This is a genomic window from Microbacterium suwonense (genome assembly GCF_030296555.1).
GTDB classification, from domain to species: domain Bacteria; phylum Actinomycetota; class Actinomycetes; order Actinomycetales; family Microbacteriaceae; genus Microbacterium; species Microbacterium suwonense.
Window position 1 is genome coordinate 1,202,100 of record NZ_AP027728.1, and the last position, 56,262, is coordinate 1,258,361.

48 protein-coding genes, 1 tRNA gene and 11 pseudogenes (2 of these 60 running past the window's edge) are annotated in these 56,262 nt (G+C 68.8%); 30 read left to right on the forward strand and 30 right to left on the reverse strand.

All coding sequences use genetic code 11. From position 1 onward, the window contains the following. Window positions 1-426: pseudogene (locus tag QUE33_RS06125) on the forward strand (carbohydrate ABC transporter permease) (it extends 362 nt beyond the left edge of the window). A gap of 149 nt (window positions 427-575) precedes the next feature. Further along, window positions 576-1,337, forward strand: coding sequence for an SGNH/GDSL hydrolase family protein (locus QUE33_RS06130; protein ID WP_286302531.1), 762 nt, complete (start codon window positions 576-578; stop codon window positions 1,335-1,337). Here the strand turns inward: QUE33_RS06130 and QUE33_RS06135 are convergent. Continuing rightward, window positions 1,297-1,875: a DUF488 domain-containing protein gene (locus tag QUE33_RS06135; RefSeq protein ID WP_286302532.1), complete on the reverse strand. Its 579-nt coding sequence runs from the start codon at window positions 1,873-1,875 to the stop codon at window positions 1,297-1,299. The genes QUE33_RS06130 and QUE33_RS06135 overlap by 41 nt on opposite strands. Next, complete coding sequence (locus QUE33_RS06140; protein ID WP_286302534.1) at window positions 1,868-2,083, reverse strand: hypervirulence associated TUDOR domain-containing protein; 216 nt, start codon at window positions 2,081-2,083, stop codon at window positions 1,868-1,870. Before QUE33_RS06140 ends, QUE33_RS06135 begins: the two co-directional genes overlap by 8 nt. 160 nt (window positions 2,084-2,243) lie before the next feature. Between QUE33_RS06140 and QUE33_RS06145 the strand changes: the two genes are divergently transcribed. Next, window positions 2,244-3,962 carry an ATP-binding protein gene (locus tag QUE33_RS06145; RefSeq protein WP_286302535.1) on the forward strand — a complete coding sequence of 573 codons (1,719 nt, stop codon included), beginning with the start codon at window positions 2,244-2,246 and terminating at the stop codon, window positions 3,960-3,962. Further along, entirely contained in the window at window positions 3,959-5,659 is a 1,701-nt protein-coding gene (locus tag QUE33_RS06150; RefSeq protein ID WP_286302536.1) for an ATP-binding protein, read from the forward strand. Before QUE33_RS06145 ends, QUE33_RS06150 begins: the two co-directional genes overlap by 4 nt. A 68-nt stretch (window positions 5,660-5,727) precedes the next feature. Here QUE33_RS06150 and QUE33_RS06155 read toward each other — a convergent pair. From QUE33_RS06155 to QUE33_RS06175, 5 genes and pseudogenes are all read right to left on the reverse strand, one after another. Beyond that, window positions 5,728-5,800: transfer RNA gene (locus tag QUE33_RS06155), tRNA-Arg, on the reverse strand. Window positions 5,801-5,860: 60 nt separating this feature from the next. Next, entirely contained in the window at window positions 5,861-6,247 is a 387-nt protein-coding gene (locus QUE33_RS06160) for a DUF1304 domain-containing protein (protein WP_286302538.1), read from the reverse strand. Between the two features lie 40 nt (window positions 6,248-6,287). Beyond that, window positions 6,288-7,153, reverse strand: a pseudogene (locus QUE33_RS06165) (CPBP family intramembrane glutamic endopeptidase). Between the two features lies 1 nt (window position 7,154). After that, a pseudogene (gene trmB, locus QUE33_RS06170) lies at window positions 7,155-7,874 on the reverse strand (tRNA (guanosine(46)-N7)-methyltransferase TrmB); the annotation flags it as partial. 53 nt (window positions 7,875-7,927) lie between these two features. Next, window positions 7,928-8,767, reverse strand: a complete 840-nt coding sequence (locus QUE33_RS06175) for a DUF3097 domain-containing protein (protein WP_286302539.1) — start codon at window positions 8,765-8,767, stop codon at window positions 7,928-7,930. A gap of 90 nt (window positions 8,768-8,857) precedes the next feature. Here QUE33_RS06175 and QUE33_RS06180 point away from each other — a divergent pair, with 90 nt between their 5' ends. The 4 genes from QUE33_RS06180 to QUE33_RS06195 all read left to right on the forward strand — a co-directional run bounded on the left by QUE33_RS06180 (window position 8,858) and on the right by QUE33_RS06195 (window position 13,021). Beyond that, on the forward strand, window positions 8,858-10,843 hold the full coding sequence (locus tag QUE33_RS06180; protein WP_286302542.1) for a TPM domain-containing protein: 1,986 nt from the start codon (window positions 8,858-8,860) through the stop codon (window positions 10,841-10,843). Between the two features lie 138 nt (window positions 10,844-10,981). Further along, window positions 10,982-11,719, forward strand: a complete 738-nt coding sequence (locus QUE33_RS06185) for a PspA/IM30 family protein (protein ID WP_286302544.1) — start codon at window positions 10,982-10,984, stop codon at window positions 11,717-11,719. Window positions 11,720-11,778: 59 nt separating this feature from the next. Beyond that, entirely contained in the window at window positions 11,779-12,567 is a 789-nt protein-coding gene (locus QUE33_RS06190) for an arginase family protein (protein ID WP_286302547.1), read from the forward strand. 13 nt (window positions 12,568-12,580) lie between these two features. Further along, window positions 12,581-13,021, forward strand: coding sequence for a Fe-S oxidoreductase (locus QUE33_RS06195; RefSeq protein ID WP_286302548.1), 441 nt, complete (start codon window positions 12,581-12,583; stop codon window positions 13,019-13,021). A gap of 24 nt (window positions 13,022-13,045) precedes the next feature. Here QUE33_RS06195 and QUE33_RS06200 read toward each other — a convergent pair whose 3' ends face one another. Both QUE33_RS06200 and QUE33_RS06205 read right to left on the reverse strand, forming a co-directional pair. Then, entirely contained in the window at window positions 13,046-13,513 is a 468-nt protein-coding gene (locus QUE33_RS06200; RefSeq protein WP_286302549.1) for an SIP domain-containing protein, read from the reverse strand. 76 nt (window positions 13,514-13,589) lie between these two features. Next, the gene (locus QUE33_RS06205) at window positions 13,590-14,297 is read right to left on the reverse strand and encodes a tyrosine-protein phosphatase (protein ID WP_286302550.1); all 708 of its coding nucleotides are present in this window, start codon (window positions 14,295-14,297) and stop codon (window positions 13,590-13,592) included. A 162-nt stretch (window positions 14,298-14,459) separates the two neighbouring features. Between QUE33_RS06205 and QUE33_RS06210 the strand changes: the two genes are divergently transcribed. From QUE33_RS06210 to QUE33_RS06240, 7 genes are all read left to right on the forward strand, one after another. Then, on the forward strand, window positions 14,460-14,867 hold the full coding sequence (locus QUE33_RS06210) for an alpha/beta fold hydrolase (protein ID WP_286302551.1): 408 nt from the start codon (window positions 14,460-14,462) through the stop codon (window positions 14,865-14,867). Beyond that, complete coding sequence (locus QUE33_RS06215; RefSeq protein WP_286302553.1) at window positions 14,840-15,364, forward strand: alpha/beta fold hydrolase; 525 nt, start codon at window positions 14,840-14,842, stop codon at window positions 15,362-15,364. Before QUE33_RS06210 ends, QUE33_RS06215 begins: the two co-directional genes overlap by 28 nt. Before the next feature lie 65 nt (window positions 15,365-15,429). Further along, window positions 15,430-16,962, forward strand: coding sequence for an ABC transporter substrate-binding protein (locus QUE33_RS06220; protein ID WP_286302554.1), 1,533 nt, complete (start codon window positions 15,430-15,432; stop codon window positions 16,960-16,962). 3 nt (window positions 16,963-16,965) lie between these two features. After that, window positions 16,966-17,919 (forward strand): ABC transporter permease, encoded by a 954-nt coding sequence (locus QUE33_RS06225; RefSeq protein WP_286302555.1) that lies wholly within the window; start codon window positions 16,966-16,968, stop codon window positions 17,917-17,919. Beyond that, a complete protein-coding gene (locus tag QUE33_RS06230) occupies window positions 17,919-18,800 on the forward strand; it encodes an ABC transporter permease (RefSeq protein ID WP_286302557.1) in 882 nt (293 codons plus the stop codon). Before QUE33_RS06225 ends, QUE33_RS06230 begins: the two co-directional genes overlap by 1 nt. Continuing rightward, entirely contained in the window at window positions 18,797-19,600 is an 804-nt protein-coding gene (locus tag QUE33_RS06235; RefSeq protein ID WP_286302559.1) for an ATP-binding cassette domain-containing protein, read from the forward strand. The genes QUE33_RS06230 and QUE33_RS06235 overlap by 4 nt, the downstream gene beginning before the upstream one ends. Continuing rightward, window positions 19,597-20,397 carry an ABC transporter ATP-binding protein gene (locus QUE33_RS06240; protein ID WP_286302561.1) on the forward strand — a complete coding sequence of 267 codons (801 nt, stop codon included), beginning with the start codon at window positions 19,597-19,599 and terminating at the stop codon, window positions 20,395-20,397. The genes QUE33_RS06235 and QUE33_RS06240 overlap by 4 nt, the downstream gene beginning before the upstream one ends. 29 nt (window positions 20,398-20,426) lie before the next feature. Here the strand turns inward: QUE33_RS06240 and QUE33_RS06245 are convergent, their stop codons facing one another. Together QUE33_RS06245 and QUE33_RS06250 are read right to left on the reverse strand one after the other, a co-directional pair. Next, window positions 20,427-21,125, reverse strand: a complete 699-nt coding sequence (locus tag QUE33_RS06245; RefSeq protein WP_286302563.1) for a uracil-DNA glycosylase — start codon at window positions 21,123-21,125, stop codon at window positions 20,427-20,429. After that, a complete protein-coding gene (locus QUE33_RS06250; protein ID WP_286302564.1) occupies window positions 21,125-21,910 on the reverse strand; it encodes an SDR family oxidoreductase in 786 nt (261 codons plus the stop codon). The genes QUE33_RS06245 and QUE33_RS06250 overlap by 1 nt, the downstream gene beginning before the upstream one ends. 151 nt (window positions 21,911-22,061) lie before the next feature. Between QUE33_RS06250 and QUE33_RS06255 the strand changes: the two are divergent. The 3 genes and pseudogenes from QUE33_RS06255 (at window position 22,062) to metX (ending at window position 25,997) form a co-directional block, all read left to right on the forward strand. After that, window positions 22,062-23,380 (forward strand): annotated as a pseudogene (locus QUE33_RS06255) (bifunctional o-acetylhomoserine/o-acetylserine sulfhydrylase). A gap of 199 nt (window positions 23,381-23,579) precedes the next feature. Continuing rightward, on the forward strand, window positions 23,580-24,563 hold the full coding sequence (locus QUE33_RS06260; protein WP_286302566.1) for a hypothetical protein: 984 nt from the start codon (window positions 23,580-23,582) through the stop codon (window positions 24,561-24,563). Window positions 24,564-24,791: 228 nt separating this feature from the next. After that, window positions 24,792-25,997, forward strand: a complete 1,206-nt coding sequence (gene metX / locus QUE33_RS06265) for a homoserine O-acetyltransferase MetX (RefSeq protein ID WP_286302569.1) — start codon at window positions 24,792-24,794, stop codon at window positions 25,995-25,997. Window positions 25,998-26,017: 20 nt separating this feature from the next. On the opposite strand, the gene QUE33_RS06270 is transcribed toward metX, so the two are convergent. The 5 genes from QUE33_RS06270 to QUE33_RS06290 are packed head-to-tail and all read right to left on the reverse strand — an operon-like array spanning window position 26,018 to window position 29,117. Next, window positions 26,018-26,299: a hypothetical protein gene (locus tag QUE33_RS06270; protein WP_286302570.1), complete on the reverse strand. Its 282-nt coding sequence runs from the start codon at window positions 26,297-26,299 to the stop codon at window positions 26,018-26,020. Next, a complete protein-coding gene (locus QUE33_RS06275) occupies window positions 26,296-26,667 on the reverse strand; it encodes an NUDIX domain-containing protein (protein WP_286302572.1) in 372 nt (123 codons plus the stop codon). The genes QUE33_RS06270 and QUE33_RS06275 overlap by 4 nt, the downstream gene beginning before the upstream one ends. 6 nt (window positions 26,668-26,673) lie before the next feature. After that, the gene (locus QUE33_RS06280; protein WP_286302574.1) at window positions 26,674-27,003 is read right to left on the reverse strand and encodes a thiamine-binding protein; all 330 of its coding nucleotides are present in this window, start codon (window positions 27,001-27,003) and stop codon (window positions 26,674-26,676) included. 16 nt (window positions 27,004-27,019) lie between these two features. Next, window positions 27,020-28,249, reverse strand: a complete 1,230-nt coding sequence (locus QUE33_RS06285; RefSeq protein WP_286302576.1) for a hypothetical protein — start codon at window positions 28,247-28,249, stop codon at window positions 27,020-27,022. A 16-nt stretch (window positions 28,250-28,265) separates the two neighbouring features. Continuing rightward, window positions 28,266-29,117, reverse strand: a complete 852-nt coding sequence (locus QUE33_RS06290) for an ADP-dependent NAD(P)H-hydrate dehydratase (RefSeq protein WP_286303074.1) — start codon at window positions 29,115-29,117, stop codon at window positions 28,266-28,268. A 50-nt stretch (window positions 29,118-29,167) separates the two neighbouring features. Between QUE33_RS06290 and QUE33_RS06295 the strand changes: the two genes are divergently transcribed. Further along, window positions 29,168-30,238, forward strand: a complete 1,071-nt coding sequence (locus QUE33_RS06295; RefSeq protein WP_286302577.1) for an NADH:flavin oxidoreductase/NADH oxidase — start codon at window positions 29,168-29,170, stop codon at window positions 30,236-30,238. 73 nt (window positions 30,239-30,311) lie between these two features. Here QUE33_RS06295 and QUE33_RS06300 read toward each other — a convergent pair. From QUE33_RS06300 to guaB1, 5 genes and pseudogenes are all read right to left on the reverse strand, one after another. Beyond that, a pseudogene (locus QUE33_RS06300) lies at window positions 30,312-31,366 on the reverse strand (hemolysin family protein). Then, window positions 31,363-32,687: pseudogene (locus tag QUE33_RS06305) on the reverse strand (hemolysin family protein). Before QUE33_RS06305 ends, QUE33_RS06300 begins: the two co-directional pseudogenes overlap by 4 nt. A gap of 336 nt (window positions 32,688-33,023) precedes the next feature. Then, complete coding sequence (locus tag QUE33_RS06310; RefSeq protein WP_286302578.1) at window positions 33,024-33,647, reverse strand: hypothetical protein; 624 nt, start codon at window positions 33,645-33,647, stop codon at window positions 33,024-33,026. Window positions 33,648-33,667: 20 nt separating this feature from the next. Next, on the reverse strand, window positions 33,668-34,003 hold the full coding sequence (locus tag QUE33_RS06315) for a hypothetical protein (RefSeq protein ID WP_286302579.1): 336 nt from the start codon (window positions 34,001-34,003) through the stop codon (window positions 33,668-33,670). 216 nt (window positions 34,004-34,219) lie between these two features. Further along, window positions 34,220-35,680: a GMP reductase gene (gene guaB1, locus QUE33_RS06320; RefSeq protein WP_286302581.1), complete on the reverse strand. Its 1,461-nt coding sequence runs from the start codon at window positions 35,678-35,680 to the stop codon at window positions 34,220-34,222. A 161-nt stretch (window positions 35,681-35,841) separates the two neighbouring features. Here guaB1 and QUE33_RS06325 point away from each other — a divergent pair. Further along, window positions 35,842-39,529, forward strand: a pseudogene (locus QUE33_RS06325) (multifunctional oxoglutarate decarboxylase/oxoglutarate dehydrogenase thiamine pyrophosphate-binding subunit/dihydrolipoyllysine-residue succinyltransferase subunit). A gap of 79 nt (window positions 39,530-39,608) precedes the next feature. Here QUE33_RS06325 and QUE33_RS06330 read toward each other — a convergent pair. The 3 genes from QUE33_RS06330 to QUE33_RS06340 are packed head-to-tail and all read right to left on the reverse strand — an operon-like array spanning window position 39,609 to window position 41,835. Further along, entirely contained in the window at window positions 39,609-40,901 is a 1,293-nt protein-coding gene (locus QUE33_RS06330) for a GNAT family N-acetyltransferase (RefSeq protein ID WP_286302583.1), read from the reverse strand. A gap of 32 nt (window positions 40,902-40,933) precedes the next feature. Next, a complete protein-coding gene (locus QUE33_RS06335; protein ID WP_286302585.1) occupies window positions 40,934-41,179 on the reverse strand; it encodes a zf-HC2 domain-containing protein in 246 nt (81 codons plus the stop codon). Beyond that, window positions 41,176-41,835: a sigma-70 family RNA polymerase sigma factor gene (locus tag QUE33_RS06340; RefSeq protein WP_378760413.1), complete on the reverse strand. Its 660-nt coding sequence runs from the start codon at window positions 41,833-41,835 to the stop codon at window positions 41,176-41,178. Before QUE33_RS06340 ends, QUE33_RS06335 begins: the two co-directional genes overlap by 4 nt. Window positions 41,836-41,892: 57 nt before the next feature. On the opposite strand from QUE33_RS06340, the gene aroA reads away from it, so the two are divergent. The 3 genes from aroA to bcp are packed head-to-tail and all read left to right on the forward strand — an operon-like array spanning window position 41,893 to window position 44,735. Further along, entirely contained in the window at window positions 41,893-43,212 is a 1,320-nt protein-coding gene (gene aroA / locus QUE33_RS06345) for a 3-phosphoshikimate 1-carboxyvinyltransferase (RefSeq protein WP_286302587.1), read from the forward strand. Then, on the forward strand, window positions 43,209-44,249 hold the full coding sequence (gene rsgA, locus QUE33_RS06350; RefSeq protein WP_286302589.1) for a ribosome small subunit-dependent GTPase A: 1,041 nt from the start codon (window positions 43,209-43,211) through the stop codon (window positions 44,247-44,249). The genes aroA and rsgA overlap by 4 nt, the downstream gene beginning before the upstream one ends. Window positions 44,250-44,258: 9 nt before the next feature. Continuing rightward, window positions 44,259-44,735 (forward strand): thioredoxin-dependent thiol peroxidase, encoded by a 477-nt coding sequence (gene bcp, locus QUE33_RS06355; RefSeq protein ID WP_286302590.1) that lies wholly within the window; start codon window positions 44,259-44,261, stop codon window positions 44,733-44,735. A gap of 6 nt (window positions 44,736-44,741) precedes the next feature. Here the strand turns inward: bcp and QUE33_RS06360 are convergent, their stop codons facing one another. Both QUE33_RS06360 and QUE33_RS06365 read right to left on the reverse strand, forming a co-directional pair. Continuing rightward, window positions 44,742-44,921 carry a hypothetical protein gene (locus QUE33_RS06360; protein ID WP_286302591.1) on the reverse strand — a complete coding sequence of 60 codons (180 nt, stop codon included), beginning with the start codon at window positions 44,919-44,921 and terminating at the stop codon, window positions 44,742-44,744. Next, window positions 44,888-45,157 carry a hypothetical protein gene (locus QUE33_RS06365; RefSeq protein WP_286302592.1) on the reverse strand — a complete coding sequence of 90 codons (270 nt, stop codon included), beginning with the start codon at window positions 45,155-45,157 and terminating at the stop codon, window positions 44,888-44,890. The genes QUE33_RS06360 and QUE33_RS06365 overlap by 34 nt, the downstream gene beginning before the upstream one ends. Window positions 45,158-45,359: 202 nt before the next feature. On the opposite strand from QUE33_RS06365, the gene QUE33_RS06370 reads away from it, so the two are divergent. Continuing rightward, window positions 45,360-45,608, forward strand: coding sequence for a WhiB family transcriptional regulator (locus tag QUE33_RS06370; protein WP_071641453.1), 249 nt, complete (start codon window positions 45,360-45,362; stop codon window positions 45,606-45,608). Window positions 45,609-45,694: 86 nt separating this feature from the next. Here the strand turns inward: QUE33_RS06370 and QUE33_RS06375 are convergent, their stop codons facing one another. Together QUE33_RS06375 and QUE33_RS06380 are read right to left on the reverse strand one after the other, a co-directional pair. Further along, a complete protein-coding gene (locus tag QUE33_RS06375; RefSeq protein ID WP_286302599.1) occupies window positions 45,695-47,167 on the reverse strand; it encodes a sensor histidine kinase in 1,473 nt (490 codons plus the stop codon). A 44-nt stretch (window positions 47,168-47,211) separates the two neighbouring features. Continuing rightward, window positions 47,212-47,599, reverse strand: a pseudogene (locus QUE33_RS06380) (Rv3235 family protein). Between the two features lie 156 nt (window positions 47,600-47,755). Here QUE33_RS06380 and QUE33_RS06385 point away from each other — a divergent pair. From QUE33_RS06385 to QUE33_RS06405, 4 genes are all read left to right on the forward strand, one after another. Continuing rightward, a complete protein-coding gene (locus QUE33_RS06385; RefSeq protein WP_286302600.1) occupies window positions 47,756-48,364 on the forward strand; it encodes a hypothetical protein in 609 nt (202 codons plus the stop codon). Window positions 48,365-48,825: 461 nt separating this feature from the next. Beyond that, entirely contained in the window at window positions 48,826-49,290 is a 465-nt protein-coding gene (locus tag QUE33_RS06395) for an SAF domain-containing protein (protein WP_286302601.1), read from the forward strand. Continuing rightward, window positions 49,287-49,439, forward strand: coding sequence for a hypothetical protein (locus QUE33_RS06400; RefSeq protein ID WP_286302603.1), 153 nt, complete (start codon window positions 49,287-49,289; stop codon window positions 49,437-49,439). Before QUE33_RS06395 ends, QUE33_RS06400 begins: the two co-directional genes overlap by 4 nt. Further along, a complete protein-coding gene (locus QUE33_RS06405; RefSeq protein ID WP_286302604.1) occupies window positions 49,436-50,641 on the forward strand; it encodes a CpaE/TadZ family protein in 1,206 nt (401 codons plus the stop codon). Before QUE33_RS06400 ends, QUE33_RS06405 begins: the two co-directional genes overlap by 4 nt. Here QUE33_RS06405 and QUE33_RS06410 read toward each other — a convergent pair. Then, the gene (locus tag QUE33_RS06410; protein ID WP_286302605.1) at window positions 50,589-51,812 is read right to left on the reverse strand and encodes a pyridoxal phosphate-dependent aminotransferase; all 1,224 of its coding nucleotides are present in this window, start codon (window positions 51,810-51,812) and stop codon (window positions 50,589-50,591) included. The genes QUE33_RS06405 and QUE33_RS06410 overlap by 53 nt on opposite strands. 96 nt (window positions 51,813-51,908) lie before the next feature. Next, window positions 51,909-54,697 (reverse strand): annotated as a pseudogene (gene secA / locus QUE33_RS06415) (preprotein translocase subunit SecA). A gap of 245 nt (window positions 54,698-54,942) precedes the next feature. On the opposite strand from secA, the pseudogene QUE33_RS06420 reads away from it, so the two are divergent. Together QUE33_RS06420 and QUE33_RS06425 are read left to right on the forward strand one after the other, a co-directional pair. Then, a pseudogene (locus QUE33_RS06420) lies at window positions 54,943-55,562 on the forward strand (PadR family transcriptional regulator). 203 nt (window positions 55,563-55,765) lie between these two features. Then, window positions 55,766-56,262 (forward strand): annotated as a pseudogene (locus QUE33_RS06425) (ABC transporter ATP-binding protein) (it continues 102 nt past the right edge of the window).

Genomic DNA, 56,262 nt, shown 5'->3' on the forward strand with positions numbered 1-56,262 from the left:
ACCCTGCCGGGTCTGATCATCACCTACGTCGCGTTCGCGCTGCCGTTCACGGTGTTCTTCCTGTTCTCGTTCTTCAAGTCGCTGCCGTACGAGATCCAGGAGGCCGCCTACGTGGATGGCGCCAGCGAGTGGCGCACCTTCTTCCAGGTGATGCTGCCGATGGCCAAGCCCGGCATGGCGGCAGTGGCGATCATGAACTTCCTGGGCCTGTGGAACCAGTTCCTGCTGCCGATCTCGCTGAACACCGACAAGGACAACTACGTGCTGTCCCAGGGCATGGCCTCGTACGCCTCCTCAGCGGGCTATGCACTGGACTTCGGCCAGATGTTCGCCGCCGTGATGATCACGATCATCCCGGTGCTGATCGTCTACATCCTGTTCCAGCGTCAGCTGCAGGGGTCGGTCTCTCAGGGCACTTCGAAGTAGCATCCGCTTGCCCGCCCACGCGCCCCTCCCGGCCCCGGCCGAGGAGGGGTGCGTGGCGTTGAGCCTCGTGCCGATGGGCGAATTCGCATCCGCTCCGACATGACCTACTCTCGTCCCATGACCCTGCGTGCGCTCCCCGGCTCCGCCGCATGGCGCTCGTGATCGTGGGCGCGGCTGCGGTCGCGCTCACCGTGGCCCTCGGCGTCTCCCGGCCCTGGATGCCACCGGCCGAGACCGCCCCTGTCGCCGCCGCGCAGAATGATATCTCCCCCGCTCCGCTGACGCTGCCCGAGCATCCGAGAGTGCTGGTCTTCGGCGATTCGTGGACGTACGGCTCGGCGGCCACGCCGCGAACTGAGGGATATGCATACCTTCTCGCCGACCTTCTCGACGGCGAGACCGTCGTGGACGGAGTGCGGGGCAGCGGCTACCAGAAGCCCGGCATCGACGGCCCCGACTACGGCACGCGGATCCGCAGTCTGGACGCCGCGATCGCTCCCGACCTGATCATCGTCCAGGGCTCCATCAACGACCGGCGGGAGGACGCAGCGCCATTCCCCGCGGCGGTGGACACCGCCTGGGACGCGCTGACGTCGACCTTCCCCGATGTGCCGATCGTCGTGCTCGGACCGGCGCCGCACGAGCTGCCGGTCGGGGCCGGCACCGCGCGGATCGATCGCGACCTGGCGCGTCTGGCCGCCGAGCGCCTGTGGTGGTACATCTCCCCCGTGCAGGATCGCTGGATCACCGCGGCGAACTACCTCGATGTGATCGATGTGGACGCCGGGCGCAAGCATCCATCCAACGCCGGCCACGAATACCTCGCCGAGAAGGTCTATCAGGCCCTGGAGGGGTTCATGTCCGCACCGGTCACCGCGGCGGACGGGACGGCGCAGCAGCCGGCGAAGTAGCATCCGCCGCTGGGTACTCGACGTTTCCTGCGGCGACCACCGCACCCGGGGTGAGTTCTGCGGGGACGACTCGACCGTCGGGCATCAGATGCCCGACATCCACGCCGTGCGCGATCAGATGGTCGGCGATGAGGCGCCGGTGGCAGCGCCACCAGACCGCCTCGGAGCACATCACTGCGGGCGGATGCCGTGGATCGGCCTGTGCGATCAGCTGCTCCAGACCGCGCGCGAACTCCGCCCCCATCGCGTAGTCGGCGTAGTTGTGGAAGCTGCGGTTGCGCCAGAGCGCGTTGACCTCGTCTGGCACATCGTGCTGCGCCGGCCGGCGTCCGGTCAGCTCCGGGACGTGCTGATAGCGGATGCCGGCCTCCGCCAGGCTGGAGGAGAGGTCGTCCTGATCGAACCAGGGACACCGCCGGGAGCCGGGCAGCCGCCGGACGTCGATGATCGTGCCGACGCCCGCGCCGCGCAGCAGCGCGAGGAAACCATCGAGCGGATGCGTGGAATGCCCGATCGTGAGGATGGCGGGCTCAGTCATCGATGCGCGTGAGCGCGCTGCCCTTGTGCGCCGCGACGTGTTCGGTCTTGTCGCTCTTGATCTCGTACTGCGGATCGTCGTCGCTGGCCCGGTGGGTGTGGCCCTTGTAGTCGAAGTCGGAGGTGTGCACCTTCGTGATGCGACCGCTCACATGCCCGGCCTCGGAGTTCCACGTGACGTGGTCTCCGACCGTGAACCGCTGAGACATGCTGCGCTCCTTCTCCGCCTCCGACTGCGACGTCTCCGGTATTCTCCCTCTGCGCGCGGTGCACCACCAGCCCCCAGGGGGCGGTGCGTCGACATGCGCGCCGGCGGCATGTGGGCGGGTTGGTAGCCTTGAGCCGCATATGAGCAATCAGTCGGATACGGTGAAGCTCCTGCTGCTCGGTTCTGTGCAGGCCTACGTGGGAACGCGGCAGGTGGCCCTGCGAGGCCGCGCGGCGAGAATCGCCCTGGCACGGCTGGCACTGGCAGGGGGACGTCCGGTGCCGGTGTCCGCACTGATCGATGATCTCTGGCAGGAGAAGCACCCGCGAGACGCCGTCCATGCCCTGCAGGCGCACATGCATCGCCTGCGTGCGCTTCTTCCCCTGCACATCGAGTTCGTGAACGACGGGTATCGGATCGTGGGCGGCGCTGCCGAACTCGACGCGAAGCTGTTCGGCGAGCTGTCCGAACGCGGCCGCTCCCACCTCGCGGCGGCCAGGCCGGAGCAGGCGGCATCCGACCTCGAGCAAGCCCTCGGCCTGTGGCGGGGACCCGCGCTCGGCGAGATCGATGATGTGCCGGGCTTGAGGCCCTTCGCCGTCCAGCTCACCGAGATGCAGAAGGCCGCGATCACCGACCACGGCGAGGCGCTGCTGCAATGCGGCAGAGGCGAGTCGCTGATCACCGGACTGCGCGCCTCGCTCGCCCTCGATCCACTGCAGGAGACGGCCTGGCATCAGCTCATGCGGGCGCTGTGGCACACCGGGCGGGAATCAGAGGCGCTCAACGCCTATGCCAACGCCCGGGAGTCATTCCTCGACGTGCTCGGCGCGGAGCCTGGCACGCGTCTGGCCGAGCTGCACGCCGCGATGCTGTCCGGCGCGCCGGACGAGACGCCACCGGCCGTCCGGGCCGCGAGTGCCGGGCCCGCGTCGGCGCCCATCGCCGACGGCCCGGTGCTCGACGGCCCGGTGCTCGACGGCCCGGGGCTGGTCGGCCGGCGGGAGGAGCTCGCGTCGATGGAGCTCGCCTTGAGGCGCAGCCGCGAAGGCACGCAGTTCGTGACAGTGAGTGGCGAACCCGGAATCGGGAAGACCCGACTTGCCGAGGAGCTGAGACGACGGGCGACGGCGTCGGGAGCGATCGTCCTCAATGGGGGCTGCGATCCCTCGGTACCGGTCGCACATCTTCCTTTCGCCCAGATGCTGCGGGACTACGTGCACTCAGACCAGGACGACGACCCCGAGCTGCGACGCCGCGCACCGGAGCTGGCCAATGTGCTGCCCATGCTCTCCGGGAGACTCGGCGACGACCCCGTCCCGCCTGCCGACGGTGCACGCGAAGTCGACCCCTACTCGACGATGGACGCGATCACGGCATGGCTGGCGCACCTCGCCGCACGCCGGCCGCTCGTGCTGATCATCGACGACCTGCAGTGGGCTGATCCGCAGACCCTGCTGACCCTGCGACATCTGCTGCACAGCCCGCGCCGGGTGAAAGCACTGGTGGTGCTGTGTCTGCGCGATATCCGGCTGCCGGTCGATGAGGATTCGCCTGTGAGCGAGTTCCTGCGGCAATCCGACCGGGTGACGCACATTCCGCTCACCCGATTCACCGACGACGAGACGGCGGAGCTCACCGCTGCCGAGCGAGAGCTCTTCCCGACCGCGGCCGTGCCGCACTGGCTCGACGAGTACGTGCTCAGCGCCGCCGGCGGGAACCCGCTGTTCATCGTGGAGCTGACCCGCCAGCTGCTCATCGGCGAGGTCGACGACGCGGGCGGGATCCCCCTCTCCCCACGGGGATCACAGCGGTCATCCAGAGCAGGATCGAACACCTGTCGCCGGAGACGCTCGCCATCCTTCAGCACGCCGCCGTGATCGGACCGAGCTTCGAACTGGCATCCGTCGCGGCACTGTGCGATCTGAGCCCCGCACAGACTGAGGCGGATCTGCAGGCTGCGCAGGACGGCCGACTGATCGAGACGACACCGACGGACGCCTATCGCTTCTGGTTCAGCCACGATGTCGTGCGCACCGTGCTGTACGAGTCGCTCCCGGTGGTCGAGCGCGCGCGGCTACATCGCCATGTCGCCGAATCGATTGCGGCGGAGAACACGGATGATGTGCTGAAGAAGCACGAATCCCTCGCACATCACTACCGGCATTCCGACCTGGCCGATGCGGCGATCCGAACCGCCGAGCACCTGCTCCTCGCCGGTCGGGAGGCGGCAGCACGAGGTGCGCTCGCAGCAGCTCGGGATCAGTTGGCGGAAGCGCTGACGCTGCTGGGGCCGGACCAGGAGGACCCACTGCGCTGCGATGTGCTGACCGCGCTCGGGCAAACGCAGCTCCGCTCGGCCCGACCCGAATACCGGGAGACGCTGCTGGAGGCGTCACGCCTCGCCATCTCCCTCGGGGACTCGGCGCGTCTGACTCGTGCGGTGATCGCCAACAATCGCGGTTGGTGGTCCAATACCATCGCTGTGGACCACGAGCGCGTCGCTCATATCGAAGCCGCGCTGGCGCAATGCCCGGAGCAGGACGAAGCCGCACGTGCGCAGCTGCTCATCGCCTGGGCACTGGAGAATACGCGCGACACGGCTGCGCGGCCCTCGGTTCTCGAAGCCGCCGAGCGGGCGCTGGAACTGGCGGAGCGCACCGGTGACGACCACGTGCTCGGCTCCGTGCTCTCGCACCGTTACGCCGTGCTGTATGCCTCGTTCGGCTCACCGACCGAGTGCCTGCGGGTCAACGAGCGCCTCCTGGCACTCTCCAACAAGCACGGCAGTCCCAAGATGCGCCTGTCTGCGGCGCTGGGGCTGGCACAGTCCAGCATGCGCCTCGGCGAGTTCTCTCTCGCCGATCGCTATCTCCACGAGGCCGCGCAGCTGGCCGAGACGCTCGACGATGCGAATCGGATGTGGCTCGTGCGCGGCTGGCAGGCGATGCGCGAGATCACACGCGGGCGGTTCGACAGAGGCGAAGCGCTCATGACCGAGACCTTCCAGTTGGGCGACCGCACGGGTCAGGCGGATGCGCTCACCTGGTTCGCAGGCCAGCTCTTCACCGTGAGGATGCTGCAGGGAAGGCTGAACGAGATCATCGCGCACGTTCGCGATCAGGTCGGCACGGTCGCCGATCACGTGCCGTCGTGGAAGGCCGCGATGGCGCTCACGCTGGCGCGCACCGGATACCAGGATGAGTCCGCAGCCCTTCTTGACGAGTTCGCCGCCGACGATTTCGCGCGGATCCCGCGTGACATGCTCTGGCTGAACGGCCTGCACTACTTCGCCATGACCTGCGAGGCGCTCGGCCGCGCCGACGCCGCGGCCGCCCTGTACCGGCTGCTGCTCCCGTTCAGCGGCATGGTCGCCACCAATGCCACGATCGGCGCCGGGCCGGTCGATCTGCACCTGGGTGTGCTGGCTCGGCTGCGCGGGCAGCACGACGTCGCCGACAGACATCTGCAGGCTGCCGCCGCCCTGTGCCGTCGTATCGATTCGAAGGCGTGGTTGGCTCAGGTGGAGCAGCGCCAGGCCGCGCCCCGCACCGAACACGCCGGCTCCCCACGATAGAAACGGTGATCAGCGGCAGCCGCCCGACGAAAACGGCCCGGCCTCCGAAGAGACCGAGCCGTCAAACGTGCCCCCGACAGGAGTCGAACCTGCGACCTACGGTACCGGAAACCGGCGCTCTATCCACTGAGCTACGGAGGCGAACCCATCGATCCTATCAGTCGCGCGCGGTGCATCCGACGTCACCGCAGACCGTAGAGGTCACCCGATTCCGACCGCCAGTGCCACCACCGCGAGCAGCGGCAGGGCGCCCTGCATCGCCGAGGCGCGCAGCTTCGATCGATCGGCCAGCACCAGCACCAGCGCTGCGGCCAGCATCATGCCCGTTCCGGCCAGAGCGAGCGTGACTCCCACGGTCTGCGAGCCGGCGACGACCAGCACCACGCCGAGGAATACAGTGAGCGCCAGGAACAGGTTGTAGAAGCCCTGGTTGAACGCGAGCTGTCGCATCGTCTCGGCATCCGCCTCGCTGCGCACACCGAAGAGCCGGCGTGTGGCGGGTTGCGTCCAGCGCAGTGATTCCAGGACGAAGATGAACACGTGGAAGGCGGCGGCGAGGGCCGCGAGGATGAGGCCTGCGATCAGCATCCGTCGATTCTCCTCCACCGCGACCAGCGCGAGGAAGCCCTCAGATCAGGAACACCGGCAGCAGCCCGGGGTTGTGCGCGTGCACGAGCACGGCGAACACGACGGCGTCGAAGAGCAGGTGCACAGTGACGACGTAGGCCAGCGAGTGCGTACGCAGAAAGATCCAGCCCTGCAGCAGCGCGAACGGGATGGTGAGCACCGGACCCCAGGCACGGTAGCCGAGCTCCCACAGGAATGACACGAACACGATCGCCTGCAGAGCGTTGGCCGCCATGTCGGGAAGGTGTCTGCGCAGCAGGGCGAAGACCGTGCAGATGAAGAACAGCTCATCCCAGATGCCGACGGCACCGACGCCCACGAACAGCCGCGCGATGAGCTCGGGAGAATCGACGACGGGCCAATTCTGATAGACGCCGCTGGTGATGAAGTAGAACGGCAGGATCAACCAGCCGAGCACCAGCACCGCCGCGAGCCACCCCCACTGCCACCGATTCCAGCGACGGTGCACACGCCACGGGAACGAGACCGCCCGGTCGCGGAAGACATACCGCGAGACGACATACGGCACGAGCACCGCTCCCCGAGTGCGAGGGTGAAGCGCAGCATCGCGGCGTTGTCGAGCTGTGCCTCCAGCGAGATGGCGTGCACGATCAGCATCCCCGCCGCGATCAGCGCCAGATCGCGCGTGAGCGAGGGAAGGCGCCTCTCCCCAATGTCCCAGGTGGGCCGTTGCCCCGCCGACACGGTGACCGTTCTCGGTGTCCCTCGCTCGATCAGGGCCGCCACGCCGACGCCTGCGGCGATCAGCACCCAGCCGGCCCACGTCCAACCGAGCACGAAGAACGACGGCGCCGCCAGGCATACGAGCAGGGCGGGCGCCAGCCGTCGCCAGGCGGCAGAGGTCACCCCGCGGAACCCGGCGGTAGGTGAGGTCGCGGATCTCGCGTCCCTTCGCGATGCCCTTGCGCTCGAACGCGGTCATCACCCGGCCGTCGAAGCGCTCGGCCCATTCCCCGTCGAAGGCCCGCTCGAACTCGGGCGCATCGTCGAGCACCTCGCGCATCTGCAGCGCGTAGTCCTCCCAGTCGGTGGCGAGCCGCAGCAGTCCCCCGTCGGACAGCGCGTGCGCCGCCGTGGCGGGGAAACCTGCGCGGATCAGCCGCCGCTTGACGTGACGCTTCTTGTGCCACGGATCGGAGAAGAAGATCCACACCTCCGAGGCGGCTCCCTCGGGCAGGTACGGCGAGAGCACCTCCGGTGCGTTCGCCTCGACCAGGCGCAGGTTGCGCACGCCGGCGTTGTCGGCGTCGAGCATCGTGCGCGCGAGGCCGGCACGGAACACCTCGACGGCGAGGAAGTCGACATCAGGACGGGCGGATGCCGCCGATACGATCGCATGCCCCTGCCCGGAGCCGACCTCGACGATCAGCGGTGCGCTTCGGCCGTATGCCGCTGCCACGTCGAGTCGGGCGTCAGGATGCACGGATGTCGTGGCGATGCCCCGCGGAACATCGATCAGATAGAACGAGGACAGCTCCTCGAACGCCCTCTCCTGCCCCTCAGACATCCGGCCACTGCGGCGCACGAACGACACCGGCTCGTCACGAAAGACGCGTGGTTCTGGCATCCCTCCAGGGTACCGGGGCCGTTCATCCGAGGCAGGGCCACGCGAACGGCCGCTCACGACGTCGGCTCGGTCACGAAGTCGATGAGTTCCTCGACCCGGCCCAGCAGCGCAGGCTCCAGATCACGGAACGTCGTCACCCGCGACAGGATGCGCTGCCACGCGTGCGCGATGTCGGCCTGGTCTTCGGCCGGCCAGCCGAAGGCCCGGCAGATGCCGGTCTTCCAGTCCGTGCCGCGCGGGATCTGCGGCCAGGCGCGGATGCCCATCGCCGCCGGCGTGACGCACTGCCAGACGTCGATGTACGGATGCCCGACGATCTTGAGGTGCTTCCCGTGCGGCCCGCGCAGGATCTGCTCCACCATCCGGGTCTCCTTCGACCCGGGCACCAGGTGGTCGACGAGCACGCCGTAGCGGCGCTTCGGGCTGGGCGGCTGCTCGGCGAGCAGCCCATCGAGCAGGTCGATGCCCTGCAGGTACTCGACCACCACGCCCTCCACACGCAGATCGGCGCCCCAGACCTTCTCCACCAGCTCGGCATCGTGCCTGCCTTCAACGAGGATGCGGCTGGGCAGCGCGATCTTGGCGCGATCGTCGGATGCGACGAAGGATCCGGAGGCCGTGCGTCGGGTGCCTTGCTGCTTCGCGGCCGGCAACGTGAGACGCACAGGCTTGCCCTCGATGAGGAACCCGCCGCCCAGAGGAAAGCTGCGCCGACGTCCCTTCCAGTCCTCCAGCTCGACCAGACCCGCCTCGACACGGGTCACCGCCCCGCAGTACCCGTCGTCGGCGACCTCGACGACGAGATCCTTCACCGCCGGCACATCGCTCGCCTTCGCGAATCCGCGCTCCCGCCATCCCGCCGCGAGCACATCGCCGCCGTACCTGTCGTCCATGCCCTCCAGGGTATGCGGGTCCGCGACGAGCGAACGGCGAACTCGCCCCGGATGCTGTCGCGTGTCGGCCGCAGTGCATAGACTCGTTCCATGGGGGCGCGGCTGCCGGTCGGAGGGATCACTATGCGAAATCGGTGGCTGATGCTGGCCGCGCTGCTGCTCGGCACGATTCTGGGCGGGTTCTCACTCAGCGCGGCGTCCGCGACCGCGCCGGGGCCGCTCGACAGCGGCACGCGCATCACCGATGTCAGCGGAGTCCTCACAGCGGCACAGAAGTCCGCTGCGGACGATCGCCTCTCCCAGCTCTCACGCGACACGGGCGTCGACCTCTACGTCGCCTTCGTCCCCACGTTCACGGACGCCGCCAACGATGTTGATTGGGTCAGCCGTACCGCGAACGGCAACAACTTCAACGACCGTCAGTACCTGATCGGGATCGCGACGGACCAGGGATCCTTCGCGATGGCCGGGCCCTCCAGCGGAGGCCCGATCTCCGTGACGCAGCGCTCGCAGGTCACCGATGCGATGCTGCCCTCCCTGCGCCAGCACGATTGGGCCGCGGCGATCGACGCGGCTGCAACCGAGATCCATGACATTCGCGTGGATGCACCCGCGCGCGCCGCCCAGGGCTGGACGGTCGCTGCGATCATCGTCGCGCTCATCGTCCTTGCCATCGTCGTCGTGCTTCTGGTTCGTCGTGCACGCAAGCGGGCCGCCGAGAAGGCCAGGCGCCAAGCCGCGCTGGCCGAGCTCGCGCAGCAGGCCAGCATCGCACTGGTGCGCACCGACGATCTCGTGCGCACCAGCGAACAGGAGATGGAGTACGCCCGCGCGCAGTTCGGCGATGATGTCATCGGCGATTTCGTCACAGCCCTGGAGACATCGCGCAAGAACCTCGATGAGGCATTCTCGCTGCAGCAGAAGCTCGACGACGAGATCCCCGACACCGATAAGCAGAAGCAGGAGTGGTATGAGCGCATCCTGCAAATGTGCTCCGAGTCCACCCAGGTGCTCGAGCAGCGCAAGGCCGACTTCGACGAGCTGCGTCAGCTCGAGCAGAACGCACCCGCAGCGCTGGAGAACGTGCGGCGGCAGCGAGAAGCCGCTGGCGCCGAGATCGATCGCGCAGATCGGATCCTCGAGTCCCTCGCCTCGACATACGCCTCCGCCGCATTCTCGGCGGTGTCCGACAACACCGCGCAGGCCCGCTCCCGCATGTCGTTCACCGACGCTCAGATCCAGTCGGCCGAACAGGCTCTCGCCTCAGGTCAGACGGGAGATGTGGCCGTCGCCGTGCGGGCCGCAGAGGGTGCCGTACAGCAGGCCACGCAGCTGGAAGACGCCGTCGAGCAGCTGCAGCATGATCTCGAAGACGCCGACGACCGCGCCGAGGCGCTGATCGCCGACCTCAACGCCGATCTGCAGACCGCGCGAGGACTGCCCGATACGCAGGGTCTGGCCGCTCACGCGATCGCGGGCACAGAGCAGGGCATCCAACTGGCGCAGAGCCAGCTCGGCTCATCCGGCCGCAATCCCGTCGAAGCCCTCCGCGTGCTCGAAGCGGCGAACACCGCCATCGACAGCGCGATTGCGCACGTCCGCGAAGAGCAGGCGAAGATCCAGCGTGCCGCGACCATGCTGGCCAACGCGCTGCAGCGTGCCAGCGTGCAGGTGTCCTCGGCAGAGAGCTACATCCTGAATCGACGCGGCTCCGTGTTCGCCACCGCGCGCACCCGCCTCGCCGAAGCGCGGAGATCACTGGATCAGGCTCGTCATCTCGCACAGTCCGACCCCGTGCAGGCATTGTCGCTCGCTCAGCGCGCCGACCGTCTCGCCGCCGAGTCGCTGCGCCTCGCGCAGGGCGACTACGGGGACTGGGGAGGCGGAGGCGGTGACGACAGCCTCGGTGCATTCCTCGGCGGCATCCTCATCGGCCAGGCCGGCAGTCACCGCAGCAGCACCTGGGGTGGCGGCGGCTGGAGCGGAGGAGGAGGCGGACTCTTCGGGGAGGCCACAGCAGCAGCGGCAGCAGCGGCGGCTTCTTCGGCGGGAGCGGAGGCGGAGGCTTCTCCGTAGGCGGCTTCGGCGGAGGCGGGGGCGGCCACTCCGGAACAAGCGGCGGCCACTTCTGAGGATCAGTCCACACGAACTCCCCCGGGCCACACAGCACTCATAGACGGCAAGACAACCATCCGATAAGAAAAGGAATCACAAATGGCCAAGGAATCCATCTTCGGACGCATCTCCACACTCGTCCGTGCGAACATCAACTCGCTCCTCGACCAGGCTGAGGATCCGCAGAAGATGATCGACCAGCTCGTGCGCGATTACACCAACAACATCGCCGACGCCGAGTCCGCGATCGCGGAGACCATCGGCAACCTGCGTCTGCTGGAGCGCGACCACGAGGAGGACGTGCAGTCCGCCACAGAGTGGGGCAACAAGGCACTCGCCGCCAGCCGCAAGGCCGATGAGCTGCGCGCGAGCGGCAGCACCGCCGACGCCGACAAGTTCGACAGCCTCGCCAAGATCGCGCTGCAGCGCCAGATCAGCTCCGAGCGCGAAGCCCGCGCGTCCGAGCCGCAGATCGCCTCGCAGACCGAGATCGTCGACAAGCTCAAGAGCGGCCTGAACGGCATGAAGGACAAGCTCGGCGAGCTCAAGACCAAGCGCAGCGAGCTGCTGGCGCGCGCCAAGGTCGCCGAGGCGCAGAACAAGGTGCAGGATGCCATCGGCTCGATCAACGTGCTCGACCCGACCAGCGAGCTGGGCCGATTCGAAGACAAGATCCGCCGCCAGGAGGCACTGGCCCAGGGCAAGGCCGAGATCGCCGCATCGTCGCTCGACGCGCAGTTCGAGAGCCTCGAGGATCTCGGCGAGCTGACCGAGGTCGAGGCGCGCCTCGCCGAGCTCAAGGCCGGCAAGCCGCAGGCCGCCCTCGAATCCGAGTGATCGGATGGGTGGATGCCGCACCTCCACGGCATCCACCCTCCCCTCCTCCCGGAGAGACCATGACCCGTTTCCTGATCGTGCCGCAGTGGCAGGGCTCTCCCGCCGCGCGTGCGATGCTGCTCGTCGATGGCGCGATGTCCATCTCCGGCGACCTGCCGAGCAGGGACACCACGGTTCTCGACGTCCCCATGGAGGCGGGCGACTCACTCGGCACCGGAGTGCGCCGGCTCAGCTCGCTGCTGCGCGTGCGCGACCTGATCGCCGAGACCATGACGGATGCCGAGGAGCAGACCGTGATCGTCGGCGGCGACTGCAGCGTCAGCGTGTTCGCCCTGTCGACCCTCGACACCGCCGATCTCGCGGTGCTGTGGTGCGACGCGCATCCCGACGTGAACGTCCCTTCGTCCTCACCGTCGGGTGCGTTCTCGGGGATGTCTCTGAGTGCGATCCTCGGCGAGGGGGAACCGCAGCTCGCGCTGAATCCCGGCATTCCCGCTGAGCGGATCGTGCTGCTGGGGGCCCGCAGCATCGATGAGGGAGAGCAGTCCCGGCTGGAGTCGGTCAGCTCGCTCACCGCCGATGACGCGCAGAACCCGGATGCGGTCGCCGCAGCGATCCGTGCCACGGGCGCCTCCCGCGTGTGGGTGCACATCGACGTGGATGTGATCGATCCCCCGGAGTTCGAGGGTGTCTCCGATGCGGAGCCGTTCGGCATCGGGGCCGCAGCTCTCGCTGCCGCGATCAAGGCGGTTCGGGCGACGACGCCCTCGCTGGTGCGACCATCGCCGGCTTCGCGCCGCGCAGCCCTGCCGATGCCGTGCAGGACATGGGCACCATCCTGCGTCTGATCGGTGCTGTCGCGTGAGCGGCGACTGGCGCGCGGAGGCCGAACGGGTACTGGAACAGGGCCGACGCTTCGATCGCCGCATCCCATCATTCCTGCTGCGCTCCCCGATCAGTCGCATCGGCTATTGGTGGGGCACCTCGGTCGGCTGGGTGTGGGGCCTGCTGTGGAGCACGCGCCGGGTGGAGCGCCGGAACGGCCTGTGGGTGTTCCGCGGCCTGCCGAACTGGGCCTACCGGCGCGGTGGCGTGTGCGTGGGCGGTTGCTATCTGACCGGTGACGCCGACCCCTCAGACGCGGTGCTGCGCCATGAGGCCGTGCACAAGCAGCAGTGGCTGCGGTACGGCTTTCTCCTGCCGGTGCTGTATCTGTTCGCCGGTCGGAATGCGCTGCACAACCGGTTCGAGATCGAGGCTGGTTTGGAAGACGGCGGCTACGTGCGCCGCTCCCGCAGGTAGCGCTCGGATCCCGCGCTCACGTGGTCAGAAGACCGGCAGCCCGTAGCGTGTGGGGGCATGGATCGCACTCGCCTCGACACCGCACTGCTGCGTGAGGTGCTCGACGAGATCTGCAGTGCTCAGAAAGCCGCCCAGCAGCGTCGCCTCTGTGCGCAGTGCGCTCTCGGAGTCGTCACACAGCATCTCGTCCGCCCAGGCCGTCGCGGCACGGGTCAGCACCTCGCCTGTCGCGCGGCGGATGCCACCCCGGCGCGTGCGCGGCAGCCAGGTGACCGTCATCCGCGGCGGAGCTGTCACGATGCTGATGTCGTCCACCTCGGGAACCTCGATGAACACGCGGCCGACCGCGCACAGCGGCAGCGTCGCGAGCACGACCTCCAGCTCGGCGAGGGAGTGCTCGTCGGCGGTGATGAGGTGCTGCACCTGAGGACGACGGGATGCCCTGCGCGCAGCGCGGGTGCTTGCGCGTGCGGTCGTCTCAACGGTGCTCATGATCTGTCCATGCTAACACCGGATGAAGGGTTGCCTAACCTTCATCACGAGACTCCTTCGACGAGAGGGCGTCTGCTCAGTCGATCAAAGCGTCGTGCAGCGCCGCCAGTTCGGCATCCGTCAGACCCGCGCTCTGCAGGTAGTCGGCGACCGACCCGTACCGTTCATCGATACCCGCCAGTAGGGCCGCCATCACCGGGGCGGGCGACTCGGTCGCCAGCTGGATCGCGTTGCGCGCATCCGTGAGGTGGGTGCGGAAGTACTCGACCACGGCCCGATTTCGCTCTACGGGAAGCTGAGATGCGGTGAATGCGTAGTCGGCGACCACTGCATCGCGATCGGCGCCCACCGCGCTCAGAGCGAGTGCCACGGTCACCCCTGTGCGATCCTTCCCGACCGTGCAGTGCACGAGCGTCGGCTCACCCGCGGCGATCACTCGCACCGCCTCGACCAGGCGCCGGGCCGATTCATCGACAAGGTGACGATACATGGCGGCCAGATCCATGTTCTGCTCGAAGAAAGAGCCCACCGAACCGAGGAACAGCGGTACGCGGGTGATGGGCACCGAGCGCAGCACCGACGGCTCGGCTTCGACTTCGGCATCGTCGCGCAGATCGACGACCCGGCGCACGCGCTCGGACAGCATCGCCCGGCCCGCAGGGGTCAGCCCCGCCAGTTTCCCGGAACGCAGCAGCACACCAGGGCGCACGCGGGCCGCACCGACGGGAATTCCGCCGACGTCCCGCAGGTTGTCGACACCGGGAACGCGAATGACCGTCACCATTCCAGCCTAGGCGAGAAGCGCCGGACACCTGGAACGCACCCGAATGCAGATTGTCAATCCAATCGCCACAGCTGGACGCATATTGCGCACAATACTTCATATATTACTTTTCGATCTGCTGTCGCATTTCCTGTGAACGGCATCCGATAGCAGAATATGGCCGTGGCACAAGACACCAGCGAGTTCCGCTACCTGCCGGCGCAGGCCGACACGCTCGGCACCACCGCACCTCCGGCTCGACGCATCTCACTCCCGCTGGCGGACGGGCGCACGCTCAGCGCGCTGCGATTCGGTGAGGGCGCGCCAGAGGTCACGCTCGTACACGGCGCCGGCCTGAACGCGCACACCTGGGACACCGTCCAGCTGCTGCTGAACCGACCCGCTCTTGCGATCGACCTGGCCGGCCACGGCGACTCCAGCTGGCGCGACGATCTGGACTACTCCCCTGCGGCGCTCGCCGCTGATGTCATCGCTGCGATCACGGAGTGGACCAGCGCCCCGCAGGTGCTCGTCGGGCATTCGCTGGGGGTCTCGCTGCTGCGGTGGTCGCGGCCAGGCATCCGGAGCTGATCCGCGAGCTCATCCTGGTCGACGTCGTCCCCGGGCTCGACACCGACGCCGCCCCCGCGGTGCTGCGCGAGTTCTACCAGGTCACCGACTTCGCCTCCCGCGATGAGGCGGTCGACCGGGCCGAGAGCTTCGGCTTCGGCGGCACGCGCGCCGACACCGAACGCGGAGTCTTCTTCAACACCCGAGTACGCGCAGACGGCCGGGTCGAGTGGAAGCATCACTTCGCGCAGATCATCGGCCATGCCTTCGACGCCCTCAACGCGCAGAACCGCGCATCGGAGGGACGCGACCCCTGGATCGACCTCGCCGCCGTCACCGTACCAGTCACCCTCCTGCGCGGCTCGCACGGGTTCCTGCAGGACGCCGACGTCGCCGAATTCACCCGTCGGCTCCCCTCGGCCACCGTCATCACGGTCGATGCCGGCCACAACGTGCAGGAGACCGATCCCGCATCCGTCGCGTCTGCAGCATCCGACGCCCTCACCCGTTCCCACTGACCCGGCCTGCGCCCGATCTGCAGCACCGTCCCGACTCACCGCACCTATTCCCGAGAGGACACATCTTGTCTCGCTTCCGCACTCCCCGCCGATCAGCCCGCCTGACCGCAGTCGGCATACTCGCCATCGGAGCTCTCGTCCTCACAGCCTGCGGCGGTGCGACCGAGTCGACCACGCCCACCCCGACGGGAAAGGCCGACCCGAACGCCGAGCTCACTGTCGGCTTGGTGCTCGAGCCCACCAACCTCGACATCCGTCACACCAGCGGCGCGGCACTCGAGCAGATCCTCGTCGACAATATCTATGAGGGCCTGGTCACCCGCACGCAGGACAACCAGATCGAGGACCGCCTGGCCAGCTCTCACGAGATCTCCCCGGACGGACTCACCTACACCTTCACCCTCAACGAGGGCATCACCTTCCACGACGGCAGCGCACTGACCTCCGCCGACGTGGTGTCGTCATACGAGGCGGTGAAGACGGATGCCGCAGTGCAGGGCAACACCGAGTTCGCCGGCGTCGAGTCGATCACCGCCCCCGACGAGAAGACCGTCGAGATCACACTCGCCTCGCCCGATCAGAACTTCCTGTTCGCCCTGACCGGCCCCGCGGGGCTCGTGTTCAAGACCGGTGACGAGACCGACCTGAAGACCGCCGAGAACGGCACCGGCCCCTTCACCCTGCAGCGCTGGTCCAAGGGCAGCGCGATCACCTTCGCCCGCTACGACGACTACTGGGGGCAGAAGGCGGGCCTCGCACAGGTGGTCTTCCAGTACATCCCCGACTTCACCGCCGGCGTGAACGCTGCGCTCGATGGCAGCGTCGATGTGCTGACCGCCGTGGATCCGAACCTGGTATCGCAGCTGGAGGACAGCGGGCAGTTCACGATCACCACGGGCCGCACCACCGACAAGGCGACCCTCGCGTTCAACAACGTCCGTGCACCACTCGACGATCAGCGCGTGCGCAAGGCGCTTCGGCTGGCGATCGACCACGAAGCGCTCGTCGAGGCGGTCGGCGCCGGCGAGACGCTGTACGGGCCCATCCCCGAGCTCGACCCCGGCTATGAGGATCTGTCGGACGTCGCCCCGTACGACCCGGACGAGGCCAAGGCCCTGCTCAATGAGGCCGGCGTCGAGGAGCTCGATCTCACCCTGACGATCCCCTCGTTCTACGGAACCACTGTGGCGCAGGTGCTCGTCTCCGACTTCGCGAAGGTCGGTGTCTCGCTCGAGGTCGACCGCGTGGAGTTCGCCACGTGGCTCGAGGACGTCTACAAGCACCACGACTATCAGCTGAGCTTCGTGCTGCACGTCGAGCCCCGCGACTTCGGCAACTGGGCGAACCCCGACTACTACTTCGGCTACGACAACCCGAAGGTGCAGGAGCTGTACGCCCAGTCGCAGGCCGAGCTCGACCCCGACGCGTCCGCAGAACTGCTGAAGAAGGCCGCCCGGATCGTCTCCGAGGACGACGCGGCCGACTGGCTGTACAACGGCGCGACGCTGACGGCACTCACTCCGGGCGTCTCCGGCTTCCCGAAGGACTCGATCAACTCGCGCATCGACCTCGCGGGCATCACCAAGACCGCCGGCTGAGCGGTGCTCCGCTACGCGCTCACACGAGGGGTCCTGCTGATCGCAGGACTCCTGGTGTCGAGCGCGATCATCTTCTTCACCCTGCGGGTGCTCCCCGGCGACGTCGCGCAGCTGATCGCAGGCACCCAGGCGGGCCCCGAGCAGGTCGAGGCGATCCGGCGGGCGCTCGGCCTGGACAAGCCGCTGCTCACGCAGTACACCGACTGGATCGGCGGGATCCTGCACGGCGATCTGGGCACCTCGCAGCTCAGCGGGGCATCGGTCGGGGCCGAGTTGGTCGAGAAGGCCAGGGTGACCTGGCCGCTGGCGCTGATGTCCATGACGATCGCGATGCTGATCGCCGCGCCCTTCGGCATCCTCTCCGCCCTGCTGCGCGGACGTGCCGGCGGCACCGCGATGAGCGTGGGGGCACAGGCGGTCGCCGCCATCCCGGTGATCTGGGCCGGGATGATGCTCGTGGTCGTCTTCGCGCATTGGCTGGGCTGGCTGCCTGCTCAGGGTTTTCCCCGCACGGGCTGGTCCACCCCTGCGAAGGCCTTCGAGTCGCTGCTGCTGCCCGCGATGACGATCGGCATCGTCGAGGGCGCGATGCTGATGCGCTTCGTGCGCAGCGCGACCCTGCAGGCAGCAGGGCAGGATTTCGTGCGCACGGCGGCCGCGAAGGGACTCACCCGTCGTCAGGCGCTGGTGCGGCACGGCATCCCCGCCGTCGGGCTGTCGATCGTGACGGTGCTGGGCGTGCAGGTGGCCGGCATCATCGTCGGATCCGTGGTGGTCGAACAGCTGTTCACCCTCCCCGGCATCGGACGGATGCTCGTCGCCGACGTCGGCACACGTGATCTGGTCAAGGTGCAGAGCGAGCTGCTGGTGCTGACCGGCTTCGTGCTGGTGATCGGCTTCCTCGTCGATCTGGTGCACCACGCCATCGACCCCCGGCAGCGGCAGGAGGCGGACTGATGCCCCGCTGGCTGCGCACTCTGCTCTCCTCCCGCACCGGACTGTTCGGTGCCGTCGTCGTGCTGCTGATCGTCGTGGTCGCGCTGGTATCGGCGTTCTGGACGCCGTTCGATCCGATGCTCTCCGACATCCGCGGCCGCTGGGCCGAGCCCGGCTGGCCGCATCTGCTGGGCACCGACGGCACCGGGCGCGACATCCTCAGCCTCGTGATGGCTGGGGCGCGCACGACGCTGTTCGTCGCAGCCGGAGCCGGTGTGGTCGCTACCGTCGTCGGTGTCGCACTGGCGGCTCTCGGAGCGCTCACGGCGCGCTGGATCCGCGAGACGGTGGCGGTGCTCGTCGACATCCTGATCGCCTTCCCCGTCCTCATGATCGCCATGATGATCTCCGCGGTCTGGGGCGGATCCCTCTGGGTGGTGGCCGTGTCGGTGGGCATCGGATTCGGCGTCAGCATCGCCCGCGTCACCCGTCCGGAGCTGCGCCGCGTGCAGCAGAGCGACTTCGTGCTGGCCGGTCGCGCGAGCGGCCTGACCACCTGGCAGAACCTCGTGCGGCACCTGCTGCCGAACGTCGCACCGGTGTTCATCGTGCAGCTGTCCTGGTCGATGGCCGTCGCGGTGCTCGCCGAGGCGGGACTGTCGTACCTCGGCTTCGGCGCGACGCTCACCGAGGCCTCCTGGGGCACGCTGCTGGCCGATCTGCAGCGCTACATCGGAGTGCATCCGCTGACCGTGGTCTGGCCGGGGCTGGCGATCACCATCACCGTGCTCGGCCTGAACCTGCTGGGCGACGCCCTGCGCGAGGCGACCGACCCGACGCTGTCCCGGAACGGAGCGGCTGAACGACTGACGCTGGCCGGAGAGGGGTCGGTGGTCGCATGAGCCTGGAAGTGCAGGACCTGGTCGTCGAGATCGCCGGCCGCCGAGTGGTCGACGGGGTCTCGTTCGCGGTCACCGACGGCGAGCGCTTCGGCCTGATCGGCGAGTCGGGGTCGGGCAAGTCGCTGACCGCGCTGGCCGTGCTGGGACTGCTGCCCGAAGGCGCGACGGCCAGCGGCAGCATCCGCTGGGACGGCGTCGAGCTGATCGGGATGCCGGATCGGGACCTGGCGAAGCTGCGCGGCGACGACATCGGGATGGTGTTCCAGGAGCCGCGCACCGCACTGAACCCGATCCGCACGGTCGGCAGGCAGATCGCCGAGTCGGTGCGCATCCACGAACGCATCGGCCGCCGCGAGGCACGCGAACGGGCGATCGCCGAGGCCACCCGCGTCCGGTTGCCCGGCGCGGAGGGCCTCATCGACCGCTACCCGCACCAGCTCTCCGGCGGTCAGCGTCAGCGTGTGGCACTCGCGATGGCGCTCGCCGGCCGTCCACGACTGCTGATCACCGACGAGCCCACTACGGCGCTCGACGTCACCATCCAAGCCGAGGTGCTGGAGCTGCTGCTCTCGCTGACCTCGGAGCACGGCATGGCCCTGGTGTTCATCACGCACGATCTCGCCGTGCTGTCGCAGGTCGCCACGCATGCGGTGGTGCTCGAGCACGGCCGGGTCGTCGAGCAGGCGCCGGTGTCCACTCTGCTGAGCACCCCGTCGTCCCCGGTCACACAGGCGCTGCTGCGCGACGCGACGGCCACTCTGTGGCATCCGGACGCCGCACCGGACGGAGGGGCGTCATGAGCCTCATCGAGGCATCGAACCTCAGCCGCACCTTCCCGATCCCCCGGCGCACGCTGTTCGAGCGCCGCCGCACCAGCACGGCACTGCAGCCGACCGACCTGACCGTGGAGGAGGGTTCCTCGCTCGGCATCATCGGGGAGTCCGGCTCGGGCAAGTCGACACTCGTGCGGCTGCTGCTGGGTCTGGACCGGCCGACCACCGGAGAGGTGCTCGTGGACGGCAGGACGGTGGATGCCACGGCATCCGCTCGCTCCCTGCACTGGCTGCGCCGGCAGACCGGCCTGGTCTTCCAGGATCCGTACGCGTCGCTCGACCCGCGCATGAGCGTCGGGCAGATCGTCGCCGAGCCGCTGTGGGCGCTGGACGTGCCCGGAGACCGCCGCGCCCGGGTGCGGGAGGTGCTCGCGCAGGTGGGCCTCGAGGCCGACATGGCCGATCGGCATCCGCACGAGTTCTCCGGCGGTCAGCGCCAGCGCGTCGCCCTCGCCAGGGCGATCGCGCACCGGCCGCGCATCCTCGTCGGCGACGAGCCGCTGTCGGCCCTGGATGTCACCGTCCGCGCGCAGATCCTCGAACTGCTGGAGCGGCTGCGCCGCGAGGAAGGCCTCACCCTGATCATGGTGTCGCATGACATCGGCGTGGTGCAGAACCTCTCCGACGCCGTCGCGGTGATGAAGGACGGTCGCATCGTCGAGCGAGGGCCGACGGATGCCGTGCTGCAGCGCCCCTCCGAGGAGTACACGAAGCATCTGCTCGCGGCGATCCCCGTCATCCCCAGCGCTCCCCCGCCTCGGTGATCCGGCTCCGTATCCGTGCGCGGAAGCGGTCAGGCCTCGCCGTCGACGCGCCAGTCGATGGGCTGCGCCCCCATCGACTCGAGCAGTGCGTTCGCACGTGAGAACGGCCGGGAGCCGAAGAAGCCCCGGCTCGCCGACAGCGGGGACGGATGCGGGGACTCGATCACCGGAGTGCTCCCGAGCAGGGGCTTCAGACTCCGGGCATCCGCTCCCCACAGGATCGCCACCAGCGGCTTCTCCCGGGCGATGAGAGCGCGGATCGCGAGCTCGGTGACCTTCTCCCACCCCCAGCCGCGGTGAGATGCCGGAGCACCGGGGCGCACGGTCAGCACCCTGTTCAGCAGCAGCACGCCCTGGTCGCTCCACGCGGTGAGGTCACCATGCGGCGCCGGTGGGATGCCGAGATCGGTCTGGCGCTCCTTGTAGATGTTCCCGAGGCTGCGCGGCAGGGGGCGTACGGCGCGGTCGACGGCGAAGGACAGCCCGATCGGATGCCCTGGCGTCGGATACGGATCCTGACCGGTGATCAGCACCCGCACCTCGGAGAGAGGGCGCTGGAAGGCGCGCAGCACGTTCGCTCCCGCCGGCAGATAGCCGCGCCCGGCGGCGTTCTCGGCGCGCAGGCGTTCGCCCAGCTCCGAGATCAGCGGCTGCACGGGTTCCAGCGCCGCCGCCCAGCCGCGGTCGAGCTGCCCGGCGTCCGCGAGCTGAGCGAGAGTCTGCGCCATCAGTCGACGTCGGTGCGCACCTGCAGCGGCCCGCGGGCGAGCATGTGCTGCGCCGACTGCGCCACCGGTCGCATGGTCACGAGATCGAGATTCACGCGCCGGGGAGCGTCCAGCGCGAAGGCGATCACATCGGCGACGTCCTGCGCGAGCAGCGGCTCCTCGACGCCCGCGTACACCGCCTCAGCAGCCACGCGGTCGCCGCCGAGGCGGTTCAGGGTGAACTCCTCGGTGTGCACCATGCCGGGTGCGATCTCGACGACGCGGATCGGCTCCCCGTTCAGCTCCTGACGCAGCACCTTGACGAGCATGGACTCCGCGGCCTTCGCCGCGTTGTAGCCGCCACCGCCCGGGTAGCCGATCTGTGCGGCGGTCGAGGTGACGAAGACCATATCGGCGTGACCGCTCTGCGCCGCAGCCTCGCGCAGCAGTGGCAGGATGCCCGCCACGAGCCGCTGCGTCGACAGCACATTCGCGTCGTACATCCACTGCCAGTCCTCGACCGAACCGCCCTCGACGCTGTCGGTCCCGCGCGCTCCACCCGCGACCTGCACCAGCGCATGCACGGGACCGGTGCGGGCCAGTTCTGCCAGCATCGCCTCCACGGCATCCGCGTCTGTCAGGTCGCAGGCCAGCGCCGCCGACCCGGTCTCCTCGGCGAGCGCCTCCAGGCGCTCCGCGCGTCGCGCGACGCCGACCACATCCCACCGCTGCGCACGCAGCGCGCGCACAGTCGCCTCCCCGATTCCGGTACTCGCCCCGGTCACCACGGCACGCCTGTTCATCATGCCTCCACCGTAGAGCTTTTTCGGCCCGGATCCGGTCATCGAAGTGTTACGTAACATTTCCCGGGTCTTGTCGACAGCACCCCGGCATCCGTACTGTCGCAGAAGGGCACTCGCCCTCCACCCGACATCCACGCCCCCTGGGAGACTTCCGATGACCGCTGAAGAATGGCGTTTCGAAACCAAGCAGATCCACTCCGGCGCGGCTCCGGATCCGGTGACCGGCTCGCGCGCCACACCGATCTACCAGACCACCTCGTATGTGTTCCGCGACACCGAGCACGCCGCGAACCTGTTCTCGCTGGCCGAGACCGGCAACATCTACACCCGCATCCAGAACCCCACCCAGGATGTCGTCGAGCAGCGCCTCGCCGCGCTCGAGGGCGGCACGGCGGCACTCGTGGTCGCCTCGGGGATGTCGGCGGCGACGCTGTCGATCCTGAACATCGCCGGCGCCGGCGACCACGTCGTCGCCTCCTCGGCGATCTACGGCGGCACCTACAACCTGCTGCGGTACACGCTGGCCAAGCTCGGCATCGAGACGACCTTCGTCGAAGACCAGGACGACCCGCAGGCGTGGCGCGACGCCGCCCGCCCGAACACCAAGCTGTTCTTCGCCGAGACCATCGGCAACCCGAAGATCAACGTGCTCGACATCCGCACCGTGGCCGACATCGCCCATGAGAACGGCGTGCCGCTGATCGTCGACAACACCATCTCCACCCCGTACCTCGTGCGTCCGTTCGAGCACGGCGCCGACATCGTCATCCACGCCGCCACGAAGTTCCTCGGCGGCCACGGCACGGTCATCGCCGGTGCGATCGTCGACGGCGGCACCTTCCCGTGGTCCGAGCACGCCGACAAGTTCCCGGGGCTCACCGAGCCCGACCCGTCGTACCACGGCGTCAGCTACTCGGGTGTGCTGGGCGACGGCATCGCCTACATCATCAAGGCGCGCGTGCAGCTGCTGCGCGACACCGGCCCCGCGATCGCCCCGGCCAGCGCCTGGCAGCTCATCCAGGGCATCGAGACCCTGTCGCTGCGCATCGAGCGCCACGTGCAGAACACCCAGGAGATCGCCGAGTGGCTCGAGGACCACGACGGCGTCGCCTCGGTCAGCTACGCGGGGCTTCCTCCTCGCCGTGGTACGCACTGGCCAACAAGTACGCGCCCAAGGGCGTCGGCGCCGTGCTGTCGTTCGAGCTGAAGGGCGGCGTGGACGTCGGCCGCGCGTTCGTCGACAACCTCAAGCTGTTCAGCCACCTCGCCAACATCGGCGACGTGCGCTCGCTGGTCATCCACCCGGCGTCGACCACCCACTCGCAGCTGAGCCCCGAGGAGCAGCTGTCCAGCGGCGTCACGCCGGGCCTGGTCCGGCTGTCGGTGGGCCTGGAGAACGTCGAGGACCTCAAGGCCGACCTCGAGCAGGCTCTCACCGCCGCACGGGAGACCGCCGAGGCGCTGCGCGCCTGACCCATCATCACCTCCGCCGAAACCCCTCATGGTCGCCGGCACCCCTCCTGAATCACGTATTTCACGAGGGGTGTGGGCAACCATGAGGGGTTTCGACGTGCGGGGCACTCTTCCTGCACATTCGCGGGTTCTGTGGAGGTTGTCCACATCGGGCTGATCCGAGCTCAGAGCGGATGCTGAACGCGGCAGTCTGTTCTGCATGCCGAAAGACCTCGACCTCCCTGCCGCGCGGTTGATGCTGCGCACGCGTGAGGATCTGCTCGCCGGGGGCATGACGGAACGCGATATCGCCGCCCAGGTCACGGCGAAGCTGCTGATCCGCATCCGCCGGGGGCGGTACGTCTCTGCCGTCGACTGGGACGGACTCTGGAACGAAGGACGCCACCTGCTGCAGGTACTCGCCTTCCACCTCAACGCTCGCGCCCCGGGTCCGCTCTTCTGGGGTCCCTCGGCAGCCGTCCTGCATGGCCTCCCGCTCTATCGACTCGCCCCCACGGCGGTCCATGTCGTCATCCTCGGCGAGCGACACAGCCGCTCACGCACCGGAATCGCCTGGCACGATGTCGGAATCGCCGACGCCGATATGGTCGAGATCGACGGCATCCGATGCACCTCCCTGGATCGCACCGTCCTCGACATGGCGCGTTCATTCCCGGAGGAGGTGGGGGTCTCCGTCGCGGATGCCGCGCTGCGGCGAGAGGCCGTCACCGGACATGTGCAGGATCGCGACCGCGCGGAGCACTGGCGCGGACGGATGCTGGAGCGCGCTCTCACTGTGCACACCCGCGGCATCCGCAGTGCACGTCGGCTGATCGAGTTCGCAGACGGCAGAGCGCAGCTCCCCGGCGAGAGCGTGAGCCGGCTGCAGCTGGATCGTCTCGGCTATCGCGGCCTCGATCTCCAGGTGCACGTCGTGGGGCCCGATCAGGAGGACTACTGGATGGACTTCGGTTTTCCTCGTTCGCGGGTCTTCGGAGAGTTCGACGGGCGCGGCAAGTACCTCCAAGGCGATCTGCGTGGAGATCGTGCGATCGAGGACGTCATCCTCGACGAGAAGCGCCGCGAGGACATCGTCCGCGGGGTGACAGGCTGGCGCACCACCCGGTGGGCCTCCGAGCACATCCGCACGCTCGACGTCTTCGCCCGGCGGCTGCAGGCGTTCGGTCTGCGTCCTCCCGGCTGAGCACATTCCCTCGCCCCGCGCCGCCCCGCCCGTCCCCCGACGCCCGTTCCCCGACGCCGAGACCCCTCCTGCCCGCCGAGACCCCTCCTCAATTGCGCATTTCCCGAGGGGTGTGGGCGATCATGAGGGGTCTCGGCGGAAGAGACGGAAGGAGGGAGAGTCGGGGCGGGGCGTCGCATCCGCGTAACCTGCCCTCACTTCGCACGGGTACGGGCGAGAATGAGAGTCATGGACTGGCAGACGACCTCTGAGGACACGGTGCCATCGGCGCCCGTGACCGAGGCCGATGAGCGTCTGCTGCGCGCCCGTCCGCCCGCCACCGGCGCCTGGCGCGACGGGGATGCCGCGGGGCACCGCCGCTTCACCTTCCTGGGCGGCTTCCACACCGAGAGCGGCCAGCACCTGCCGGTCACCCGGCTGGCATGGGAGTCGTGGGGCGAGCTGAACGAGGCACGCGACAACGCCGTGCTGATCCTGCACGCGCTGACCGGAGACAGCCATGTTCGCGGCGAGGCCGGCGCAGGGCATCCGACCGCCGGCTGGTGGAACCCGGTCGTCGGGCCGGGTGCGGCCATCGACACCGACCGCTGGTTCGTGATCGCACCGAACATGCTCGGCGGATGCCAGGGATCCACGGGACCGGCAAGCATCGCCCCGGACGGCCGGGAATGGGCCTCCCGCTTCCCCTACCTGACGATCCGCGACCAGGTCGCCGCGCAGGTGCGTCTGGCGGATGAGCTCGGCATCGATCGCTGGGCGGCCGTGATCGGCGGGTCGATGGGCGGAATGCACGCTCTGGAGTGGGCGGTGATGGAGCCCGAACGCGTCGAGCGGCTCGCGGTGCTTTCCTCTCCCCCAGCGACCACCGCCGACCAGTTGGCACTGAACTTCGTGCAGCTCGAGACCGTGCGCATGGATCCGCGCTTTGCCGGTGGCGAGTACTACGACGCTGCTCTCGGCGAAGGACCCCATCGCGGCCTCGCGCTAGCACGGCGCATGGCGCTGCTGAACTACCGCAGCCCGATCGAGCTCAATCAGCGCTTCCAGCGTTCCTGGCAGTCCGAGGTCTCGCCGCTCGGGCACGGCGGTCGCTTCGCGGTCGAGTCGTATCTGGACTTCCACGGCAACAAGTTCACCCGCCGCTTCGATGCGAACAGCTACATCACCGTCGTCGAGGCGATGAACTCGCACGACATCGGCCGTGATCGCGGCGGCGTCGAAGAAGCCCTGCACACCATCACCGCGAAGAGCCTGGTGATCGGCATCGACACCGACCGGCTGTTCCCCGTCGACGGGCAGCAGCGCATCGCGCGCAGCCTCCCGAACCTCATCGACGATGAGGCCATCGTGCTTGCCAGCGACTTCGGCCATGACGGATTCCTCATCGAGACCGATGAGGTCGGGATGCATCTGCGGCGGCTGCTGGCCGCCTGAGACGCGTGTGCGAACCCAGCTCAGCTGCGTTCGTACCTCCAGGGCGGCTCGCCCATCCACAGCCGGTGCCGGGCCCCGGGCGGACCGGGTTCGTCGGCATGCGCCTCGTCGCCGCCCCAGATCGCCAGCGGCACCCGCTCCTCCGTTCCCATCCGCGTCGTGAAGTACGCCGGCTCGCGGACTGCGGCGAGCGCATCATCGACGGTGCGATACTCCCGCAGGGCGTGCAGGGTGACCCATGTCGGCGGGAACAGCATGATCGAGCCGTCGGCATGGCCGGCGAACGCAGCCTGGGGCGTCATCCAGGCGGCCTCCTCGATCTCCCCGGGTTCGATCGCACCCGATCGCCCAGGTCGCGGGCGAGGAAGAACCAGGTGCGGAACTTCACCGGGGTCTCCTCCGGCGGCACCCAGCGCGAGAACAGGGTGAGATCGCCGATCCGGATGCCCGCCTCCTCGGCCGTCTCGCGCACGGCGGCGTTGCGCGCAGCATCCGCTTCGCCCATCCCCTCAGCGGTGTCTCCGGGGTCGACGCGACCGCCGGGGAACACCCACGCGCCCGCGAACGACCCTGACGCCGGGCGGCGCAGCAGCAGCGACTCCAACCCGGCCCGGCCGTCGCGCAGCACCACGGCGGTCCCGGCGACGCGGATCGGGCTCTCAGCGTTCACGCCGGCTCATTCCCCGTTCGCCGCCCGGGCCGACTCCTCGATCGCCGCCTCCAGACGCTCGACCTTGGCATCCAGCTCACCGCTGTAACCGGGACGGATGTCGGCCTTCAGCACCAGCGAGACGCGCGAGCCGAAGGGCATCACCGCTTCTGTGGCGCGCTTGACGACCTCCATCACGGTGTCCCAGTCCGGACCCTCGATCTCGGTGAACATGCTCGTGGTGCGATGGGCGAGTCCGGAGTCCCGGACCACGCGCACGGCGGCGGCCACGGCGTCGTGGACGGAGTCTCCGGCACTGCCGTTGCCGGACGGGGCGACTGAGAATGCGACGAGCATGGGATTCCTCCGGGTTTCAGTGTGCGGTCAGGGTTGCGACCGGAGCGCGCAGGACGGCGCGCACAGCGTGGGCGAGCAGGACGACCAGAAGCAGGTTCCGCACGGTCAGCACGAGCACCGCGAGCAGGTCGGCCCGCAGCAGCTGATCATAGACGAGCGGGTAGACGACGAAGGTCAGCGCGCACAGCAGCAGCACCAGCACGGTTGCCGTCCTCGCCCGTGTGCGGTCGAACACGATCCACAGGATCACCGGCGCGATCAGCCAGGTCTGGAACTGCGGAGAGCCGACCTTGTTGGTGACGATCAGCCCGGCGATGAGCGCGAGCGCCAGCGGCGGCAGCAGCCGCTGCCAGGGCACGCCTCTGCCTGCGCGCAGCACACCCAGAAGCAGGAGGCCGGCGATCACGGCCACCATCAGCGGCGTCAGCGCCGCCGAGACCGCATCGGCCCCGGGAGCAGCGATCTGGAAGGTGAGGATCACGGGGCTGTAGTCGATCCGTGCGGCGCCGAAGGCCGCCAACCACAGGAACGGGGTGGCCGCCACCGCCTCGATCTGCAGACCCCGGCCGGTCTGCATGGTGAGGAAGCCGAGCAGATGCTCCCCCGCACCAAGGGCCAGCAGCGCCCCCACGATCAGGACGGTCACGGATGCTGCGACCAGGAGCACCTGCACCGCGCGTCTGCCTGCCGCGGCCGCGGCAAGCACGATCGCGCCGGGCCAGATCTTGATCCACGCGCCGATCGTCAGCAGCGCCACCGCGACCTTCGGGCGTCGTGCGAGCCACAGCCCGCCGGCGACGGCGAGCGGTACGGTGATCGCATCGATCCGGTAGATCGCGATCGGGCCGAGCAGCAGCAGCGCGCCGACCCAGAACCAGGCTGCGCGTCGGCGTCGTCGCGTGCCGCCGTTCCCGACCAGCACCGCGAAACCCAGCACGTCGCAGAGGGTGACCAGCAGCGCCCAGCCGATCAGATATCCGCCGTACTGCCCGAGCACGGCGATGAACGGCACGGCGAGCACGTGCGCCAGCAGCATCGGGATCAGCGCCAGCTGCGGATAGACCCAGCTCTCGGTGATCCCGACGACCGCCCCGCCGCCGAGCGCGGCGGAGGACCAGGGCTGGTACACGAGCACGACATCGCCCATCGGCTGGCTGGGCAGCACCCAGCCGAGCCAGGCGACGATCAGGTGTGCCGCGAGGAAGGCACCCCACAGCACCGCGGAGCGGGTTCTGCTGCGAGTCATCCGTGCGCCGTCGTCTTCATGCGATCAGTTCCGCGATCGTCGCCGGGAGTGCCTCGGCGACGTCCATCGCGACGATCGGATGCCCGACAGCGCCACCGTGCGCGCCGGATGCTCGGCGTGCCGCAGCCCCGTGCAGCCAGGCTGCCGCCGCAGCGGTCTGTTCGAGAGGACGCTCGGGGTTCGCCGCCAGCAGCGTGCCGAGGATTCCTGCAAGCACGTCTCCCGTGCCGGCCGTCGCCAACCAGGACGGCCCGTTCCCGACGGAGAGCATCTCACCGTCGGGCGCGGCGATCACCGTGCGGGCGCCTTTGCGCAGCACGACCGCGTCGAGTGCCCGCGCGGTCTGGCGGGTCTGCGCGATGGCTGCATCACCGGCATCCGCTCCCGATGCATCCGATTCCGCCGCGCCGCTGAGTCCGAGCTGCGCGCGCAGCCTGCCAAGCTCGCCGCCGTGCGGTGTGAGCACCAGGGGCGCAGTGGATCCGCGGGCCAGATCCAGCGCCCCGGCATCCACCACCACGGGTGCGTCGCCGGCGAGGATGCGGCAGAGCACGGTCTGCTCGTGCTCGCTGCGGTGTGCGGCATCCGCCCCCGACCCGACCACCCACGCACCCACCCGGATGCGGCCGATGTCCGAGCCGACCACGGTCTCCGGCCGACGCGCCAGCACGGCATCCGCCGCATCGCCCAGATAGCGCACGTAGCCCGCACCGGTCCGCCACGCGGCTTCGACACCCAGCACGGCCGCGCCCGGGTACGCCGCCGACCCGGTGCGCAGCGCCACCACCCCGCGGGAGTACTTGTCGTCGGCCGCTGTGGGGATGCGCAGGAAGCCGATGGTGTCGTCCCTCGTCCACTCGCGGATCATCATCCCACGCTAGCGCGCCCGGCCGACGCAGCAGCGGGTAGCGTCGATGTGTGACTCTGCTGTTCTCCCCGCTGTCCCTCCGTTCCCGCACCTTCCGCAACCGCCTCTGGGTATCGCCGATGTGCATGTACAGTGCGGTGGACGGCGTCCCGCAGCGCTGGCATCGCACGCACCTGGCGCAGTTCGCCTCCGGCGGCGCCGGGCTCGTCATGGCCGAGGCGACCGGCGTCGTCCCGGAGGGAAGGATCTCGCCGCGGGACACCGGGCTGTGGTCCGACGAGCAGCGCGACGCCTGGGCGGACATCGTCGACGACGTGCACGAGCGCGGCAGCTTGATCGGCATCCAGCTCGCGCACGCCGGGCGGATGGCATCCACCTGGTGGCCGTGGGCCGACGAACGGGGCTCAGTGCCCGCCGGCAAGGGCGGCTGGCCCACCGTCGCGCCCTCTGCGATCGCCTTCGACGGGTATGCGGTGCCGGCTGTGCTGGACGCGGCCGGTATCGAGCGCGTTGCCTGCGGCTTCGCGGATGCCGCTCGACGCGCCACGGATGCCGGGTTCGACGTTCTCGAGGTGCACGGCGCCCACGGCTATCTGCTGCACGAGTTCCTCTCTCCGCTGTCGAACACGAGGGAAGACGAGTACGGCGGATCGCTGGAGAATCGTGCGCGGCTGCTGCTGAGGGTCGTCGAGGCCGTGCGCGCGGCGGCGGGCGAGGCCCTGCCCGTGTTCGTGCGGCTGTCGGCCACCGACTACGCCGAGGGCGGGTTCACCCCCGAGCAGGCCGCCCAGGTCGGCCGCTGGGCGGCGGATGCCGGTGCCGACCTGGTCGATGTCTCCAGCGGCGGCATCGTCGCCCGCCCGACGATCGACTACCGACCCGGGTTCCAGGTGCCCTTCGCCGCCACAGTGCGAGCGGAAGGTCGGGTGCCCACCGCGGCGGTCGGGCTGATCTCCTCGGGCACGCACGCCGAGGAGGTGCTGGCCTCGGGCGCGGCGGATGCCGTGTTCGCCGGCCGCGAGTGGCTGCGAGACCCGCACTTCGCCCTGCGCGCCGCGCACGAGCTGGGCGCCCAGACCGAGTGGCCACCGCAGTACCTGCGCGCCCGCTGGCGCGACTGACCTGCCCCGGACGCCGCGCGACCCGCCGGATGGGGCGACCCGCCGGATGCCGCGCGACCTGCCGGAGGCTGCGTCAGCGACCGTAGCCGCGCCGGGTGGCGTCCTGCACCTCCCCGACGAGCTCTTCGAGGATGTCCTCCAGGAACAGCACGGCGGTCGTCTCGCCGGCGCCGTCACGCACCTTGGCGAGGTGGCGTCCGGCACGGCGCATCACGGCCAGCGCATCCTCCAGGTCCGTGTCCTCCTGCACGGGAACCATGTGATGGATCCGCTTGGCGGGCAGTGGCGCATCCACATGCCCGTCGGCGTCCTCCGAGGCGCGCAGCACGTCCTTCAGATGCACATAGCCGACCGCGGTGCCGTCCGCATCCACGATCACGTAGCGTGAGAAGCCGTAGCGGGCGACGGCCCGCTCCACGTCGTCCGGCGTCGCCGTCTCGGGCAGCGTGATCAGATCGGCGATCGGAACCGCGATCTCACGGGCCTTCTTGTCGGTGAACTCCACGACCGCGGCGACGGCACCGGAAGTGTCGGTGAGCACCCCTCGCGGCGGGACCGGTCCACGATCGTCGCGACCTCCTCGATCGTGAACGTCGAGGCGGCCTCGTTCTTCGGCTCCACGCGGAACAGCCGCAGGAACGCGTTGGCCATCCCGTTGAGAGCGTGGATCACGGGCCCGAACACGCGGGACACCCACACCAGCGGCGGTGCGAGGATCAGCACGGCACGATCCGGGATCGAGAACGCCAGGTTCTTCGGCACCATCTCGCCGAACACCACGTGCAGGAACGAGACCAGCGCGAGGGTCACGACGAAGGCGACCACCGAGATCACAGCGGGATCCCAGCCGACCGCGTGCATCGGGATCTCCAGCAGGTGGTGGATCGCCGGCTCCGAGACATTCAGGATCAGCAGCGAGCAGATCGTGATGCCCAGCTGCGAGGTCGCCAGCATCAGCGTGGCGTGCTCCATCGCGTACAGGGCTGTCGTGGCCGCCTTCGAGCCGCGCTCGGCCAGGGGCTCCACCTGCGATCTACGGGCGGAGATGACGGCGAACTCGCCGCCGACGAAGAAGGCGTTCGCCAGCAGCAGCACGACGAGCCACACCAGGCCTGCCCAATCGTTCATCGGCCGGCCTCCGTCTGCTCGTCGGATTCGCCGCTGGGGTCGGGGTCGTAGCGCAGGCGGTCCACGCGCCGGCCGTCCATCCGGATCACCGTGAGCTTTCCGGTCGCCACGGGCACCTCGTCGCCGAGGGCGGGCACGCGCTCGAGCAGGCTCATCACGTAGCCGCCGACGGTGTCGTACACCTCGCCCTCCGGCACGTCGATGCCGGTGCGTGCACGCAGCTCGTCAGGGCGCAGCTCGCCGGGGAAGGTGATCGAGTCCCCCGGCGGACGATGCCGGCCCGCGAGCGGTCGTGCTCGTCGAACACCTCGCCGACGATCTCCTCGATGAGGTCCTCCAGGGTGACGATGCCGGCCGTCCCGCCGTACTCGTCGACCACGACCGCCAGCTGATATCCCCTCGAGCGCAGCTCGGCGACGAGCACATCCAGGTGCACCGTCTCGGGAACGCGCAGCGGTTCGCTGCTCAGTGCTCCGACCGGCACCTCACGGCGCTTCTCGCGGGGTACCGAGACGGCCGCCTTCACATGCACGACGCCGGTGATGTCGTCGAGGTCGTCGTCGAAGACCGGGAAGCGGCTGTGGCCGGTGCTCCGTGCCAGCCGGATCACGTCATCCGCCGAGTCCCCCACCGAGATCGCATGCATGCTCGGCCGCGGGGTCATGATGTCGTCGGCGGTGAGACGGGCGAAGGTGAGGCTGCGATCCAGCAGGCTCGCGGTGTCGGCCTCGAGCACACCCTGGCTTGCCGATCGGCGCACCAGCGACGACAGCTCCTCGGCGCTGCGCGCACCGGAGAGCTCTTCCTTCGGCTCGATGCCGATCGCCCGCAGCACCGCGTTCGCGCTGCCGTTGAGCAGCAGCACGGCCGGCTTGAAGACCACGGTGAACGCCGTCTGGAACGGGATCACGAGCTTGGCGGTCTGAATCGGCAGCGCCAGCGCGAAGTTCTTCGGCACCAGCTCGCCGATGATCATCGACAGGATGGTGGCCACGAGCATCGCGGCGGTCACCGAGATCGGGGTCGCCACACCGTCGGGCACGCCCCAGGCCTCCATCAGCGGCGCGAGCAGCTTCGAGATCGCCGGCTCCATCGTGTAGCCGGTCAGCAGCGTGGTCAGGGTGATTCCCAGCTGCGCCGCAGAGAGGTGCGTCGAGGTGATCTTCAGCGCACGGATGGTCAGGGCGAGACGGGACTCGCCCCGGGCCTGACGCGCCTCGAGCTCGGCGCGGTCGAGATTGACCAGGGCGAACTCGCTGGCGACGAACAGGCCGGTCCCGACGATGAGCAGCAGCCCCACGCCCAGCAGCAGATATTCCATCAGCTGAAGTCCTCGCAGAGAGCGAGAAGCGGGCAGTGGGGCGAGGGACTGCAAGAAGGAGGGTCGTCCATGGTGCCGACGATCTTACAGAATCCGACTGTGAGACCGCGCGTGGGCCCGCGTCCGGCATCCGCCCCGCGCCCCTGTGTCCGGCCCCGGCATCCGCTGCACCTCCCGGCATCCGCTGCATCGATCGATGGAGCGGATGCTGAAGAGTGCAGCGCATGCGGACCGCGCGCGGGACGGATGCAGGAAAGTGCAGCGCATGCGGACCGTGCGCGGGACGGATGCAGGAAAGTGCAGCGCACGAGACGCGGGTGCGCAGCGCGCGGGAGGTCACCGTGGGAGCTGGAGGCTGCGCGGCGGCGGGGGAAGCCGACTGGGCAAGCCGTCGGCGACGAGGATGTCGTAGAGCTCGCGGGGACGGCGAAGGTGCGGGGTGCGCCAGCGCGACACGCGGCTCACGATGCGAGCAAGTGCATCGCCGCGATCCTTCTCCTCGATCAGCGCATCCGCAGGGGTGCGTCCACGCAGAAGCGCCGGGTCGAGGTACTTGCCGACGCCGTCGAACTCGCCCACATGGTCGTACTCCGGAAAGTAGAAGTCCGTCTGTGCGGTGGACCCGTCGAGCAGCGTGAACTCACGCTGCAGGACCGGCTCCGGGAACCCCAGTCGCTTCAACAGCACTCGACTCTGCGACTCGCGAACCGAATCCGAGAGCGCCGTGGCCTCGTCGAGCGCATGTCGGATCTTCGCCCGTCCCCGGGATGAGGAACGCCTTGCCGCCAGCATCCGCAGCTCCTCGATCGTCGCCAGGGGCCCGCCGGGCCGTCGCGCCCAGAGCACCTGGTCGAGCACCACCACCGCCTGTGTGTGATCCGCGATCGCGGCGATGTCGATCGCCGTCTGGGCCGGGGTGGTGATCCTGTGCACTCCCCACTGCTCGGCATCCGCGTCCACGCCGATGCCGTGCCTGCGGATCAGACCTGACGACCGGCCGCCGCTTCCCCGTCGACGCGCACGTCGATCCGTGACGGCCAGCGTCCGAGGATCTCGATACGATGCACGCTCGCCGCCGCGAAGTGGGAAACCAGCGCCGGGCGCCGCATGCGCAGCGTCGCCTCGACCACCCGCATCCGATGCCGCTCACGCGATGACAGCCCCCGCCACGCCGCGGTCAGCGCATAGGCGCCCGGGCCGACACGATGGATGCTCTCCGCGCCGATCTCCCGACGCAGCTTCCGGTAGTCCGGTGGGTACTGCTGATCGCGCACCCTGCGGATCTCGATCTCGGTGTCGTGCTGTTCTGGCGCCATCCCGGCATCCTGCCGCACCCGGTCGGCGCCTCGAGCGCAGAATGCCGCCATCTGTGCACAACCCGCGGTGTCCCGTCGAATGTGCAGGGGAATCGCTCCCCGCATCCGCTGCAATCCTCAGCATCCGCTGCATCGATCGATGGCGCGGATGCGGGAAAGTGCAGCGGAAGCGCACCGGGCACGGGACGGCCGCGGGCACGGGAACGCGCGGGCCGGCTACCAGCTGACCGGCAGCGCCTTGCCCTCCTCGTAGCCGGATGCCGATTGCAGGCCGACCAGTGCGCGCTCGTGGAACTCCGGGACGGTGGCCGCCCCCGCGTAGGTGAACGAGGAGCGCACGCCCGAGGTGATCATGTCGAGCAGATCCTCGATTCCCGGGCGCAGCGGGTCGAGATAGATCATCGACGACGAGATGCCCTCGGCGAACAGCTCCTTGCGGGCGAGTTCGTAGGGGTCGAGCCTCTCGAACCGCGCCTGCACGGCCTTGGTCGATGCCATGCCCCACGATTCCTTGTAGGCGCGGCCCTGTGGATCGTGACGAAGCTCACCGGGAGCCTCGATCGTGCCGGCGAACCAGGATCCGATCATGACGGATGCCGCGCCGGCGGCCAGCGCGAGAGCGACATCGCGCGGGTACCGCACACCCCCGTCGGCCCACACGTGCGCGCCGAGCTCATGCGCCGCCTGCGCCGTCTCGAGCACGGCGGAGAACTGCGGCCGCCCGACGGCGGTCATCATGCGGGTCGTGCACATCGCCCCGGGCCCGACACCCACCTTCAGGATCGAGGCACCGGCTCGCACGAGATCGTGCACGCCATCGGCGGTCACGACATTGCCCGCCACGATCGGGATGCCGAGATCCAGCTGTGCGACGGCGGCGAGGGCGCGCAGCATGCCCTCCTGGTGCCCATGGGCGGTGTCGACGACGAGCACATCCACCCCCGCGGATGCCAGCGCACGCGCCTTGTCCGCCACATCGCCGTTGATTCCGACGGCGGCGGACACCGCAAGGCGGCCGGACGCATCGACCGCAGGCCGGTACAGGCTCGAGCGCAGCGCGGTGCGAGGGGTGAGGGTTCCCACCACACGGCCGCGATCGAGCACGAGGACCATCTCGGCATCCGCTGCGTCGACCGCATCGTAGGCCGCGCGACCCTCGCCGATGTCCTCGGCGGCCACCGCGATCGGCTCGGCATGCACCAGATCTCCGAGCGCGGCATCCGGCAGCGCCGTCGCCAGTCGCGTGGCGGGCAGGATGCCGAGGACATCGTCGCGCTGCAGCGGCTCCTCGCCGCGTGCGGAGGCGACGACGATGCCGTGCCCGGGGAGGGCGGGCAGCAGCCGCAGCGCCTCTGCGATGGTGGCCCGCGGCGACAGCACCAGCGGTGTGTCCCACCGCACCGGCTGAGCCTTGACCCAGCGGATCGCCGCATCGAGCTCCTGCAGCGGAAGATCCTGCGGCAGCACGCCCAGTCCCCCGCGCCGGGCCAGGGCGGCGGCGAGCCGGGGGCCGGTCACGGAGTTCATGTTCGACGCCACCAGCGGGATGGTCGCCGCCGTGCCGTCGTGCGGGGCGAGATCCACTGCCAGACGGCTTGTGACCGCGGATCTCCGTGGCACGAGGAAGACATCCGAATAGGTCAGATCCACTGCGGGTCGCTCACCGGAGAACTTCATATCGCCACGCTACCCCGAGCCGGCACGTGAACCGCCTGACCGGACAGCATTCCGCCAGCCGATTGGCATTAGGCTTGGAGGCTGATACACATGTGCGACCCGACGCGCTCTGGCTGTCGAGCCGCATGCAGATCTTCAGTGACGAAAGAGGGCGGTAAAGCGTGTCGAACCAGGTGACCGGCGTCGGGGGCGACGGGGGTTCGGAGCCAACTCGTGGCTCGTGGACGAGCTGTACGAGCAGTTCAAGCAGGACCGCGACTCGGTGGACAAGGAGTGGTGGCCGATTCTGGAGAACTACACGCCGGATTCCACCTCCCCGTCCCAGAACGCCGCCGTGCAGAGCACCTCCGAGCAGACCGCCAGCCCCGTCACCGCGCCGATCCCCGTAATCGGCTCGCAGGTGCGGGCACGCACCACGACCAAGCCCGCGAAGCAGGCGCCGATCCCCGCCCAGGCGCCCAAGCCGCAGGCCAAGGAGGACAACGGCGAGACGGCGTCCGCCGACGACGAAGACAAGGTCACACCGCTGCGCGGCATGCCCAAGACGCTCGCGGCCAACATGGACCAGTCGCTGACGGTGCCGACGGCCACCAGCGCACGTACCGTGCCGGCCAAGCTGATGATCGACAACCGCATCGTCATCAACAACCACATGTCCCGCACGCGCGGCGGCAAGGTGAGCTTCACCCATCTGATCGGCTGGGCTCTGATCCAGACGCTCAAGGAGTTCCCCAGCCAGAACGTGTTCTATGCGGAGGTCGACGGCAAGCCCTCCGTCGTCGCCCCCGCGCACGTCAACCTCGGCATCGCGGTCGATGTCCCCAAGCCCGACGGCACCCGCGCTCTGCTGGTGCCGAGCATCAAGCGGGCCGACACGCTGTCGTTCAGCGAGTACCTCGCCGCCTACGAGGACATCATCGCCCGCGCACGCGCCAACAAGCTCACCGCCGCCGATTTCGCCGGCACCACGATCTCGCTCACCAACCCCGGTGGGATCGGAACCGTGCACTCGGTGCCCCGTCTGATGAAGGGCCAGGGCTGCATCATCGGCGCGGGCGCGCTGAACTACCCCGCCGAGTTCCAGGGCTCCAGCGAGCGGACCCTCACCGGGCTGGGCATCGGCAAGGTCATCACGCTGACCAGCACCTACGACCACCGCGTCATCCAGGGAGCCGGTTCCGGTGAGTTCCTGAAGAAGGTGCACGAGCTGCTGATCGGCGAGCGCGGCTTCTACGACGACATCTTCGCGGCCCTGCGCATCCCGTACCAACCGATCCGCTGGAACTCCGACATCGCGGTCGACCTCGCCGAACGCGTCGACAAGCAGTCCCGGGTTCAGGAGCTGATCAACTCCTACCGCGTGCGCGGCCACCTGATGGCCGACATCGACCCGCTCGAGTATGTGCAGCGCTCGCACCCCGACCTCGAGATCGAGAGCCACGGGCTGACGTTCTGGGACCTGGATCGCGAGTTCGTCACCGGCGGCTTCGGCGGCAAGCGGGTGATGAAGCTGCGCGACATCCTCGGCGTGCTGCGCGATTCGTACTGCCGCACTCTCGGCATCGAGTACATGCACATCCAGGATCCAGAGCAGCGCCGCTGGTTCCAGGAGAAGCTCGAGGTCAAATACGTCAAGCCCGGCCACAACGAGCAGCTGCGCGTGCTGAGCAAGCTCAACGAGGCAGAGGCGTTCGAGACCTTCCTGCAGACGAAGTTCGTCGGGCAGAAGCGCTTCTCGCTGGAGGGCGGCGAATCGCTGATCCCGCTGCTCGACGAGATCCTTCAGGGCGCCGCCAACGCCGGAATGGACGGCGCGGCGATCGGGATGGCGCACCGCGGACGGCTGAACGTGCTCACCAACATCGCCGGCAAGACCTATGGACAGGTGTTCCGCGAGTTCGAGGGCTCGCTGACACCGGGCAACCAGCGCGGCTCGGGCGATGTGAAGTACCACCTGGGCACAGAGGGAACCTTCATCGCCGAGGACGGCGCGGAGCTGCCGATCTACCTCGCGGCCAACCCGTCCCACCTGGAGACCGTCGACGGCGTGCTCGAGGGGATCGTGCGCGCCAAGCAGGACCGCAAGCCGATCGGCACCTTCGCCTGGCTGCCGATCCTGGTGCACGGAGACGCCGCCTTCGCAGGACAGGGCGTCGTCGTCGAGACGCTGCAGATGTCGCAGCTGCGCGGCTACCGCACCGGCGGCACCGTGCATATCGTCGTGAACAACCAGGTCGGATTCACGACCCTGCCCACCGATTCGCGCACCTCGGTGTACGCGACGGACGTCGCCAAGACCATCCAGGCGCCGATCTTCCACGTGAACGGCGATGATCCCGAGTCGGTCATCCACGTCGCCCAGCTGGCCTTCGAATACCGCGAGCGATTCCACAGCGATGTCGTGATCGACCTGGTCTGCTACCGTCGCCGCGGTCACAACGAGGGCGATGACCCCTCGATGACCCAGCCGCTGATGACCGACCTGATCCAGGCCAAGCGCTCGGTGCGCAAGCTGTACACCGAGGCCCTGGTGGGACGCGGTGACATCACCCAGGAGGAGTACGACCAGGCCAAGGCCGACTTCCAGGCCCGCCTGGAGGTCGCCTTCGCCGAGACGCATGCCGCCGAGACCGGGGCCACCCCGATCGCACCCGAGCTGAACCAGGTCGACAGCCAGGTCGGCTCCCCCGACTTCACCGGCGTGCCGCTGGAGGTCGTGCACCTGATCGGCGATGCACACGCCAACAAGCCCGATGGCTTCACCGTGCACAGCAAGCTGCAGCAGCAGCTCGACAAGCGCGTCACCATGAGCCGCGAGGGCGGCATCGACTGGGGCTTCGGAGAGCTGCTGGCGTTCGGCTCACTGCTCGTCGAGGGCACCCCGGTGCGCCTGGCCGGCCAGGACTCGCGCCGCGGCACCTTCGTGCAGCGCCACGCTGTGCTGCACGATCGCAACAACGGTCAGGAATGGCTGCCGCTGACCAACCTCTCCGACAACCAGGGGCGCTTCTTCGTGTACGACTCGCTGCTCAGCGAGTATGCGGCACTGGGCTTCGAGTACGGCTACTCGGTGGAGAACACCGAGGCGCTGGTGCTCTGGGAGGCGCAGTTCGGCGACTTCGTCAACGGCGCGCAGTCGGTCATCGACGAGTACGTCTCGGCCGCCGAGCAGAAGTGGGGCCAGCAGTCCGGCCTGGTGATGCTGCTGCCGCACGGCTACGAGGGCCAGGGACCCGATCACTCCTCCGCGCGCATGGAGCGCTTCCTGCAGCTGTGCGCGCAGGAGAACATGATCGTCGCCCGTCCGTCGACGCCGGCCTCCTACTTCCACCTGCTGCGTCGTCAGGCGTACGCGCGTCCGCGCAAGCCGCTGATCGTCTTCACACCGAAGGCGATGCTGCGTCTGCGCGGGGCGACCAGCCAGGTCGAGGACTTCACGAAGGGTCGCTTCGAGCCGGTCATCGATGATGATCGCGCTCTCGATCGCGATGCGGTCAAGCGCGTGCTCGTGCACTCGGGCAAGATCCACTGGGATCTGGTCAACGAGCTGGACAAGAACCCGAACGCCGAGATCGCGCTGGTGCGCCTCGAGCAGTTCTACCCCACCCCGATCGATGCGCTGAAGGCGATCACCGACTCGTACCCGAATGCCGAGCTGGTCTGGGTGCAGGACGAGCCCGAGAACCAGGGGCGTGGCCGTTCCTCGCCCTCGAGTTCGCCGAGGTTCCCGGCGACCGTCAGTTCCGCGCGATCTCGCGGCCGGCCGCCGCCTCACCGGCGACCGGATCCTCGAAGGTGCACGCGGTCGAGCAGGCCGCACTGCTCAAGCAGGCCCTGACCCTGGGCTGACACCCGCGTACGACGACGGCCCCGCCTCCCGGAGAACCAGGAGGCGGGGCCGATCCGCGTCAGCATCCGGTGCTGTGCGTCAATACCAGATGCTCAGCACGGGCGCGCGGTCGGCAGCGAATGCTGCAGTCAGCGCATCGATGACATGCGACTCTGCCTGCACGCGCCCCGCCGCAGCCAGACTGCTCGCACGCACGCCGCCCGCGAAGATCGCGGAGAGCTCGGCGACGCCCAGCGTGACATCGGCCGCATCGTCTGTGCTCTCCACCTGGGCCCGGCCATCGGCACCGACTCGCATCCGCCAGCGTCCGGAGGCGAACCCGAGCGGGTCGTCGACTGCGAGGACGACGTCCAATGGCCGCTGGTATGTCCGCGCGGTCAGCGACGCCACCACATCCAGGATGCGCAGCCAGCCGTGGTCGTGCACCTCCACGCCCACCGCACGCTGATCGGCGACCAGCCACGGCAGCGGGTCGTCGACGGGGCGCAGGTCGACGGTGGCGCGGGTGACGAGGTCATGCGAGATGACGAACTGCCAGATCGCCCGCAGCGCCTCGTCCGTCGCCGTGACGATCGTGCGGATGCGCAGTTCGAAGCGGAACTGACCGGGGATCTCGGAGAGTGTGTAGGCCATGACGCCCTGCACAGTGCCGTCGGCGTCGAGATAGCGGATGCCGCGCACGGCCGCCCCATCCTTGTCGTCCACTCCGAGACCGGCCAGGCGAAGCCAGCGGCCGCGCCAGCCCGGGATCTGTCCTGCGCGCGCGCCGCGGGACACGTCGTGCAGACGCGCCAGCTGATCAGCCAGCTCCTCCCTGTCTGTGTAGAGCAGGCGTCCGGCGACCGGTGCGGCAGCCCAGCCGGCGCGTGCGGTGTCGATCGTCATCCGCGCCACAGGCACAGCCGAGGAGAACCCGTAGCGGCCGTAGATCGTCGCCTCCGACACCGTCAGCCCGACCATCGGCACCCCTGCAGCCGAGGCCGCGCGCAGCTCGCCCTCCAGAAGAGCGCGGGCGATCCCGCGCCGGCGGTGCGTGCTGGCCACGGTGACCGAGCTGATCGCCCACATGTCCAGTTCTCCGCCCGGAACGGTGAGCGAGGTCACCCAGCTGTTGACGGTGGCGATGGGCAGACGCCCCGCTGTCGCGTCGAACACGCCGAGATTGCGGCGCTCCCGGGTGGTCTCGCGCGACTGTGCGAGGGCCTCGCCGGTCGGCTCCTGGTCGTGGAAGCCGCGCGCATCGGCACGCTGGAAGCCGTCGAGGTCGGCATCCGACGTCGTGTCGATGAGTCGGTATTCGAGTCCCACCTTCTGCAGGCGCTGCTGCGATGTGGGGTCGACCGGATGTACTGTGCGGTGCGATTCGCTCATCGTCCCAGCCTAGGACGCCGGGATCGCCGAGCTCAGTGCGCGCTGGCCTGCACCTCGCGCAGACGGGCGAAGACCTGCGCGCGCAGCTCTTCGGGGGCGCTCTCCTTGCAGGCACGGGCGATGACCTCGGTCAGCGTCGTTGCGACGAGGGCCTCGTCCTTGCAGGACTGGCAGTTCTCCAGGTGCGCGCGGATCTCGGAATGCTCTGTGGCGCAGATCTCGTTGCGGAGGTACTCCTCCAGATCTTTACGCGCCTTCTCACAGCCGCAGTCGGTCATTTCCTGCTCCTCGGTTCAGCCGCGACGATTCCTCGCTCGGCGGCGTAGTCGGCCAGCAGCTCCCGCAGCATCCGCCTGCCACGGTGCAGACGGCTCATCACGGTGCCGATGGGGGTCTTCATGATGTCGGCGATCTCCTGGTAGGCGAATCCCTCGACATCCGCCAGGTACACGGCCAGCCGGAAGTCCTCCGGCACCTCCTGCAGCGCGTCCTTGACCGCGGATGCCGGCATCCGGTCGATCGCCTCGGCCTCGGCCGAGCGGCTGCTGGATGCCGTGGTCGACTCCGCGCCGCCGAGCTGCCAGTCCTCGAGTTCGTCGATCGTGCCCTGGTAGGGCTCGCGCTGACGCTTGCGGTAGATGTTGATGTAGGTGTTCGTCAGGATGCGATACAGCCAGGCCTTCAGATTCGTCCCCTGGGAGAACGACGACCATGCCGCGTACGCCTTCACGAACGTCTCCTGAACCAGATCGGCGGCGTCTGCGGGGTTGCGCGTCATGCGCATGGCCGCCGCATAGAGCTGGTCCATGAAGGGGATCGCCTGCTCCTCGAAATCGCGTCGAGGGTCGCTGGGGGCTGTGTCGTCCATCACGGGCCAGTCTAGGCCGGTGAGCTCCAACTCAGCAGTCTCGTCGAACGCCAGCACTGCGGACATCCCTCACCTCATCTCACTACGCTCTGCGCGTCGCAGGCTTCACTAGGCTTAGAACCGATGAGCACTGAACGGTATTCCCCCCCCGCACGTGGCGCGTACCGCGCACCCGTGACCGGATCGCCCGTGCATGCCACCGTGACGATTCCGGGATCGAAGTCCCTCACCAATCGCGAGCTGATGATCGCAGCGATCGCCGATGGCCCTGGTCGCCTGCTGCATCCGCTGCACTCCGACGATTCGCGCCGCATGGTCGACGCGCTGCGAGCTCTCGGCGTCGGCATCGAGGAGGTTCCCTCGGATGGCCTGTACGGGCCCGACCTGCTCGTCACACCTGCCCCGCTGGCCGGCGACGTCACGATCAACTGCGGTCAGGCCGGCACGGTGATGCGCTTCATCGCGCCGCTGGCTGGCCTGGCCTCCGACGACGTGCATCTGACCGCCGACGCGAACGCACTGCACCGTCCGATGGGCGCGCTGATCACGGGGCTGCGCGATCTGGGCGTCGACGTCGACGACGAGGGCACCTGGTCGCTGCCGTTCACCGTGCGCGGGCGCGGCAGGATCCGCGGCGGTCGTGTGGAGATCGACGCCTCCGACTCCAGTCAGTTCGTCTCGGGTCTGCTGCTGGCGGCACCCCGCTTCGACGTGGGGCTGCACCTGGTGCACACCGGCGAGCACCTGCCGAGCCTTCCGCACATCGACATGACCATCGAGTCGCTCAGCCGCCGTGGAATCCGCATCGAGCGTCCTGCCGTGGGCGAATGGCTGGTGGAGGCCGGAGTGCCGCGTGCGAAGGACGTCGCCATCGAGCCGGATCTGTCGAATGCGGCACCCTTCCTGGCAGCGGCGCTGGTGACCGGCGGAGAGGTCACCGTGTCGGGCTGGCCGCTGCACTCCACGCAGCCCGGCGCGCTGCTGCCCGACATCCTGCACGCGCTCGGCGCACACACCAGCCGGCATGCCGGAGCGCTCACGGTGCGCGCCGGCGACGGCATCCGAGGACTCGACATCGACCTGTCGGCGGCCAGCGAGCTGACACCGACGATCGCAGGGCTCGCCGCTTTCGCCGACGGCCCCACCACGATACGCGGCGTCGGTCACATCCGCACCCATGAGACCGACCGGATCGCGGCGCTGATCGGGAACCTGCGTGCATTGGGCTGCGAGGCCGAGGAACTGCCCGATGGCCTGCGCATCACCCCGCGTCCACTGCACGGCGGCGCATGGCCGGCGCACCACGATCACCGGATGGCCACCACCGGCGCCTTGATCGGGCTGCGGGTTCCCGACGTCGAGATCGACGACATCGGCACCACCGCGAAGACGCTCCCCGAGTTCACGCAGCTGTGGGAGCAGCTGACGGGCGCCATCGCGTGAGCTGGCTGGGCGAGGACGACCTCGACGAATTCGATGAGTTCGACGAGAGCAGCGTGCGGACCCGCCCGAACCCCAAGGCCAACCGGCCGCGCACCAAGCGCCGCCCAGCCCACGAGGATGCGCAGATCGGCCGCGTGCTCGGCGTCGACCGCGGGCGGTACAACGTGCTGATGGCCGAGGACCGCCCCGACGAGCGCATGGTGACCGCGGTACGGGCCCGCGAGCTGCGGCGCTCCCCGATCGTGACCGGAGATCGCGCCCGGGTGGTGGGCGACACCTCCGGCGAAGAGGGCACGCTCGCCCGCATCGTCGGGCTGACCGAGCGCACGTCGCTGCTGCGGCGCAGCGCCGATGACACCGACCAGGTGGAGCGGGTGATCGTCGCCAACGCCGACCAGATGCTCATCGTCGTCGCGGCGGCCGATCCGGAGCCGCGGGCCCGTCTCGTCGACCGCTATCTGGTGGCGGCGCTGGATGCCGGCATCCGTCCGCTCCTGGTGGTGACCAAGACCGACCTGGCCGACCCGGCCGCATTCCTGTCGCATTTCGACGGACTCGACCTGACGGTGTTCACCAGTGCCCACGAGCGAATGCCCGTGACCGAGATCGGCGCGGCGCTGGCCGGGCACTCCACAGTGTTCGTCGGCCATTCCGGCGTCGGCAAGTCCACCCTCGTGAACGCACTCGTCCCCAGTGCGGACCGCGCGACCGGGCACGTCAACGAGGTCACCGGTCGTGGTCGGCACACCTCCTCGTCGACCGTGTCGCTGCGCTATGTCGGCCCAGGCGGGCGCGGGTGGGTGATCGACACCCCCGGTGTGCGCTCCTTCGGCCTGGGTCATGTCGACCCCGCGAACATCCTCGCCGCGTACACCGAGCTGGCCGCGATCGCCGAGGAGTGCCCCCGCGGCTGCACGCACCTCCCGGACGCGGCGGACTGCGCCCTGAACGAGGCCGCTGCCGAGGGGACGCTGAATGAGACCGGGCGTGCACGCCTGGAATCGCTGCAGCGGCTGCTGCAGACGTTCGGCGGATAGGCTGGAGGGGTGACCACGACACGCCTGGAACCCGGAACCGCCGCCACCGACTTCACACTGCTCGATCAGGACGACGCCGCTATCTCGCTGTCCGACCTGCGCGGCACGAAGGTCATCTTGTACTTCTACCCCGCGGCGATGACCCCCGGCTGCACGACGCAGGCGTGCGACTTCCGCGACAGCATCTCCTCCCTGCAGGCCGCCGGCTATACCGTGCTGGGCGTCTCCCGCGACTCCACGGCGAAGCTGCGGGAGTTCCGCGAGCGCGACGGCCTGACCTTCACCCTGCTCAGCGATCCCGACCACTCCGTGCACACCGCGTACGGCGTCTGGGGCGAGAAGATGAACTACGGCAAGGTCATCGAGGGTGTCATCCGCTCGACGTTCGTCATCGACGAGCAGGGTGCGATCACGCTGGCGCAGTACAACGTCAAGGCGACAGGGCACGTGGCGCGGCTGCGCAAGGCCCTCGGCATCGACGGCTGACGCCGGTCAGGCCTCGTCTTCGGGCGCGCCGCGCCCGTGCAGCCGCGGATCGGCGGCGCCGTCGTGGCGCACCGCCGCGATCAGGGAGATCAGTCCGCCGATGCCGGCCGCGCCGAGGATGAGCACGAAGACCCACGGCGTGGGCTGGATGCTCAGTGCCGCCAGCGCGAGCGCGATGCCGAGCACCTGGAACACGATGCCCCCGAACGCGCCCAGGATGCGCGACGCAGCACCCCGACCGCGAAGGCGAACAGCGCCACGGCGCCGATGAGCGTGAGGACGATGAGCGCCACACCGCTGGCGAGCGATGACGCGTCTCCGCCGCCGAGCGCGAACAGCTCGACCAGGGCGATCACCGTGATCGCCAGGCCCTCGACGGCCAGGACAGCCCCTGCGATTGCGGCCGGTCCGATGCGGTGCACGTGCTCTCCTCCCAAGAGTTGTCTGAAAACCCTTGATTTCATGTCTTCTCTGTAACAGAATGGTCAAAGCCATGTGCTCCCACATCGGAGTGGGGCGGGCATTTCGCCCGCATGACCAGGGTAGCTGACTCCCGATCCGCTTCCCGAACTCGCGTGCCGCATCGCGGCCACCACACCGAACAACAATTCTGAGGAGCCATCAATGGACTGGCGCGATAAAGCGGCATGCCTTACCGTCGACCCCGAGCTGTTCTTTCCGGTCGGAAACACCGGACCGGCGGTCGACCAGATCGAGAAGGCGAAGGCCGTCTGCGCCACTTGCACCGTCACCGAGATCTGCCTGCAGTACGCGCTCGAGTCCGGTCAGGACTCCGGCGTCTGGGGTGGGCTCTCCGAGGACGAGCGCCGCGCGCTGAAGCGCCGCGCTGCCCGCGCACGCCGCGCCGGCTGATCCCCCTGCTTTCGAAGACCCGGCCCGGACCACGGGCCGGGTCTTCGCACGTGAGGCGGAGCGCGCAGGCCCACCGTGCATGTGCGTCAGGCGGCGATCCACCTCATCGGTATCTCGATGGTCACCCGCGTGCCGTCACCCTCGCTGCCCTTCCAGTCGATCGTCCCGCTGAGCTCGCCCTGGATGAGCGTACGGATGATCTGCGTGCCGAGACCCTGCCCGATCCGGCCGTCCGTGAGTCCGTGCCCGGTGTCGGTGACGGTGACCCGCAGCTGCTCGGCGGTGCGCACCGCCTCGATGCTCACGACGCCCTCCTGGCCCGCCAGCCCGTGTTCGACGGCGTTGGTCACCACCTCGGTCAGAGCCAGCGCGAGTGGCGTCGCGTATTCGCTCGGCAGCATGCCGAAGCGCCCCTGCAACTGAGTGCGGGCGCGGGTGTTGGGGGCCGCGGCGACCTCGGCGACGAGTTTGAGCACACGGTCGAAGACCTCATCGAAGTCGACGGTCTGCGACAGCCCGCTGGCGAGGGTGTCGTGGACGACGGCGATCGACTCCACTCGACGCATGGCCTGAGTCAGCGCCTCCCTGGCCTCGTCGGAGTGCGTGCGGCGTGCCTGGATGCGCAGCAGCGAGCCGACGGTCTGCAGGTTGTTCTTGACGCGGTGGTGGATCTCCCGGATCGTGGCGTCCTTGGTGATGAGCTCCTGCTCCTGATGACGCAGCTCGGAGACGTCACGGCATAGGACGATCGCGCCGATCCGTGTGCCGAGATCCTTCAGCGGTATCGCGCGCAGCGAGACGGTGACCCCGCGCGCCTCCATGTCGGTGCGCCATGGAGCTCGCCCGGTGACGACGACGGGGAGCGACTCGTCCACCTGCCGCGACGGCGGGATGATCCGCGTGGTCACCTCGGCGAGGGACTCGCCCTCCAGTTCGTCCTCGAAACCCATCCGGTTGAAGGCCGACAGCGCGTTCGGGCTCGCGAAGGTCGAGATCCCGTCGACGTCCAGGCGGATCAGCCCGTCGGATGCTCGCGGCGCGCCACGACGGGGCGCGGTGGGCGCCGACAGATCCGGGAACTCTCCTGTGGTGATCATCCGGAACAGATCGTTCGCGCACTCGTCGAAGCTGATCTGCTGACGCGAGGGCATCCGCGCCTCGCCCAGGTTCGTGTGACGGGTGAGAACGCCGATCACCGACCCCTCCTCGTGTCTGCGCACGATCGGCACCGCGCGGACACGGGTGGGGATCTCCTCGAACCAGTCCGGCGACGACGAGTCGACGATCTCACTGGACTCGAATGCCGCGTGCACCTGTGTGCGCCACTGCGGACGCACCTTCTCGCCGACGATGTCTCGGTAGAACAGGGTCGCAGCGCCGCTGGGCCGGGAGTGCGCGACTGCGATGAACGAGCCGTCTGAGGTCTCGATCCACATCACGATGTCGGCTGAGGCGAGGTCGGCGAGCAGCTGCCCATCGCCGGCAAGGCGGTGGAGCCATTCGATATCGGCGGCGTTCAGACGGCCCTGGGCGTCTGCGATATTACTGAGCGTTGACACCGGTTCAGCCTACTGGGGACGCTCTCCCCCGCGATGCAGCTCGGTCACAGTACGGCGAACGAGCTCGCCCGCCACCGGGAGTCCAGCCCCTCCAGGCGCACTGCGACGGCTCTGGTGCGCCCGGGACCGACCACCACGATCACCGCTTCGACGACGCCGTCGGCGGGCTCGGTGACCCGGATGGACAGGATCTGGAAGTTCGGACGCGCCGGGGCGATGCCGCGCGCTGCGCGCGCGGGCAGAGAGATTCGCACGCGTGGCCAGAGCACGGAAGGCGTCTTCGCTGAGCCAGCGTGCGAGCTGATCGACCTTGCGGACCCCGGCGAGGACCTCCAGCGCGCCGTTTGTCAGGCTGCGCAGCAGCGGAATCGGATCGGGAAGACTCTGCGTCGAAGTCGGCTGCGGTGCGAAATACTCTGTCAACGTCGTCATTCCGCGATCCCCCGGGCCGTGGCTTCTCAATCATCCATGAAATCCGTATCGAACTCCCCAGCAGTACAGCACGATGACGCCGCCGGCGAAAGGCATCGACGCGAATCTGTGGATAACTCGCGCGGCACCAGTGCTCGGTCGCCTACCCTCGGTCAGGTGGAATGGGATCATCTCTTCGAGGACCTGGAGGGCCAGCTGGCGGCCGAATGGGACGCTGAGCGCGCCGCCCTGGATGCCGAGTCCGAACGACTGCGCATCGCCAAGCTGACGATGCGCGACCGGCTGCTGATCATGGCGGCCGGATCGGCCCGGTTGTCGCTCGAGCTGTCTAATGGTGAGCGGTGGGATTGCCGGATGCGGGTGATCGGGGCGGACTGGATCGGCGTCTGCGCGCACTCCGATCCTCGCCTGCGGGTCGTGCCGCTGAGCGCCGTCGCGGCGATCGCCGTCGACCATGGCACGCTGCTCGGATCGCTGGAGCAGACCGTGGCGCCCGCTGCGGACGGGAACACGCTGCGCGAGCGGATGACCCTCGGCTTCGTCCTACGCGACCTCGCGCGTCGGCGCACGACGGTGACGCTCGCCCGGCACGGCGCCGATCCGCAGCACGGAACGATCGATCGGGCCGGAGCCGATCACCTCGATCTCGCGCTGCACGAGGCGGGTGAGCCTCGTCGGGCGCGCTCGGTGCGAGGGTTCCAGCTCATCCCCTTCGACACGGTGTGCTGGGTGCGCCTGGACAGCGGCGGCTCGGCCGCCGCCTGAGCCAGAGAGAGCCGGTGCAGGGCGACGACAGGATCAACCGCGACGACAGGATCGACCGCGACGACAGGATCGACCGCGACGACAGGTCAGTCGCGACGGTAGGGCGTCGTTCCCCACAGCTCAGGAAAGCTCGCCTCGTTCGCCTGGCGCCAGAGCGCCTTGCGCCTGGCGTCCTCGGACTGCTCCGCGAGGTAGTCGGCCAGGCTGGCCTCCTCGATCCGCCAGCGCGGCGGGGCGCCCAGCTGCGAGCCGCGCAGGCGTCCTCGTGCACGAGGTCGATGACTTCATCGACCTCGATGCTCAGCAGCTCGGCGACCTGCGCAGGAGCGAGGAAGCGAGGCGCCATATCGGATGCTTCGGGCATGCGTTCATTCTCCCCTGTCCCGGCGCTCCGCGCCCGCTGAGAATCTCCCTGTGGATAACTTTCCGGACGCGATCGCAGAATCTGTGACGATGTGTGCATGACGTCCTCCCGTGCCCGCCGTCCGTTCTTCGGCGATCTCCGGTTCCTGATCGGTCTCGTCCTCGTCGTCGTCTCCGTCGCCGGAGTATGGCTGCTGATCTCGTCGTCTCGACAGACGACGCCGGTGCTGCAGGCCACGCACACGGTGCTTCCCGGTGAGACGATCAGCTCCGCGGACTTCCAGGTGGTCGAGGTCGGTCTCGCCGGCCTCGCCGACGCCTATCTGGCCCCGCAGGACCTGCAAGACGACGCGGTCGCCACCAGAACGCTGCCGAAGGGAGAGCTGGTCCCCTCTCGAGCATCGGGGACGACGCCGAGCTGCGCACGACCACGGTGGTCGTCAGCAGCACCGCGATCCCCGCGGGTGTGGGGCCGGGAAGCGCCGTCGAGCTGTGGCACGCGCCGCTGCTCGAGGACGGACGCACACCGGATGCTCCGCGCGTTCTCGTCGGCGATGCCGTGATCGCGCGCGTCGCCGAAGCAGACGGCATGCTCAGCCAGAGCAGGACGGATGTGGAGGTGGTGATCGATCGCGCGGATGTCGCCGATGTGCTCGCCGCCATCACCGGCGGCTCGGCGATCTCGATCATCCCCGCCGGAGCGGGATCATGACCTCGGTGATCCTCTGCGCCGCCGACGAGGACGCCGCGATGCTGGCATCCGATCTGGAGCTGGAGGGCGTCGGCGTGCGCCGCGTGGATGCGTCGGAGCTCCCTGGGCTCGACCTGGACGGCGTGGACGCGCTGCTGATCGCACCCACGCGGGCGACATTGACCGCCGAACTCATCGGTGCGTGCGATCGGGCCGGCGTGCGAGTGCTTCCGGTCGGATCCGCCGACTCGCGGATCGCCACGCGCTTCGGTCTACCCGCACCCCTTGCATACGCCACACCTGCCAGCGAGGTGCTGCGGGTGCTCGCCGCCGGCACCATCACCGCGCAACCGGCTTCAGGGCCCCGTCCGCGCGTCATCGCCGTGTGGGGCCCACACGGCGCCCCGGGGCGGACGACGATCGCCATTCAGCTCGCTGTCGAGCTCTGCAGGGCGGGCCGACACACGGCGCTGGTCGACGCCGACAGCGTTGCGCCCTCGATCTCGCTGCAGCTCGGCCTCAGCGACGATGCGCCGGGCCTTGCCGCAGCATGCCGACGTGCGGAGCTCGGCAGCCTGGACGTCGCCGAGCTGTCACGGCTGTCGACTGCGGTGGAGACCTCCGCGGGGACGGTGGAGGTGCTCAGCGGCCTCAATCGCCCCAGTCGCTGGCCGGAGCTCGGAGCCGCTCGAGTGCGAACCACGTTGAGCACGAGCCGTTCCTGGGTGGATGAGACCGTGGTCGATGTGTCCGCCGACTTCGATGCCGACGATGACGCGCTCGACCCGGGTGCTCCTGCCCGCCATGCGGCAGCGGCGGCGACCCTGCTGGAGGCCGATGCCGTCGTGGCCGTGCTCTCCGCCGATCCGCTGGGAGTGAGCCGCTTCGTCCGCGGGCATGCCGAGCTGCGTCATCTGCTGGGCGCGACGCCGGTCACCGTCGTCGCGAACCGGGTGCGGCCCGGTCCACTGGGGATCGATGCCCGCGGGCAGATCCGCCGCACGCTCGATCGCTTCGCCGGTGTCGATGACGTGGCGTTCGTCCCGGAGGATCAGCGTGCGGCGGATGCGGCAGCGCTGCACGCGCGTGCGATCGCCGACGTCTCACCGCGTTCGCCGCTGGTCGCGGCAGTGCGGCGGGTGGCGGCGAGCCTCGACGTGCGGACGGATGTCACTGCCGGTAGCTCGCGAGGAAGTTCCCGAGCCGCTCGACGGCTTCGCTGAGCACCCGTGCTTCGGGAAGCGTCACGACACGCAGATGGTCAGGTCGCGGCCAGTTGAATCCGGTGCCCTGCACCAGCAGGATCTTCTCCGATACGAGCAGATCGTAGACCAGCCTGCCGTCGTCGCGGATCTCGTGCACCTCCGGGTCCAATCGTGGGAAGGCGTACAGCGCTCCCTCGGGCTTGACGCAGCTGACTCCCGGGATGGCGTCCAGGCCCTTCCAGGCGATGTCCCGCTGCTCGTGCAGCCGGCCCGATGGCGCGATCAGCGCCTCGATGGACTGCACTCCACCCAGCGCCGCCTGCACGGCGTGCTGTGCCGGGACGTTCGGGCACAGCCGCGTGGAGGCCAGCAGGGTGATGCCCTCCAGGAACCCCGTGGCGTGCCCCTTCGGCCCGGTGATCACCAGCCAGCCCGACCGGTAGCCGGCCACCCGGTAGGTCTTGGACAGTCCGTTGAAGGTCAGGCAGAGCAGGTCGGGCGCGAGGGTCGCGGTGGGGATGTGCGCAGCGTCGTCGAAGAGGATCCGGTCGTAGATCTCGTCTGAGAGCAGCAGCAGCTGGTTCTCGCGCGCGATCTGCACGATCCCCTCGAGCACCTCACGCGAGTACACCGCCCCGGTGGGGTTGTTCGGGTTGATGATCACGATGGCCTTGGTCTGCGGCGTCACCTTGGCCCGCAGGTCGTCGAGGTCGGGCTGCCAGCCGTCGTCCTCGTCGCACAGGTAGTGCACCGGCGTTCCGCCGGCGAGCGAGGTCATCGCCGTCCACAGCGGGTAGTCGGGTGCGGGGATGAGCACCTCGTCGCCCTCATCGAGCAGCGCCTGCATGACCATCGTGATCAGCTCGGAGACGCCGTTGCCCAGATACACGTCGTCCGGGTCGACGTGCGGGAACCCCGGAGTCTCCTCGTAGCGGCTGACCACCGCTCGACGCGCCGAGATGATGCCCTTGCTGTCGCTGTAGCCATGAGCCGTCGGCAGGGCGGCGAGCATGTCGCGGACGATCTGATGGGGTGCCTCGAACCCGAACGTTGCCGGGTTGCCGGTGTTCAGCTTGAGGATCTGGTGGCCCTCCGCCTCAAGACGCGCCGCCTCGATGAGTGCCTTGCCGCGGATCTCGTAGAGGACGTTCTTGAGCTTGGACGACTGGTCCAGGGTGCGGCGGGTCATCTCACAACATTACCGTCAGTGGCGGAGCGTCCCATCCACCGGCCAAGACGTGCGCAAAGCCGGTCCCCGCAATGGGAACCGGCCTTGCATCATCGATTACTTCTTCTTGCGGTTCTGCGCGCGGCGCTGCTCGCGGTTGCCGGCAGGCGGCTGCTCGGCATCCGTCTTCTGACCGAATGCACCGCGTGCGGCGGGAGCGTCCTCGGCGGGCGCACCGCCCTGCGTAGCCTTGCGCAGCCGTGCGGTCGCCGCCTGCTGCACCTGACCACGCTCGTTGCGCACCTCGACGTCGCCGGAGTCGTTCGGGGCGGAGTACTCGAGCTTCTGCTCGGGCTGCGCGTCGACCAGGCCCTTCGCCTCGACCTCGGGCTGGTCATCGCCGGCACGGCGCACCTCGACCTCGAGGTTGTAGAGGTAGCCGACCGACTCCTCCTTGATCTGGCCCATCATGGACTGGAACATCGCGTAGCCCTCGCGCTGGTACTCGATGAGCGGGTCGCGCTGCGCCATCGCGCGCAGGCCGATGCCGTCCTTGAGATAGTCCATCTCGTACAGGTGGTCGCGCCAGCGCCGGTCCAGAACCTGCAGTACGACGCGACGCTCCAGCTCGCGGGTGGCCGCCTCGCCGAGGGACTCCTCGCGCTTCTCGTAAGCGATCAGCGCATCGGAGAGCAGCTCGCGCTTGAGCCCTTCCGCGATGATGCCGCGCCGGTCCGCGGCTTCGGCGACAACCTCGTCGATGGTGACGTTCACCGGGTAGAGCGTCTTCAGCTCGGTCCACAGCGCATCGAAATCCCAGCTCTCGGTGTGACCCTCGCTGGTGTGGTCGTCGACCACGCCGCTGATGGCGTCCTCGATGAAGTGGCGCACGCGGTCGGCGATGTCATCGCCGTGCAGGATCTGACGGCGGTCGGCGTAGATGGCCTCGCGCTGACGGTTGAGGACATCGTCGTACTTCAGCACGTTCTTGCGCATCTCGGCGTTGCGCGCCTCGACCTGCGACTGCGCGCTGCGGATGGCCCGGCTGACCAGCCCGGATTCGATCGGCACGTCGTCGGGGAAGTTCGTGCGCGCGAGGATCGCCTCGGCCGCACCCGACTGGAACAGCCGCATGAGGTCGTCGGTGAGGCTGAGGTAGAAGCGGCTCTCACCGGGGTCTCCCTGACGGCCGGAGCGCCCGCGCAGCTGGTTGTCGATGCGGCGCGACTCGTGCCGCTCGGTGCCGAGCACGTACAGGCCGCCGGCTTCGGTGACCTTGACGCTGTCCTCGGCGACCTTCTTCTTCATCGCCTCGTAGGCGTCGTCCCACGCCGCCTCGTACTCCTCCGGTGTCTCCTCGGGGTCCAGACCCCGCGACTTGAGCTCCTGCACGGCGAGGAACTCGGCGTTGCCGCCGAGCATGATGTCGGTGCCTCGACCGGCCATGTTCGTGGCCACGGTGACGGCACCGAGCTTTCCGGCGAGTGCCACGATCTCGGCCTCACGCGCGTGGTTCTTGGCGTTGAGCACCTCGTGCTTCACACCCTTCTTGGCCAGCAGGCGCGAGAGGTACTCGCTCTTCTCGACGCTGACCGTTCCCACCAGCACCGGCTGACCGGCGGCGTGCCGCTCGGCGATGTCCTCGACGACCTGGGCGAACTTGGCCTGCTCGTTCTTGTACACCAGGTCGGGCTGGTCCTTGCGGATCATCGGCTTGTTGGTCGGGATGGGCACGACGCCGAGGTTGTAGGTCGACATGAACTCGGCCGCCTCGGTCTCGGCCGTTCCGGTCATGCCGGCGAGCTTGTCGTACAGCCGGAAGTAGTTCTGCAGCGTCACCGTGGCCAGCGTCTGGTTCTCGGCCTTGACGGGCACGTTCTCCTTGGCCTCGATGGCCTGGTGGATGCCCTCGTTGTACCGACGCCCGACCAGGATGCGACCGGTGTGCTCGTCGACGATCATGACCTCGTCGTTCATCACGACGTAGTCGGTGTCGCGCTTGAACAGCGCGATCGCCTTGATCGAGTTGTTCAGGAACGAGATCAGCGGCGTGTTGGCCGATTCGTAGAGGTTCTCGATGCCGAGGTAGTCCTCGACCTTCTCGATGCCGGGCTCGAGCACGCCGACGGTGCGCTTCTTCTCGTCGACCTCGTAGTCGACGCCGGCCTCCAGCGTGCGCGCGATCTTCGCGAACTCGGTGAACCAGCGGTTGGCCTCGCCCGAGGAGGGGCCCGAGATGATCAGCGGGGTGCGGGCCTCGTCGATGAGGATCGAGTCGACCTCGTCGACGATCGCGTAGAAGTGCTCGCGCTGGACGAGGTCTTCCTTGCGCCAGGCCATGTTGTCGCGCAGGTAGTCGAAGCCGAACTCGTTGTTGGTGCCGTAGGTGATGTCGGCGGCGTACTGCTGGCGGCGCACCTCGGGGTCTGGCCGGAGACGATCGTGCCGGTGGTCATGCCCAGTGCGCGGTGTACGCGGCCCATCAGCTCGGACTGGTACGACGCGAGGAAGTCGTTGACCGTGATGATGTGCACGCCCTTGCCTGCGATGGCGTTGAGGTACGAGGGGAAGGCCGCGACGAGGGTCTTGCCCTCACCGGTCTTCATCTCGGCGATGTTGCCATTGTGCAGGGCCGCACCGCCCATGATCTGCACATCGTAGGCGCGCATGCCGAGCGTGCGGCGGGCGGCCTCGCGGACCGCGGCGAACGCCTCGGGCAGCAGCTGGTCGAGGGTCTCGCCCTTCTCGTAGCGGGAGCGCAGCTCGGCGGTCTCACCCCGCAGCTCCTCATCGGTGAGCTTCTCGAAGTCGTCTTCCAGCGCGTTCACGGCCTTCACGACCTGCCGGAGCCTGCGGAGGATGCGTCCTTCGCCCGCTCGCAGCATCTTCTCGAGAGGATTCGCCACGGATGTCTCCCTTGGTTTTCGGGTGCCGACGAGGGTCGCCGCCGGACATACCGTGCCATGTTACCGGCCTGTGACTCGCACGCGCTGTACGTGGGAGGGGATCGGGAACGCTGAGCGCGAACGGACACGCCGGATAGGCGATGTTTCACGATTCATTTCCCGATATGCATATACTCGGAAACGCAATACCGGGAAATCTGATCATGGTCGATCCGATCCCCGGCCGACGCGAGAGAAGAGATCACATGTCCGTCCGTCAGAGTCTGCTCGCCATCCTCGACCAGGGCCCCTGCTACGGCTACCAGCTTCGTGCCGAGTTCGACCGCCGCACCGGCTCGACCTGGCCGCTGAACGTCGGCCAGATCTACAACACCCTCGAGCGCCTCGAGCGCGACGGCCTGGTCGAGAAGGGCGAGGTCAACGAGCAGGGTCACGTCTACTACGAGATCACGGATGCCGGGCGGGCGGAGGTGCGGGAATGGCTGGGCTCCCCGTCTCACGCAGCGCCGGCACCCGCGACGAGCTGCCGATCAAGCTGGCGCTGGCCGCGACGCTGCCCGGAGTGGACGTCGAGGCGATCGTGCAACGACAGCGCAAGGCCTCCCTCGCGGCGCTGCAGGAGCTGCGCCGGGTGCAGTTCGCCGGCGCGGCGGGCGGGGAGGAGCTCGCCTGGCAGCTGGTGGCGGATTCCCTCATCTTCCAGGCGGAGGCCGAGGTGCGCTGGCTCGACCACGTGGAGTCGCGGCTCAAGCGGCACGCCCCGCAGACGCTGGATCTGGAGATCAGCACACAGACGCCGCGACGGGGCCGACCGCCGCGCGCCGAGGCAGCTTCGGCCGCCGCGACGTCGGGGGCGGCATCATGAAGCGCGCGGAGTACCGTGCGGCGCGGTCCGGCGAGCGCGCGGCCCGGCACCAGGCTCCAGAGACGGACGATCGGCAGCGGGATGCCCGCGACCCGGTGCTGCAGCTGATCGGCGTCTCACAGCACTACGGGCACGGGGCATCGTCGGTGTCGGCGCTGGCCGGCGTGGATCTGAGCGTGCATCCGGGCGAGCTGGTGGCGGTGATGGGCCCGTCGGGATCGGGGAAGTCCACGCTGCTCGCGATGGCCGGAGGGCTGGCCACACCGACCGCAGGTGAGGTCGTGGTCGAGGGCACTTACCTCTCGTCGCTGGATCCGAACGGCATCGCCCGACTGCGACGCAGGTCGCTCGGATACGTCTTCCAGGACTTCAACCTCATCCCCACGCTCACCGCGATCGAGAACGTCTCTCTGCCGCTCGAGCTGGACGGGCTCCCCGCCGAGCGATACGCCGCGCCGCACAGGACGCCCTGACGGGCGTCGGGCTCGCCGAGCGGCTGGAGGTGTACCCCGACGATCTCTCCGGTGGACAGCAGCAGCGAGTGGCGATCGCGCGAGCCATCGTCGGCGCGCGGCGACTGATCCTCGCCGATGAGCCCACCGGCGCGCTGGACTCGGAGACCGGCGAGGTGGTGATGCAGGTGATCCGTCAGCGCGTGGATGCCGGAGCAGCCGGCATCCTGGTCACGCACGAGCCCCGG

Coding starts and splice junctions, on each gene's coding strand:
- QUE33_RS06240 (WP_286302561.1), top strand. CDS start 19,597: ATGAGCCTCATCGAGGCATCGAACCTCAGCCGCACCTTCCCGATCCCC.
- aroA (WP_286302587.1), top strand. CDS start 41,893: ATGAGCACTGAACGGTATTCCCCCCCCGCACGTGGCGCGTACCGCGCA.
- QUE33_RS06410 (WP_286302605.1), bottom strand. CDS start 51,812: ATGACCCGCCGCACCCTGGACCAGTCGTCCAAGCTCAAGAACGTCCTC.
- QUE33_RS06405 (WP_286302604.1), top strand. CDS start 49,436: ATGACCTCGGTGATCCTCTGCGCCGCCGACGAGGACGCCGCGATGCTG.
- QUE33_RS06135 (WP_286302532.1), bottom strand. CDS start 1,875: ATGACTGAGCCCGCCATCCTCACGATCGGGCATTCCACGCATCCGCTC.
- QUE33_RS06180 (WP_286302542.1), top strand. CDS start 8,858: ATGGGGGCGCGGCTGCCGGTCGGAGGGATCACTATGCGAAATCGGTGG.
- QUE33_RS06250 (WP_286302564.1), bottom strand. CDS start 21,910: ATGATGAACAGGCGTGCCGTGGTGACCGGGGCGAGTACCGGAATCGGG.
- QUE33_RS06130 (WP_286302531.1), top strand. CDS start 576: ATGGCGCTCGTGATCGTGGGCGCGGCTGCGGTCGCGCTCACCGTGGCC.
- metX (WP_286302569.1), top strand. CDS start 24,792: ATGGACTGGCAGACGACCTCTGAGGACACGGTGCCATCGGCGCCCGTG.
- guaB1 (WP_286302581.1), bottom strand. CDS start 35,680: ATGAAGTTCTCCGGTGAGCGACCCGCAGTGGATCTGACCTATTCGGAT.
- QUE33_RS06285 (WP_286302576.1), bottom strand. CDS start 28,249: ATGACTCGCAGCAGAACCCGCTCCGCGGTGCTGTGGGGTGCCTTCCTC.
- QUE33_RS06140 (WP_286302534.1), bottom strand. CDS start 2,083: ATGTCTCAGCGGTTCACGGTCGGAGACCACGTCACGTGGAACTCCGAG.
- QUE33_RS06205 (WP_286302550.1), bottom strand. CDS start 14,297: ATGGTGACGGTCATTCGCGTTCCCGGTGTCGACAACCTGCGGGACGTC.
- QUE33_RS06160 (WP_286302538.1), bottom strand. CDS start 6,247: ATGCTGATCGCAGGCCTCATCCTCGCGGCCCTCGCCGCCGCCTTCCAC.
- QUE33_RS06280 (WP_286302574.1), bottom strand. CDS start 27,003: ATGCTCGTCGCATTCTCAGTCGCCCCGTCCGGCAACGGCAGTGCCGGA.
- QUE33_RS06290 (WP_286303074.1), bottom strand. CDS start 29,117: ATGATCCGCGAGTGGACGAGGGACGACACCATCGGCTTCCTGCGCATC.
- QUE33_RS06330 (WP_286302583.1), bottom strand. CDS start 40,901: ATGAGCGAATCGCACCGCACAGTACATCCGGTCGACCCCACATCGCAG.
- QUE33_RS06395 (WP_286302601.1), top strand. CDS start 48,826: ATGACGTCCTCCCGTGCCCGCCGTCCGTTCTTCGGCGATCTCCGGTTC.
- QUE33_RS06260 (WP_286302566.1), top strand. CDS start 23,580: ATGCCGAAAGACCTCGACCTCCCTGCCGCGCGGTTGATGCTGCGCACG.
- QUE33_RS06340 (WP_378760413.1), bottom strand. CDS start 41,835: ATGTCCGCAGTGCTGGCGTTCGACGAGACTGCTGAGTTGGAGCTCACC.
- QUE33_RS06315 (WP_286302579.1), bottom strand. CDS start 34,003: ATGGCGCCAGAACAGCACGACACCGAGATCGAGATCCGCAGGGTGCGC.
- QUE33_RS06175 (WP_286302539.1), bottom strand. CDS start 8,767: ATGGACGACAGGTACGGCGGCGATGTGCTCGCGGCGGGATGGCGGGAG.
- QUE33_RS06235 (WP_286302559.1), top strand. CDS start 18,797: ATGAGCCTGGAAGTGCAGGACCTGGTCGTCGAGATCGCCGGCCGCCGA.
- QUE33_RS06270 (WP_286302570.1), bottom strand. CDS start 26,299: ATGACGCCCCAGGCTGCGTTCGCCGGCCATGCCGACGGCTCGATCATG.
- QUE33_RS06370 (WP_071641453.1), top strand. CDS start 45,360: ATGGACTGGCGCGATAAAGCGGCATGCCTTACCGTCGACCCCGAGCTG.
- QUE33_RS06185 (WP_286302544.1), top strand. CDS start 10,982: ATGGCCAAGGAATCCATCTTCGGACGCATCTCCACACTCGTCCGTGCG.
- QUE33_RS06200 (WP_286302549.1), bottom strand. CDS start 13,513: ATGAGCACCGTTGAGACGACCGCACGCGCAAGCACCCGCGCTGCGCGC.
- QUE33_RS06245 (WP_286302563.1), bottom strand. CDS start 21,125: ATGGCGCAGACTCTCGCTCAGCTCGCGGACGCCGGGCAGCTCGACCGC.
- QUE33_RS06190 (WP_286302547.1), top strand. CDS start 11,779: ATGACCCGTTTCCTGATCGTGCCGCAGTGGCAGGGCTCTCCCGCCGCG.
- QUE33_RS06230 (WP_286302557.1), top strand. CDS start 17,919: ATGCCCCGCTGGCTGCGCACTCTGCTCTCCTCCCGCACCGGACTGTTC.
- QUE33_RS06335 (WP_286302585.1), bottom strand. CDS start 41,179: ATGACCGACTGCGGCTGTGAGAAGGCGCGTAAAGATCTGGAGGAGTAC.